This window comes from Blautia sp. OF03-15BH, assembly GCF_003463065.1.
Classification (GTDB): Bacteria; Bacillota; Clostridia; order Lachnospirales; family Lachnospiraceae; genus Limivivens.
The window spans coordinates 1-46,128 of the sequence record NZ_QSCM01000021.1 but is presented as its reverse complement, the minus strand read 5'-3'; the positions used below and the strand labels follow the sequence as shown (position 1 = coordinate 46,128).

Sequence of the window (46,128 nt, the reverse complement as noted above, 5' to 3'; positions counted from 1 at the left end):
TCGTTGAAGTAGGAATGAAACATGGAAGTTTATAACTTTTTATAAGTTTTCAGTAACGGCAGGTGGATAAGATGGCGAAGTTATTAAAATTACCGGTAGGAATTGACAGCTTTGAAAAGATCCGGAAAGAAGCGTTTTATTATGTTGATAAAACGAAGTTGATCGAGCAGCTTCTTGCTCAATGGGGAGAGGTCAATCTGTTTACACGGCCCCGCCGATTTGGAAAAACATTGAACATGAGCATGCTCCGCAGTTTCTTTGAAATAGGGACAGACAGTTCTTTGTTTGAAAATCTGTATATTTCGCACAAGAAAGCGCTCTGTGAAAAATATCTGGGGAAGTTTCCGGTAATTTTTCTTTCGCTTAAAAATGTGGATGGGCTTACTTTTGAAGAGGCAAAAGAACGTTTTGCTGAATTGATCGGTATGGAAGCAGAACGTTTTTCATTTTTACAGGAGAGTGATAAGCTTTCTGAAAATGAAAAGAAAAGATATCATGCGCTGACGGCCTGGCAAGAAGGGCATTATTCTATGGAGGGAAATGTACTTACTTCCAGTCTGCAGATTTTGTCTCAGCTCCTGTCCAAATATTATGGTCAAAAAACAATTATTTTGATTGATGAATATGATGTTCCACTTGATAAAGCATTTCAGCATGGGTATTATCGGGAGATGGTGTCTCTGATCCGAGGGATTTTCGGACAGGCTTTAAAAACAAACGATGCTCTGCAGTTTGCAGTACTGACGGGATGCCTGCGTATTTCCAAGGAAAGTATTTTTACCGGACTGAATAATTTCAAGGTACTTTCTATTACAGATGCCAGGTTTGACGAGCAATTTGGCTTTACAGATACGGAAGTACGGAAATTATTGGAATACTATCATCTGACAAGTCATTTCATGGAAACAAAGGAATGGTATGATGGTTATCATTTTGGGGATGCAGATGTTTACTCACCCTGGGATGTTATTAATCATGTGGATCGTCTTTTGGGAGATCCGGACGCGGAACCACAGTCCTATTGGATCAATACGAGTGGAAATGAACTGGTAAAACGTTTTGTAGATAAAGCAGACAAAACAACACGGGATGAGATCGAACGCCTGATTGCAGGAGAAGGAATCGAAAAAGCAGTTCGTCTGGAACTGACTTACGATGAGATAGACAATGATATTGGCAATTTGTGGAGTGTATTATTTACAACGGGGTATCTTACACAGCAGGAAAAAATAGAACGAGGGGTTTATAAACTGATCATTCCCAATAAAGAAGTGCGAGATGTCTTTATCTACCAGATTCAGGAGTGGTTTCAAAAAGCAGTCGTAAAAGATGCAAGGAAAATGTCAGCATTTTGTGAGGCATTTTTATGTGGAAATGCCGAAGAAATTCAAAAACAGCTGACTTTGATTCTCAGCAATATGATCAGCATTCTGGATACGAAAGCACGGGAAGGTCAGAAGGAGAATTTTTATCATGGTCTGTTGCTGGGACTGTTGCGAAGTAATCCGGAGTGGCTTATCAGATCCAATATGGAATCGGGAGACGGTTTTTGTGATATTCTGATCGAACCGGAAGATCCGGAAGCGGGGATCATCATTGAAGTGAAATATGTCAGTTCTTTTGCAGCATTGGGAAAAGCCTGTGCAGCCGCACTGGAACAGATCAGAGAACGTCGTTACGATGAATATTTACGAAATGAAGGACGAAATGATATCTTGATCTATGGAATTTCTTTCTGCAGAAAACGATGTCAGGTAGTTGCCGAGAAACTGTAAAAATCAGAAATAGCGGTCATATCCGCCCAAAAGCATACCATTCATCAACAAGGACAGAGTTCATTTTACGGCTCTGTCCTTGTCTGTTGTTATGCTCTCAGACGGTGCTATAGTTTTTTTCTATATCGTGGTATTGAAATTTCGCATACCTCTATATACCGTTATCTGATTGACAATTTTTGGAAAAAAAGTATAATAACACTAAATCTATCGAAACAGTAGGAATTAAGCGAGGAGAAAAACTTATGAAAAAAAATCTGACAGCTACCATGGCACTTATCGCAGCAGCAACCGCAGCCTTCGGAATGACAGCAAGCGCCGATGACGCGAAAACGGCAGAAATCGTTCTGGAAGCAGAGAACGCTCCTTATACCTATGAGGATGATAACGGGGAACCGGCAGGATATGAGTATGAAGTATTGAAACTCATCGATGATTATCTGGATGACTGGACCTTCAATTATACCGTACTGGATTATGAGACAGCTCTGGCAGGAACCACCAGCGGAAAATACGATCTGGATTCCGGCTGCAAATTCCGTACACCGGCAAGAGAGGAAGCTTTCCTGGTATCCAATCCGTACAACTATTTCTTCATGAATCTGGTCGTGAAGAATGACAGCGGCATCAAGAGCCTGGAGGATATGGACGGAAAGAGCATTGCCCCCATCGTTGCAACAGACGGTCGTGCAGTCGCTCTGGCAGACTGGATGGAAAAACATCCGGATATCAAGCTTGATTTCGAAACGCTGGCAGCATCCGGAGCAATGGCAGATGAGATCACCAGCGTGGAGGATGGCGTTTACGATGCTGCTTATCTTTCCGCAGAGCAGGCCAATGCGATCCTGGAAGAGACCGGCTATGACGATCTGACCATTACCGACCGTGTAGACGGAAGAGACACCGACTTTTTGATCAACAAGGATCAGACAGAGCTTCAGGAGGCAGTGAACAAAGCCATCGATGCTCTTACTGAGGATGGTACCTTAAGTAAACTGACTGAGGAATTCTTCGGTGAGGACAACTTCGAGGTGGCAAAAGAGCTGGGTCTTCGCGACTGATAAAGAAAAAGATCACAGTTACAGTTCATGACCGGGTGTCATGGACTGTACTGTTGTAATAGGAGTATTTGCATGTGGAGAGGACATGAATTATTTATTTCCAGCCTTCCGGTGCTGGTGGAATATATTCCGGCAACCCTGTTTTATTTTCTGGTGCCGACCGTGATCTCCCTGGTCCTGGGAGCATGGATCTGCCGGGTACGGGTGGGAAAAAAGAATGCGCTGTACTGGCTGGTTTCCCTGTTTGTTTCTTTTTTCAGGGGAACGCCGGGGCTGGTTCAGATCTATATTGTGTTTTTCGGGCTCCCGAAGATCTTTGAACCCTTTGGGATCAATATCAATCGTTGGGACGCCGGAATTTTTTATGTGATAGCGACCTGCTGTAACTTTTCCAGCTTTGTTTCCGAGGCCTTCCGGGGCGCTTATGAAGCCATTGACAAGGATCAGATCGAGGCGGGATATTCCATCGGCTACAGCCGCTGGCAGTGCTTTCGCCATGTGATCGCTCCTCTGACCATGCAGATTGCGCTTCCGAACCTGAAAAACCTGGAGATCGACCTTCTGAAAGGGACCGCCATAGCCTATGTCATTGGTGTTGTGGATGTCATGGGCCGGGCGGACAAGATCATTGCCCAGCACAGAGGCTACGGTCAGATCTGGATCCTTCTGGCGGCAGCGATCCTGTATTTCCTGATCAATGTGGTCATCGAACTGGTTTTCAACAGCCTGACCCGTCATTACAGCCGGCATGAAAGGGGTATCGCATGAATCTGAATGTAAAATTTATGATATCGGACATTCCGACAGTGCTTAGTGCCCTGCCGGTGACACTGGAACTTACTTTTGCATCACTTTTTTTTGCAATTTTGCTGGCTGTGCTCTTCGGAGTCTGTATCCTGAAAAAGATTCCGGTGCTGAAGCAGTTCGTCATCGGACTCAACACCTTCATCAAAGGCGTTCCGCTGATCGTCCAGCTTTTGTTCTGCTATTATGCACTCCCTTATGTGCTCCGGGCTTTTGATGGCGTACTTGGATACACTTATGATCCGAAGCATCCTTCTTATTTTGGTTTTGCTGTGGTGGCATTTGCCTTCAATTACGGAGCCTATATGACGGATGTGGTGGTTTCTTCTTACAGAGCGGTGGACAAAGGGCAGCTGGAGGCTGCTTACTCCGTAGGAATGAGCACGTTTCAGGCTATGTGGAGGATCGTGATCCCACAGGCCGTGGTGATCTCTCTTCCGAACCTTTCCAACTACTTCATGTGGCTTCTGAAGGCCACCAGCCTGGCTTCCGTGGTAAATGTGTTTGAGCTTCTGGCAACAGCCCGGGCTTCCACTGCCGTCAATTATGCGATCCTTGAGGGATATCTGGTGGCAGCAGGCATTTACTGGGCAGTATGTATCCTTGCGGAGCAGATCCTGAAACGGATCAATAAGAAGATGAATCGTTATCAGAAGACCGTTTCTGCGGTATAAAAGACAGGAGACAGAAGATATGGCAATGGTAGAATTGAAAAATATCAGAAAAAAACTGGGTGGCGTGGATATCTTAAACGGCGTGGATCTTTCTGTGGAGGAAGGAGAGGTAGTGGTCATCCTGGGACCCTCCGGATCCGGAAAGACGACTCTTTTGCGGACCATCAATTTTCTTGCCCCCGCAGATCAGGGAACGATAACCATTGACGGACTGACCGTGGACAGCCAGAAGCATCATCATAAGGAAACGCTGGCTCTTCGCCGGAAAACCGGAATGGTATTTCAGAATTATAATCTTTTTCGCAATAAGACCGTTTTACAGAACATCACGGAAGGTCTGACCACGGTGCGGAAGATTCCTCATGAGCAGGCTGTGGAAACGGCCATGGCACTTTTGAAAAAAGTGAATCTGGAAAACAGAGCCTCCGCTTATCCGGCACAGCTTTCTGGCGGTCAGCAGCAGCGTGTGGGCATCTGCAGGGCTCTGGCTTTAAATCCCAAGGTGATTCTTTTTGACGAGCCCACCTCCGCTCTTGACCCGGAACTGGTAGGAGAGGTGCTGGGTGCCATGCGTGCCGTGGCAAAGAGTGGTATCACGATGATCGTCGTGACCCATGAGATCAGTTTCGCCCGCGATGTGGCTGACCGTGTGATCTATATGGAAGGCGGCGTCATTGTCGAGCAGGGCAGCCCGAAAGAGGTCATTGAAAGCCCGAAAGATGAAAGGACGTTAAGGTTCTTGCGTTCACTGCTCAACGAACCCATGGAACCCGCCAATATAACATATAAATAATAAGAAGAAAGAGGTAGAAGAAAATGGCATTTGAAAACAACATTCCGAAGATCAAAAACAATTTTGGCGTAGACGGTATGCGTGATATCAGCGCCCGCCGTGCGGCAACCATCTCCAATATGATCGAAGAGGCGGCAAAACAGGGCATCGACGATTCCTTTGCGAGGACTGCCATCGGCCGTTATGGTGCAGACAATGCGAAAGCCATGCGTGCGAGCATGAAGGATCCCGATGATTTTACTGAGTTTGCCAATGAATTTGGTACGGATCATAACAGGGAGATTTATGAGATGGAAGTAGTAGAGAAGACGGAGGACAAGCTGTCCATCGATTTCCATTACTGCCCCTATGTAACCGAGTGGGTAAAACAGGGTCATACACTGGAAGAAATCGCTCATCTCTGCGATCTGACGATGGAAGGTGACAGAGAGTTTGCAAAACAGTTCCCCTGCCTGAAATTCGAACTGAAAGGCACCATTGCAGACGGCCTTCCGGTCTGTCAGCTGCGGTTTACGAAGGTAAAGAAAGACTGATTTTATGCCATAAAATGAGGAGTGCCCGGGCGTCTGGTACACCCGGGCTATTATGAAAAAATTTATCTATGTGTAATGAAAACATTACGCCATGACCAAGATTGGTTGTCTCCTTTCGAAGACAGTTATAGTGTAGCAATAAATTATGAATAAAATATGAACAAGCAGTAAAGAATATGTGAAAATAACCAAAAACCAGTTTGTTTCAAACTGGTTTTTGGTGAAAAATAATAAATAATCAAAGACAGATCAAAGTTTGATGTTGGCAAAAAGAGAACCAAGAGAGGTACCTACAGCCTCTGTTTCCGGCAATTCGATGGTTTCCTCCTGAATCTCCTCGGCAGCCACATCATTCAGGGCTTTCATGCTCAGGCTGAGCTTGCCGTCTTTTACATTGATGACTTTTACCTTTACTTTGTCACCAACCTTCAGGACAGCGGCGGGAGTCTTGATCCGTTTTTCGCAGATCTGAGAAACATGTACCAGACCGGAAAGACCGTTTCCAAGATCGATGAATGCACCATAGGGCTGGATGGATTCTACGGTACCTTCGGTTACAAGGCCGATCTCGACATTGGATACTTTGGCTTTCCGCTCTTCGTCTGCCTTTTCACGGAGGATTTCACGGGCGGAGAGTACCAGGTGATCGTCCTCCTCATCTGCTGCGATGACGCGGATCTCGAGCTCTTTGCCAAGCCAGTCATTCAGATCATCTTCTTCTACATAGTTCAGGGAAAGTTTGGAAGCGGGAATGAAGCCGCGGATGCCTTCCAGATAAGCGACAACGCCTGATTTTACGATGCCGGCAACCTTGACTTTCAGGTTTGTGCCCTCTGCCTTATAGCTGCGGAGTTTATCCCAGGCAAGGACCTCATTGGCCTCTTTGGCGGAGAGGAGAATGTGACCTTCGCCGTCATCTCTGCGGATCACAGTGGCGGAAATCTCATCGCCTGTGTGGATATCTTCTGCCAGGTTGAAATTCGGATCATTGGTGAAATCCTCCAGGCGGATGATGCCGTCGGTATAATATTTCAGATCCAGGGTAATGGCAGTTTCAGAAACGCCGATGACGGTTCCGGTCAGGATATCGCCCTCGTGGATCTGCTTAAAGGAGGCTTCCAGTTCCTCTTTGTAATCGTCCATGCTTTCCACATGCTCGGGAGCTTCTGCGGTTTCCGGTGTTACGTTTTTCAGTTCTTCACTCATAATATGATCTCCTTTTTTATGATGTTCTTCCGTGCAAAGGTCGCCGCCTGCATTTTGCGGGCATCTTTGTATAAAAGTAACCATTCAGGGCATTCCACGTATTTTAAAACGAAAAGCCATCCGCCTGCAGCCAGATTTGCACCGTCTGGCTTTTCATTTTTCTGCTGTCCCGAACTGTTATATAAAAAAGTTTAACATTTTTGATGCAGAAAGTAAAGAATCGTGTAAAATAAGAAGGACATGTATTTATGTGTTGAATAATTGTGGAGGATATCATATGAGTGAAAATAGAAAACTGCAGACAAATGCGCCGACTCCGGTGATTGCCCCCAGAAAGGTTTATGTCATCGGACATAAAAATCCGGATACGGATTCGATCTGCTCGGCCATCGCTTATGCAGATATCAAGCGTCGGACGGAGGATGGGATCTTTGAGGCAAAACGGGCCGGTCAGATCAGCCAGGAGACCCAGTATGTGCTGGATCGTTTTCAGGTGGATCCGCCGGGATATGTGCCGAATGTGGCTCCCCGGGTAAAAGACATGGAGATCCGCCGGATCCCGGGGGTCAGTGATCACATTTCCCTGAAAAAGGCCTGGAATCTCATGCGGACCCAGAATGTGAACACCCTGCCCATCGTTCAGGAAGGAAATATGCTGGAGGGTCTGATCACCATCAGCGATATTGCGAAGTCTTACATGGACGTTTATGATAATGCCATTCTTTCCACGGCCCGCACCCAGTACAAAAATATTCTGGAGACGCTGGACGGAACTATGGTGGTGGGAAATGAACATGCGTATTTTGTCAAAGGAAAGGTTGTCATTGCGGCGGCCAATCCGGATCTGATGGAGAATTATATTGAAGAAGATGATCTGGTCATCCTCGGAAACCGTTATGAATCGCAGCTGTGTGCGATCGAGATGAAAGCAGGCTGCATCATCGTCTGCGAGGGGGCTCCGGTCTCCAAGACGATCCAGCGTCTGGCGGCCGAGCGGGTCTGCGCCGTTATCAGTACCCCTCATGATACGTATACGGTGGCACGTCTCATCAACCAGAGTATGCCGGTAAAATTCTTTATGAAATCCAGTAATCTTATTACTTTTCGTCTGGATGATTATACAGACTCCATCAAGGATGTCATGGCGAAAAAGAGACACCGGGACTTCCCGATCCTGGATAAAAACGAACATTATGTGGGAATGGTTTCCCGCCGGAATCTGCTGGGGATCAAGAGGCGTCAGCTGATTCTGGTGGATCACAACGAAAAGTCACAGGCTGTGGATAACATCGAGAGTGCCGACATTCTGGAGATCATCGATCATCACCGCCTGGGCTCTCTAGAGACCATGGCTCCGGTCTTTTTCCGGAACCAGCCGGTGGGCTGTACTGCCACGATCCTTTATCAGATCTATCAGGAACGGAAACTGGAGATCCCGAAAAATATCGCAGGTCTTCTCTGTGCGGCCATTATCTCTGATACGCTGATGTTCCGTTCTCCCACCTGCACGGCCCTGGACCGGGCGGCAGCAGAACGGCTGGCGGAGATCGCCGGTATCCAGTGCGAAGAGTTTGCAACGGAAATGTTTGCGGCAGGCAGTGATCTGAAGGGGCGTTCGACAGAGGAGATCTTCTATCAGGATTTCAAGAAATTCGAGCTCAACAAAGCAAACTTTGGCGTAGGACAGATCAACTCCATGAACCCGGAGGAGCTCAAAGAGATGAAAAAGCGCCTGCTTCCCTATATGGAAAAGGCTCTGGGAGCACACGGAGAGACCATGATCTTTTTCATGCTGACGGATATCATCCATCAGTCCACAGAGCTTCTCTGCTACGGAGGCGAGAATGTGCGTCTTGTGGAAGAGGCCTTTCATCAGACACCGGTGGAACATTCCATCACCCTGCCGGGCGTGGTATCCCGGAAAAAACAGCTGATCCCGGCCTTTATGAATGCCCTGCAGCAGTAAGGTGCGGGATACGATCCAGAGGAAAAAGGAGAACGAAAAAATGGAAAAAAAGACGATGGAAAAACAGAAGGTTTCCGTGAAGAAACAGCAGTGGAAACCGGGAAATATGCTTTATCCCCTTCCGGCAGTGCTGGTGAGCCTGGGCCGGGAAGGAGAAAAACCGAACATGATCACCGTTGCCTGGACTGGAACGGTCTGCACCAACCCGCCTATGGTCTATATTTCCGTGCGTCCGGAGCGGTATTCCCATGCGATCTTAAAGGAGACAAAAACCTTTGTCATCAACCTGACGACAGAAAAACTTCTGAAAGCCACCGATTACTGCGGTGTCCGTTCCGGAAGGGATGTGGATAAATTCAAGGAGACCGGCCTGACGGCTGTCTCGGGTCCGGTGACCGGCTGTCCCATGGTGGAAGAAAGCCCCGTAAACCTGGAATGCCGTGTGAAGGAGATAAAAGCCCTGGGTTCCCATGATCTTTTTCTGGCAGAGGTAGTGGCTGTCCATGTATCTGAGGACTATATGGAAGGGAACGGCCGTTTCCGCCTGAACCGGACGGGACTGGTGGCCTATTCCCACGGAGAATATTTCAGCCTGGGAAAATCCCTCGGAACCTTCGGTTATTCCGTAAGGAAACCGGCGAAGAAAAAGGCAAAACGGTGCAGATAAGCTAAGGCTTTTTGGCAGTTACCTCACTTCCGCGGCGGATGGCCTGTTCCCCGTATTTCTGGCGGATCTTGTCGAGTGCGGCATCCAGCTTCTGTTGTTTTTCGTTTTTCTCCCAGTCAATATCGAAGATGGAAAGCTGGATGGGGGCATCCTCATCGGTAAGCCTTGTGGTGCGTACACCAAGAAGGCGGATGGGATCTCCATTCCAGAGCCGCCGGAACAGGCGCAGAGAAGCCGCATAAAGGGTCGCAGCGGCGTTGGAGGGCGGTTCCAGAGGCATCTGATGGGAGGAAGAGGAGAAATCACTGTATTTGATCTCCACAGAGATGCTTCCGGCCAGCTGTCCGGCTGCCCGGAGTCTCTTGGCCACGCTCTCGGAAAGGCGGCGCAGGACAGGAGCCGCTTCTTTTTCTGTCAGGGCATCCTTCGAGAGTGTGGTGGAATTTCCGATCCCTTTTGCCCGTGCGGGCAGGGATTCCACCGGACGGTCATCGATCCCGTTGGCATATTCCCAGAGAAGGCGGCCATGGCTTTTCAGATGGGCGGTGAGAAGGTCTGCATCCGTGTGGGCCAGTTCTCCGATGGTGTGGATGCCCAGCTTATGTAAGACACGGACGGAGGAACGTCCGGCCATGTGCAGCTCACTCACGGGCAGCGGCCACATTTTTCGCAGGATCTCATCCGGAAAAAGCGTGTGGATCCGGTTTGGCTTTTCAAAATCGGAAGCCATTTTGGCCAGCAGTTTGTTGCAGGAGATGCCGACATTGACGGTAAAGCCAAAACGCCGGTAAATGGTGTCCTTGATCTCTTCTGCGGCTGCCAGAGGGCTTTGATAGCAGTGGGCGATGCCGGTGAAATCCAGATAACACTCATCCACACTGACCTGCTCGATATCCGGAGTCAGTGTCTTCAGATAATCGATAAACCGGTGGCTGTACTGCCGGTACAGCTCATGATCCGGTGGAAAGATCAGAAGCTCCGGGCATTTTTTCAAAGCGGAAGCGACCGGTTCACTGGTATAGATCCCCATTTTTTTCGCAGAAATGGACTTGGCAAGGACGATCCCGTGCCGGCTTTTCTGATCTCCGCCGATGATGGCCGGTACTTCACGCAGATCCGGACCTGCGCCGGTCCGAAGATTCTCTACAGACGTCCAGCTGAGATAAGCAGAATTTACATCAATATGAAAAATGATCCTCGAAGCCACAGGCGTTCCTCCCTTCAAAATCCTTTCTGTCTCATCCTCTTGTGATAATCCTATCATACCCGTACCCCGCAAAAGATACAAGTCTGTACAAGCATGGATTTTTCTGCTATACTTCGATCGTAACCTTTTGAATACTTGCGATCAACGGAGATTTTATATGAAAAAAAACAAATGGATCTGGATTCCTCTGGCAGCAGTGCTTTTGAGCGGGTGCAGTGCAGATAATGGCACCGACAGCATTGATGAAGGAATGACAGCCATGGAACATAAAGAATACCAGGCAGCCCTGGAGGATTTTAAAACAGCGGTGGCGCTGGGAGAAAACGAAGCAGCCGCTTATCGGGGCGAGGGTCTGGCGCTTATGGGGCTGGGACAGTACGAACAGGCAGCAGCGGCCTTTGACGAGGCTCTGAAAGCCACGGATGAAAAGATGCCGAACACCCGGAGAGACATCCTTTACTACAAAGCAACGGCTCTTTATAAAAACGGCGATTATGACGGTACCATTGCTGTCTGCGATGACCTGCTGAAGCTCCGTCAGGAAGGAGATGCCTGCTATCTCCGCGGTGCCTGCTATATGGCAAAGGGAGACTATGATCAGGCAAAAACCGACTTTGATCTGGCGGTTTCTCTGTCTCCGAAGGATTACGATCTGGTACTGGATATCTACAGCTGCTACCAGGAGCAGAAACGTTCCGCAGACGGAGCACCTTATCTGGAAAATGCTCTGAATATTGAAGATCCCAGCGAGGAAGGAAGCTGCCAGAAGGCCCGGATCTATGTGTATCTGGAGAATTATGACAGTGCCAAAAAGCTTCTGGATCCCCTGACAGAAAAGAAAAATGCCGAAGCCATGGAGCTTATGGCCCGCATTTATCTGGAGGAAGGTGACACCACCCATGCCAGGAAGACCTGGCAGGAGCTTATGAGCAGCGATGGCGAGAGTCTGACCGCCTATAATGGTCTGGTACTCTGTGATATCAAGGACGGAGCCTATGCTTCTGCTCTTGAAAACGCGGAAAAAGGTCTGGCTCTGTCAGGAGAAGAGGGACGTCAGGAGCTCATGTATAATACCATCGTGGCATATGAGTATCAGGGAGATTTTGAAAATGCCCGGGCGAAGGCACAGGAATATGTGGAAAAATATCCTTCGGATGAGCGCGGCACCAGAGAATATACTTTCCTTCAGACGAGGTAATGCTATGGAAATGAACACGATCGAAGAATTGAAAGAACGGGTGATCCTCATCGGTGTCAGCGTCAGTGACGGAGATGATACAGAGGAATCCCTGAAGGAATTAAAAGAACTGGCAGATACGGCAGGAGCTGAGACGGTGGGAACTGTGATCCAGAAAAGAGAAGCGGTCCACCCGGGCACCTACATCGGAAAAGGAAAAATCGAGGAAGTCCGGGCGATGGCTTTCGGGCTTAATGCCACCGGTGTGATCTGCGACGATGAGCTCAGTCCCGCCCAGCTGAACAATCTGGAGCAGGAGCTGGATCTGAAGGTTATGGACCGGACGCTGATCATTCTGGATATTTTTGCGGCACATGCGCGAACCAGTGAGGGAAAGATCCAGGTAGAGCTTGCCCAGCTCAAATACCGCCAGGCAAGACTGGTCGGTCTTCGAAATTCTCTGTCCCGTCTGGGAGGCGGTATCGGAACCAGAGGACCGGGAGAGAAAAAGCTGGAAATGGACCGTCGGCTCATCAAGAGCCGGATTGCCCAGCTGAACCGGGAACTGGAGGAAGTGAAACGCCACCGCGAGATCACAAGAGCCCAGAGAAGCCGGAACCGTATGCCTGTGGCAGCCATTGTAGGGTATACCAATGCGGGAAAATCCACGCTTCTGAACCGGCTGACAGGAGCCGGCGTGCTGGAAGAAAACAAGCTTTTTGCCACGCTGGATCCGACCACCCGTACCATGACGCTGGAAAACGGCACCAGGATCCTCATCACAGACACGGTAGGCTTTATCCGCAAGCTTCCTCATCATCTGGTGGAGGCTTTTAAGAGTACCCTCGAAGAGGCAAAATATGCGGATGTGATCCTTCATGTGGTGGATGCTTCCAATGAGCAGATGGAGACACAGATGTATGTGGTCTACGATACCTTACGAAGGCTGGAGGTAGGCGACAAGCCGATCCTGACGTTGTTCAACAAGACAGACCGGGAGGGTATCCGCACCGATCTTCGGGATCTGAAAGCCGATCAGACACTGAAGATCTCTGCAAAGACGGGAGAGGGGCTTTCGGAACTGACGGCAGCTCTGGAGGAAGTGCTCCGGCGGGATAAGATCTACGTGGAGCGGCTTTATCCCTTTGACCAGGCCGGCATCATCCAGCTGATCCGCAAAGAGGGGGAGCTGGTGTCCGAAGAGTATACGGCTGAGGGGATCGAAGTCAAAGCTTACGTACCCAGAAAGATCTACGAGAAGATCTGAAAAGGTGCTGCAAAGCCTTCAAGGGCTTTCGCACACCGTCAGAAATTCGTCATTTTTACTAAAGACACAAGTTCTAGTGAAGTTCACGGGGGCCGTATGGTCTCCGTTTTTTCGCGGAAAAGCCACTTCCAACGGGCTTTCCGGCATTTTCCGGACATTTTCAAAATATACTATATATAGTGGCATGTACGCAAAATGCGTCCAAGATATGGTGGCTTTTGCGGTTGACTCATCCAGGTATCTTTGATACAATAAATCCAGTCTTCGTTTTACGGGCCCGAATGGCTGGGGGAAAAACACATGGCCGGGCCGTACGGACGAGAGAGACAGATACGATTATGGAGAAGGTGCGTCAGCCTGGAGAGCGGAAAAGCAGGATGGTGCACCGTGTATAGATGGAAGGAGCAGAAGGTTTATGTTCAAAGTAGTGAAACGGGATGGTGAAGTGGCCGCTTTCGATATCGGAAAGATCACAAATGCCATCGAAAAAGCATTCAAGGCGACAGATAAACAGTTTAATACAGATATTATCGAGCTTTTAGGATTACGTGTCACTGCAGATTTTCAGAGTAAGATCAAAGACAGTCTCATCGATGTCGAGAGTGTGCAGGACAGCGTGGAGACCGTACTGGAGCAGAGCGGTTATTCCGATGTGGCCAAGGCCTACATCCTTTACCGCAAACAGAGAGAGAAGATCCGGAATATGAAATCCACGATCCTGGATTATAAGGATATCGTCAACAGCTATGTGAAGGTAGAGGACTGGCGGGTAAAGGAGAATTCCACCGTGACTTACTCCGTCGGTGGTCTGATCTTAAGCAACTCCGGTGCTGTGACAGCCAATTACTGGCTGTCTGAGATCTACGACCAGGAGATCAGTGATGCCCACAGAAACGCAGACATTCATATCCATGATCTGTCGATGCTCACCGGTTACTGTGCCGGCTGGTCCTTGAAGCAGCTGATCCGGGAAGGACTTGGCGGCATTGAAGGGAAGATCACCTCCGCACCGGCGAAGCACCTTTCGGTCCTCTGTAACCAGATGGTGAATTTCCTTGGGATCATGCAGAATGAATGGGCAGGAGCGCAGGCGTTTTCTTCTTTTGATACTTATCTGGCTCCTTTTGTAAAGGTGGACCACCTTTCTTATCCGGAAGTAAAAAAATGCATCGAATCCTTTGTTTACGGTGTGAATACGCCGAGCCGCTGGGGAACACAGGCTCCCTTCTCCAATATCACACTGGACTGGACGGTTCCCAATGACCTGGCGGAGCTTCCGGCCATTGTCGGCGGAAAGGATATGGATTTCTGTTATAAGGACTGTAAAAAAGAGATGGATATGGTGAACAAGGCCTTCATCGAGACCATGATCGAGGGAGATGCCAACGGACGCGGTTTTCAGTACCCGATCCCGACCTATTCCATTACCAGAGATTTTGACTGGTCCGACACAGAGAACAACCGCCTGCTCTTTGAAATGACCTCCAAATACGGAACCCCGTATTTTTCAAACTATATCAACAGCGATATGGAGCCCAGCGATGTGCGGAGCATGTGCTGCCGTCTGAGACTGGATCTTAGGGAACTCCGGAAAAAGACCGGCGGTTTCTTCGGTTCCGGAGAGAGCACCGGAAGCGTAGGCGTTGTCACCATCAATATGCCGCGTATCGCTTATCTGTCCAGGAACAAAGCGGATTTCTACCGCCGTCTGGATCACATGATGGACATTGCAGCCCGTTCCCTGAAGATCAAGAGAGATGTGATCTCCCGGCTTCTGGAGGAGGGACTGTATCCTTACACCAAACGGTATCTGGGAAGCTTTAGCAACCACTTTTCCACCATCGGCCTCATCGGCATGAATGAGGTGGGTCTGAATGCCGTCTGGCTTGGTGAGGATCTGAGCCATCCAAAGACACAGGAATTTACCAAAGAGGTGCTGAACCATATGAGAGAGCGTCTCGTGGGATATCAGGAGCAGTACGGCGACCTTTACAACCTGGAGGCCACTCCGGCAGAGTCCACCACCTATCGTCTGGCAAAGCATGACCGGGAGCGCTGGCCGGATATCAAAACAGCCGGCAAAGAAGGCGATACGCCTTATTATACCAACAGTTCCCATCTGCCCGTGGATTACACCGCAGATATCTTTGATGCGCTGGATATCCAGGATGAGCTGCAGACCCTTTATACCTCCGGAACTGTCTTCCACGCTTTCCTGGGCGAGAAGCTTCCGGACTGGAAGTCCGCAGCCAACCTGGTGCGGAAGATCGCAGAGAACTATCGTCTTCCGTATTACACGCTGTCTCCGACCTATTCTGTCTGTAAGGAGCACGGCTATATTGCCGGTGAGCATTTCACCTGTCCGAAATGCGGCAAGAAGGCGGAAGTCTACAGCCGGATCACCGGATATTACCGTCCGGTACAGAACTGGAACGACGGAAAAACGCAGGAGTACAAGAACCGGAAGCTTTACGATGTGGACCATTCCTGTCTGAAGAAGGTACACAGCAGCATCGTTACGGTTTCCCGGGATGATGTGGAGATCAAGCCCATGGAGGGTGTGAAATATCTGTTCACCACCAAGACCTGCCCCAACTGCCGCCTGGCAAAGGAAATGCTGAAGGGTGAGGCCGTACAGATCATCGATGCCGAGGAAAATCCGGAGTTGGTGAAAAAGTACGGTATCATGCAGGCGCCGACCCTTGTAGTCGTTGACGGCACACGGGCAAAGAAATACGTGAATGCCTCCAATATCAGGAAATATGTGGACACTGTGAAAGAAGCTGTCCTATCCTGAGGCAGATCATAACAGTAAAAGGGAGGACCACCGGCTGCAGAGCTTTGCTGCACCGGTCGGTCCTCCCTCTTTTTTGCCATTTCGGACAATCAAAAAGACCACTCTTTATGGAAAGAATGGTCTTTCATTGGTTCTTTTCTCTATTTTCTGCGCTTATGAGTAAACGATCAAAGTTTAACTACGTTAGCAGCCTGCATTCCACGAGCACCCTCAGTTAAGTCATAGCTTACTGCCTGACCCTCATCGAGAGATTTGAAGCCCTCACCCTGGATAGCGGAGAAGTGAACGAATACATCGTTTCCGTCCTCGCCGGTGATGAAGCCGTAGCCTTTTTCTGCATTGAACCATTTAACTGTACCTTTGTTCATTGTGGTACCTCCATAAAATAATGAATTAAGATGTAGATTTTCGGATAAAAAAATCCACCAGCCATTACAGATTACATGAGTGCGATATAATCTCTAATGACTAGTGAATTATCTTACATCCAAGAAATCCTTGATACTTTTCCAGTATAAGCGTTGGAAAATCAAAAGTCAAGGAAATTTTTCTTGTATCATACAGGAAGGAGGGGTATCATAGGAATAGCAAAAACACAAAGAAAAGGAGTATAAATATGGATTTTATTGAAATTCTGAAAGCGATCCTCTTCGGTATCGTGGAGGGCATTACCGAGTGGCTTCCCATCAGCAGTACAGGTCATATGATCCTTCTGGATGAACTGGTAAAGCTGAATGTTTCCAACGACTTCCGTGAAATGTTCCTGGTTGTGATCCAGCTGGGCGCTATTCTGGCGGTGGTGGTCCTGTATTTTAAGAAGCTCTGGCCATTTTCCGCAAAGGAAAAATACTTTATCAAAAAGGACACCTTCCTGATGTGGTTCAAGATCCTGGCAGCCTGTATTCCGGCAGCCGTTGTCGGTATCCTCTTCGATGACAAGATCGACGAGCTTTTTTACAATTACCAGACCGTAGCAGCCATGCTGATCATTTTCGGTGTACTTTTCATCGTCATCGAAAACTACAATAAGAAACGGAAACCGGTCATGAATTCCATTGCGGAGATCAGCTGGAAGGCGGCTGTCGGTGTTGGCCTTTTTCAGCTGATCGCGGCTGTATTTCCCGGAACCTCCCGTTCCGGCGCAACGATCCTCGGCGGGATCCTGCTTGGCATGTCCCGTACGACAGCGGCTGAATTCACATTTTTCCTGGCGGTTCCCGTTATGGCAGGAGCAAGTCTTTTAAAGCTGGTAAAATTCGGTCTGGCCTTCAGCGCTTCGGAAGCAGTGATCCTTCTTGTGGGTATGGTGGTCGCCTTCGTGGTATCCATCCTTGTGATCAAATTCTTGATGAATTACATCCGCCGGAACGATTTCAAGGTCTTCGGCTGGTACCGGATCGTTCTGGGCGTGCTGGTGTTCCTTTTCTTCAGCATTTTGTAAGCTCAGCGGCGGATTTTTATGCATAAAGATGAATAAAAAGGAGATGTTATATGCAGATCATACTTCCGAAAAATGTCAATAAGATCATCCATGTCCTGGAGGAGAACGGATTTGAAGCCTATGCAGTGGGAGGCTGTATCCGTGACAGTCTCCTCGGGCGGACGCCCAACGACTGGGACATTACCACCTCAGCTCTTCCGGAGCAGGTGAAAGCGCTGTTTAAAAAGACCATCGATACAGGGATCCAGCATGGTACCGTGACGATCCTTCTGGACAAGGAGGGCTATGAGGTCACGACTTACCGGCTGGACGGAGAGTACGAGGACAGCCGTCACCCCAAAGAGGTGACTTTTACCGCCCTTCTTTCGGAAGATCTGAAGCGGAGGGATTTCACGATCAATGCCCTGGCCTACAATGAGAAGGAGGGGCTGGTGGACCTGTTCGGCGGCCAGAAGGATATGGAGGAAAAAGTGATCCGCTGTGTGGGAGATCCGCTGGAGCGTTTTACCGAGGATGCTTTGCGGATTCTCCGGGCCGTGCGTTTTGCGGCGCAGCTGGGCTTTTCCATCGAGGAACGGACACGGGAGGCCATCGGCATCCTGGCAGGGAATCTGGAGCACATCAGTGCGGAGCGGATCCAGGCAGAGCTGGTCAAGCTGGCCGTTTCCCCTCATCCGGAGGAACTTTATACGGCTTATGAGACCGGTATCACCCGGGTGATCCTTCCGGAGCTGGATGCAGCTATGGAGACAGAGCAGAAGAATCCGCATCACTGCCATACGGTAGGGGCTCATCTGATCGAGTCCATGCGGATGATCGAGCCGGACAAGGTGCTTCGCCTGGCCATGCTTCTCCATGACATCGGGAAACCGGTGGTAAGATCGACGGGAGAGGACGGCGTGGATCATTTCTTCGGTCATGCGGATGTCAGTGCCCAGATGGCTCATGATATCCTGAAACGGCTGAAATTTGACAACGATACGCTATATACGGTGGAAAAACTCATTGCCTATCACGATTACCGTCCGGAGATCAGTGAACGTGCGGTAAGAAGATTTCTGAACAAGACCGGAAAAGAGCTCTTTCCGCTGATCCTGAAGGTGCAGCGGGCAGATATTGCGGCTCAGAGCGATTATCAGCGTGCGGAAAAAGAGGAGCGGCTGAAGGAAGTAGAACTTCTGGCAGAAAAGATCTTCGAAGAAAAACAGTGTTTTTCTCTGAAGGATCTGGCGGTTAGCGGCCGTGATCTCATCGACGACGGTATGGAGCCGGGAAAACAGCTCGGTGAGGTCTTAAGTGAACTTCTTGGTGAGGTCTTACGGGATCCTGCCCACAATACAAAAGAATATCTTCTGGAATATTCCAGAACTCTCCGCCGGAGCTGATGCTCCGGCTTTTTCTATGGAGAGAAGATTCCGCCGCATAATTCCAGGCCGGTCCACATAGGAATAGAGGGAGCAGATCAGTGGGAGGGATCCGATGAATGAAAAAGGACTTATCGTACTGGAGCAGTATGAACTGGATGTAAGAAGTGCCAGAAGAGGAAGGGGCTCCTTTCTGGTAGATACGGATCAGGGGCTGAAGCTTCTGACGGAGTATGCCGGAACAGAGGGAAGGCTGGAATTTCAGGACCGGGTCATGAGGGAGCTTCGGGAAAAGGGGCTGGAGCGTCTGGATTTTCCGGTACGGAATAAGGAAGGCGGGTTTCTGGTAAAGGACAGGGAGGAGACCACTTATCTTTTGCGGGAATGGCATGAAGGCCGGGAATGTGATGTGAGAGAGCTTTCTGAAGTGGAAGAAGCGGTACGGGCACTGGCTTTTCTTCACCGGAATTTCCAGACAACTCCGGAAAAAGAGACGGAAAAGTTCCGGGAAGAATCGCTGGAGACAGAACTTCGGAGGAAAAATGCAGAGCTTCGGCGGGTGCGGAAATTCATACGTTCCCGCAGGAGAAAGACAGAGTTTGAACAGGAATTTCTGAATCATTTCGAGCGCTTTTATGAGGAAGCGGAAAAGGCTCTGGAAGAAGCCGGTTCCGGGAAAATCCGGGCACTTTTTGAAAGAAGCCTCACGGAAGGGATCCTTTGCCATGGGGATTACAACCAGCATCATGTACTCCTGTCGAGGGAGGGGACGGCACTTACAGACTTCGGTCACTGCCATTTCGGTGTCCGGACCGGGGATCTGGCCCGGTTTTTCCGGAAGATTCTGGAAAAACAGAACTGGGATAAGGTATATGGAAATGCCATGCTCCGGGAATATGGCCGGGTGCGTCCTCTTTCGGAGGAGGAACGGGAGGATTTTCGTGTGCGGCTTTCTTATCCGGAGAAATTCTGGAAGCTGGCAGACCATTATTATGGCAGCAGAAAGAGCTGGATCCCGGAGAAAAATGTCGAAAAACTGAAAAGCCTGATCCGGCAGCAGGATCAGCGGGTATCTTTTCTTAAAATATTGGAATAAGGTTTCTTTTCAGGGCGAATTATGGTATGATAAAAGCACTCAGGGCCGTGCAGGATGACCGGATGCTTTAAGGGGACGGACCCTGAAAAGTGAAAAATCGGGAGGTACGATATGGACTACAAAGAAGTATACCAGGAGTGGCTGGAAAGCCCTTACTTTGACGAAGAGACCAAGGCGGAGCTTCGCGGTATCGCCGGGGATGACAAAGAGATCAAGGAACGTTTCTATGCAGAGCTGGAGTTTGGCACCGCAGGACTTCGCGGCATTATCGGTGCAGGAACCAACCGTATGAACGTATATACTGTAAGAAAAGCAACCCAGGGACTGGCCAACTATATTGCCAGTGTGAATGCACAGGCAAGAGGTGTGGCCATTGCGTATGATTCCCGTCGTATGTCACCGGAATTTGCAGATGTGGCCGCCCTCTGTCTGGCAGCCAACGGCATCAAGGCTTATGTGTTTGAATCTCTGCGTCCGACACCGGAGCTGTCCTTTGCAGTCCGCACACTGCATTGTATCGCCGGCATCAACATCACCGCCAGCCACAACCCGCCGGAGTACAACGGCTACAAGGTTTACTGGGAGGACGGCGCACAGATCACACCGCCTCATGACACCGGCATCATGGCTGAGGTAAAGGCTGTGACAGACTATGCAAAGGTGTATACCATGGAGAAAAAAGAGGCGGAAGAGAAGGGACTCTATCAGGTGATCGGAAAAGACATCGATGATCCGTATATCGAGGCGCTGAAGAGCCAGGTGATCCATCAGGATGCCATCGATGCGGAAAAGGATCAGCTGAAGATCGTTTATTCACCGCTTCACGGAACCGGAAATATCCCGGCACGGAGAGTGTTAAAAGAGCTTGGCTTCACCAACGTCCATGTAGTCAAAGAGCAGGAGCTTCCTGACGGCAATTTCCCGACTGTGAGCTATCCGAATCCGGAAGCGGATGAGGCCTTTACGCTGGGACTGAAGCTGGCGAAAGAGATCGATGCAGATCTGGTTCTTGCCACCGATCCGGATGCAGACCGTCTGGGTGTGCGTGTAAAGGACAAAGACGGCATTTATCATACTCTGACCGGAAATATGTCCGGCTGTCTTCTGGAGGAGTATGAGCTCAGCCAGAGAAAAGCAGCAGCAGGAAAGCTTCCGGAGGACGGTGCAGTAGTCAGCACCATCGTTACCACCAATATGGCAGGTGCGATCGCCAGAGCTTATGGCCTTCGTTTCATCGAAGTCCTGACCGGCTTCAAATACATCGGACAGCAGATCCTTGGCTTTGAAGAGAGCGGAAAAGGTACCTATCTCTTCGGTTTCGAGGAAAGCTACGGCTGTCTCATCGGTACCCACGCCAGAGACAAGGATGCCATCGTTGCTACCATGGCACTCTGTGAAGCTGCCGCATATTATAAAACACAGGGCAAGACTCTTTGGGACGCCATGATCGATATGTATGAGAAATATGGTTATTATAAAGATGACATCCAGTCGATCACGCTGAAAGGAATTGAAGGTCTGGAGAAGATCCAGTCCATTCTGGAGACTCTCCGGAAGAACCCGCCTGCCAAGATCGGCGGCTATCAGGTGACCTCTGCAAGGGATTACAAGCTGGATACGGTACGAAACATGGCTACCGGAGAGATCACAGAGACCGGACTTCCGAAGTCTAATGTTCTCTACTATGATCTTACTGATGATGCATGGCTTTGTGTAAGACCTTCCGGAACGGAGCCCAAGGTAAAATTCTATTACGGAGTGAAGGGAACCTCTCTTGCGGATGCAGATGAAAAATCCAAAGCTCTGGGAGAAAAAGTGCTGGAAATGATCCATCAGATGCTGTAAGGCATAAACAGGAGATAAAGGGGAAGACTATGGACAGGAAGCTTACCTTTGACGATTACCGTGGGATCATAAGGGCGCTCCGGGACCCGGAAAAAGGCTGTCCCTGGGACAAGGCGCAGACGCATGAAAGCTTAAAGCCCTGTATGATCCATGAAATGACGGAGGCCGTAGCAGCGGTGAACCTTCTTTCTGAGACCGGCGATCCGGACAACCTCTGTGAAGAACTGGGAGATGTACTCCTTCAGGTGGTGCTCCAGAGTCAGATCGCAGAGGAAGAAGGCCTGTTTTCCCTTGATGATGTGATCCGGAAAGCAGGAGAGAAGATGCTCCGGCGCCATCCTCATGTATTCTCTTCGGAAGCATCTCCGGAAAAGGAAGAAGTCCCGGGCAGATGGGAAGCCATCAAGCAGGCGGAAAAGCAGGGAAGATCCGCAGAATATGAAAGAAAGAAGAAGGAAGCGGAGGCGGCTGCCGCCCGCGAAGTGATCCGTCTTCTGAATGCGGAAAACCAGTAAAAACAGGCGTATTACTCTTGACAAAAGGGCCAAAACAGTTTATAAGTAAACGTAGAACTTTGCCGGGGAGAAAAGGCAGGGTCATGATTACAACGAAGAGTAGCTGCAGAGAACAGATCAGTTACGAAGAGAAATCCAGAGGAGGAATATTTCCATGAATAAAACAGAATTAATTGCTGCTATTGCCAGCAAGACCGAATTATCCAAAAAAGACGCTGAGAAAGCACTGAAGGCTTTCACTGACGTTGTGACCGAAGAACTGAAAAAGGGTGAGAAGATCCAGCTGGTAGGTTTTGGTACTTTCGAGGTATCTGAGAGAGCAGCAAGAGAGGGAAGAAATCCTCAGAGCGGAGAGCCGATGAAGATCGAGGCTTCCAAAGCTCCCAGATTCAAAGCCGGCAAAGCACTGAAAGATATGATTAACGAGAAATAAGAATGAAACAGATCGGAGGACTTCTTGAAAAGCCCTCCGATTTTTTCATAAGGAGGAACGCACCATGCGGTTAGATAAATTTTTAAAAGTATCCCGCCTGATCAAGCGCCGTACCGTGGCAAACGAGGCCTGCGACGCCGGAAGAGTCACCATCAACGGCAAACCGGCCAAGGCTTCCGCTGCTGTGAAGGCAGGGGACATTCTGGAGATTGGTTTTGGCACCAAAGCGGTAAAGGTGGAAGTGCTGAATGTTCAGGAGACCGTCCGGAAAGACGATGCAAAGGAAATGTATCAGTACCTGTGAATATTTCTCCCGTCTCTCTCATATATTTTATCAAGAGCATATACCGAGAGGGCTTTATGGAAGAAAAACAGATTGAGATGAAGAGGGCACACAAGGTAACCATGGAGGGACGCAGAAGCGGAACTGTCACGGGGGTATCGGATGTGCTCTCTTTTGATGTGGGAGAAGTGGTGCTCCGGACGGAAGATGGTCTTCTGATGATCAAAGGGGAGGAACTTCATGTCAGCCGGCTGACTCTGGAAAAAGGTGAGGTGGACATCGACGGAAAGATCGACAGTCTGACCTACACCGGAGGCCAGGGAAAAAAGGCAGACAAGGGTACTTCTCTGTTTCGGAAGATGTTTCAGTAGGATGAGCGGAGTGATCCGTCACGAGATCTGGTTTTTCTTTTTTTCGCTTCTTTCGGGAATGATTCTTTTATGCGCCTATGATCAGCTGCGTGTACTTCGCCGTCTGATCCCTCATAACGGCTTTTTCCAGTCTCTGGAGGATTTCTTTTTCTGGACAGGAGCCGGGATTTTCTGCTTTGGTGTGTCCTTTCGGGGGAATCAGGGTTCTCTCCGGGGCTTTTCTCTGGCAGCTCTTGTTTTTGGCATGTGGCTTTACCATCGGACCGCCAGTTTCTGGGTGGTGAAAAGCGAAAGGTTTGTCTTTGATGCAGTGTCGAAAAAAACATTTTTTCTTTGCCGAAAAGCGTTGAAAAAAGCATGGAATTGGGTTACAATGAGAATTACATGTAAAAACGTTGATGTGAAAAGATAGCTGTAAAAGACAGTTATGGCGAAAGAAAGAAACAGGGGTCCGGATGAAACAGAATAGAAGAAGAAAAAAAAGACGGGGAAGCAACAGAGGCGTGGGCAGCATCTGCTTTATTGTTATGATCCTGCTCGTCAGTCTCAGTGTGCAGAGCCACGGACTGAAGGAAAAACTCAATGTATACGCGGCTCAGAAGGAAGAGCTGCAGCAGAAGATCGACAGTGAGACTGCACGTACGGACGAGATAAAGAAGCTGGAAGAGTACAAGAATACAACGGAGTATGTAGAAGGGATAGCCAAGGACAAGCTTGGACTGGTCTACAAGGACGAGATCATCTTCAAACCATCGAATTAAGAGACAAAGCTCTCTGACAGAGCAGAGCACAAAAGAGAACCGGACAGGCCGAAACGTCTGCCCGGTTCTGCCATTTTTCTGAATGGAGGAGCTTTGTTATGGGGGAGCTTTTGATCACGGTTCTTTTGGTGAGTATTCTCTGGATGCTCCTGGATCTATTGAAGGTTTTTTATCAGGAACACCGGGAGGGTCCGGGAAATGAAGCGGTGCGCGATCCGGGCAGACAGAAACTGAATCAATACGCGGAAGCTTTTGACGGGCTGTCGGAGACCTTTCAGAAGTTTCCGAAGCGGAAGGAGGATCTGGAGCGGGAGGACAGAGAAGAGATTCTGAGAGAAAGCTCTTATAAGGTCTGCCGGGACTGCGAAGCTATGGAGTGGTGTTGGAGCGAGCATCGGGAGGATACACTCCGGGAAGCCTATGAGCGGCTTTTTTCCATGGAAAAAGGAGAGGAAGAACCGGAACGCCTTTCCTTTTGTATACGTTCGGACCGGTTCTTAAGTGAGATCCGCCTGAAATACCAGCTGGCCCGTCAGGAACTTTGCTGGACCAACCGTCTGCTGGCGAGCCGGAAACTCATGATGGACCAGTTTCAGGAGATCGCCGGGATCATCCGGCGGGCTGCCGGGTCGATCTATGAGGTGGATGAGGTGGATACGCAGGTAAGACGGAGCCTTGAAGTGCAGATGAAGCTTCATGGCATCGGTGTACGGGAAATGTGGAAGGTAGAACGTTCCGATGGCTGCCGGGAGCTTTATGTGACCATGCGGGCTCTGGGAAAAAAACGCTGTGTGGGTATGCGTGAGGCAGCTGCTTGTCTTTCTTCCGCCTGCGGGGAGCGGATGATCCCGGCAAGAGACAGCCGGATGGTCATCAATCAGGATTACAACACGGTGATGTTTATGCCGGCTCCGGAATATCTGATGCTCTGCGGGGCAGCCCGTGTGACCCGGGACGGGGAAGTGGTATCCGGTGACAGCTTTGCACTCTATCACAGAGACAGTGGAGAGATGATTCTGAATATTTCCGACGGGATGGGGTCCGGACCGGAAGCCGGTCAGGAGAGCAGCCGGGCCGTGGAGCTTATGGAGCAGTTTCTCAACGCGGGCTTTGACAGGGAAAGTTCCATAAAAATGCTCCATTCGGTCATGCTTCTGAAGGATGGAAACTGTTTTTCCACGATGGATCTGGCTGCGGTAAATCTTTATACCGGGGAATGCGAGCTTCTTAAAGTAGGGGCGGCTGCGACCTTTCTCAAAAGAGGAGACTGGGTGGAAACCGTTTCCTCCACCAGCATGCCTATGGGGATCATCGGGGAGGCAGACTATGAATGTACGAAAAAACAGCTTCGTCCGGGAGATTTTCTCATCATGGTTTCCGACGGGATCCTGGATGCCTTTCCGGGAAATCATGGAGAGGACAGGCTTCAGGAAATCCTTCTGCAGGAAACGACGGAAAATGCTTCCGAAATGGCAGCGGATATCCTGGAAGAAGTCCTGAAGCTCCGGTGCAGAAAGGCCGAGGATGATATGACCGTGCTGGTTGGAGGCCTCTGGAGACGCTGAGCCGGGAATGAAGAGGGCGGATAGCGCAAACAGTTACAGCAAAAGATACAATGGAGGAAGAGCGATGGAAAAGGTACTGGACTATATCCGGAAAAACGGGATGCTTAAGGAAGGAGACAGGGTCATAGCAGGCGTATCGGGAGGAGCGGATTCCATATGCCTGCTTTTTTTGCTGGACAGATATCGGGAAGCTTTGGGGATTTCCGTTGAAGTTGTCCACATGGAGCATGGGATCCGTGGAAAAGAAAGCCTGGAGGATGCGGCCTTTGTGGAAAACTTCTGCCGTGAACGAAAGATTCCCTGTCATGTTTTTCATCGGGATGTCCCGTCGCTTGCCAGAAAATGGAAATGTTCCGAAGAGGAGGCCGGCCGGCGTGCCCGCTATGAGGCGTTTGAGGAAATCTGTGAGAAATACGGAGGAACGAAGATTGCTGTGGCGCACAACCGGAATGACCAGGCAGAGACCCTTCTTTTTCATCTGGTCAGGGGAAGCGGTCTCTCCGGCCTTTCCGGGATCCGTCCGGTACGGGGAAAGATCATCCGGCCGCTCCTCTGTCTGACCCGGGAAGAAATTGAGGGTTTTCTGAAAGAAGAAGGCATTTCTTTCCGGACAGATGCCTCCAATCTGGAAACCGATTATGCAAGGAACCGGATCCGTCTGAATATCCTCCCGCTTTTACGGGAAGAATTAAATCCGAGAACCTGTGAGCATCTGGCGGAAACGGCGGAACGGCTGGCTCTTGCAGAGGATTACCTGGAGGCACAGGCAGAAGAAGCCGTGAAAAAGCTGGCCGGCCGAAGAAAGGGACGGACAGAGGATGGCAGTATGGAGCTCCTTCTGGAGCGAAAAGGTTTTTTAGAAGAACCGGAGGCACTGAAAGCGTATGTTCTCCGTCACTGTCTGAGAGAACTTGCGCCGGAGAATGCTCTTTACAATGTTTCCGCTATTCATCTGGCTGCGATCACGGAGCTTGCCGGAAAGCAGTCCGGCCGCAGTCTGGATCTGCCGGGAGAGGTCAGGGCTTATACCGAAGGGGTTTTTCTTGTTTTTAAAAAAGGAAAAAAGGCTTCCGGAAGGAAAGAGGAAGAAAAGCCGGATACAGCAGAGGAGCTGGAGATACCGGGCAGCGTCCGGTACGGGAAATACCGGTTTGCTGCATCGGTTTTCCCTTATAAAAGCGAAATTATTCCGGAAAACAGGTATACGAAATGGTTTGATTATGATACAATTAAGAGTACGGTTCAAATACGGCCCCGAAGAAGCGGTGATTTTCTCACCGTCACGGCTTCAGGCGGAAGGAAGACTCTGAAAAAATATCTGATCGATGAGAAGATTCCGGCCGGAGAAAGAGACCGGTTATGCCTTCTGGCAGATGGTTCCCACATCCTCTGGGTGGTCGGACACCGGATCAGCGAGGCTTACAAGGTAACAGAGAAAACCAGCAGGGTTTTAAAAGTACAAGTGATGGAGGATTAAGAGAATGGAAGACAAGATTCGTGTTTTGGTGCCGGAGCAGGAAGTAGATGAAAAGATCGCAGAGCTTGGCAGAAAGATCAGTGAGGATTATGCCGGACGGCAGGTGCATCTGGTATGCGTGCTGAAGGGCGGCGTATTCTTTATGTGTGAACTGGCAAAGAGGATCACGGTTCCCGTTACCATGGACTTCATGTCTGTCAGCAGCTACGGTGCAGGCACCGAATCCAGCGGTGTGGTAAAGATCGTTAAAGACCTGGATCAGCCTCTGGATGGCAAAGATGTTCTGATCGTGGAGGATATCGTGGATTCCGGAAGAACCTTAAGCTATCTGATGGAGATCCTGAGAAAGAGAAATCCCAGAAGCCTGCATCTTTGCACGCTTCTTGACAAACCGGAGCGCCGTGTCACTGACGTGAAGGTGGATTATACCGGTTTCAATATCCCGGATGAATTTGTGGTAGGTTATGGTCTGGATTATGATCAGAAATACCGGAATCTGCCCTACATCGGTGTTGTAGAACAGTAGAAATGACAGAGCTGAAAGGAGATTCGCTTTGAACAGAGAATCAAGAGGAGTAGGTCTTTATATATCCGTGGCAGTTGTCCTGCTGCTGGCGTATTTCTTTCTGCGCAGCGGTTTTCTGCAGACGGAGACCTATACCTATCAATATATGCAGACTGCCGTTGAGAGCGGAAAAGTGGCAAAGGTGGAGGTTCACCAGAATGCACAGGTTCCCACAGGCTATCTGAATGTGCATATGACTGACAGTAGTGTGGCACGGGTCAACGTCCCGGATGTGAATGAGGCGGTGAAATACCTGAATGAACAGGGAGTCAGCTGCTATATCCATGATGTGCCGCAGGAAAATGTTTTTCTGAATAATCTGCTCCCCATGCTGCTTATGGTTGTCGTCGTCATGGTCATGTTTATGATGATGAACCGTCAGGCGTCATCCGGCGGCGGAAACAAGATGATGAATTTCGGAAAGAGCCGGGCGACCATGATCAGTCCGGATGCCAGAAAAGTGACCTTTAAGGATGTGGCAGGCCTTCAGGAAGAGAAGGAGGATCTGAAGGAGATCGTAGATTTTCTGAAGGATCCGAAAAAATACCTCCAGGTAGGCGCCCGGATCCCCAAGGGCGTTCTTCTGGTCGGCCCTCCGGGAACCGGTAAGACCCTTCTTGCCAAGGCAGTAGCCGGTGAAGCAGGCGTTCCGTTTTTCAGTATTTCCGGTTCTGATTTCGTGGAAATGTTTGTCGGTGTGGGTGCCTCCCGTGTCCGCGACCTTTTTGCAGAGGCAAAGAAAAATGCGCCCTGCATCGTTTTTATCGATGAGATCGATGCCGTAGCCAGACGCCGTGGAACCGGCATGGGCGGCGGTCATGATGAGAGAGAGCAGACGCTGAACCAGATGCTTGTCGAGATGGATGGTTTCGGATACAACGAAGGCATCATCGTCATGGCAGCGACCAACCGTGTGGATATCCTGGATCCGGCAATCCTCCGTCCCGGCCGTTTTGACCGGAAGGTCGGTGTGGGCCGTCCGGATGTAAAGGGCCGTGAAGAGATCCTGAAGGTTCACTGCAAGGGCAAACCCCTGGGTGATGATGTGGATCTGAAACAGGTGGCCCAGACAACGGCAGGCTTCACCGGAGCTGATCTGGAGAATCTGATGAATGAAGCAGCTATTTATGCAGCCAAGGCTGGCAGAAGCTTTATCCAGCAGGCGGATATCAACCGCTCCTTTGTCAAAGTCGGCATCGGTGCAGAGAAGAAGAGCCGGGTGATCTCCGAGCATGAGAAAAAGATCACAGCCTACCATGAGGCAGGTCATGCGATCCTGTTCCATGTGCTTCCGGATGTCGGACCGGTCCATACCATCTCCATCATTCCTACGGGAATGGGAGCTGCAGGCTATACGATGCCTCTGCCGGAGAAGGATGAGATGTTCAATACCAGAAATAAGATGCTCCATAACATCGAGGTTTCTTTTGGCGGCCGGATCGCAGAGGAGCTGATCTTCGGCGATGTAACCACGGGGGCTTCCCAGGACATCAAGCAGGCCACTAATCTGGCCCGTGCCATGGTTATGCAGTATGGTATGTCGGAAAAGGTCGGCATGATCTGCTACGGAGGGGACGAGGATGAAGTATTTATCGGCCGGGATCTGGCCCATACCCGTTCCTACGGTGAGGAAACTGCTTCCCTGATCGATGAGGAAGTGAAACGGATCATTGATGAATCCTATGCTCACGCAAAGAAGATCATTGAAGAGCACATGGATGTTTTGCATTCCTGTGCCGCACTTCTTGTGGAAAAGGAAAAAATCGGAAGAGAAGAGTTTGAAAGCCTTTTTGTAGAGAAAGCATAAAAAAAAAACCGAGATTTTTTAAAGTTTGTGCACACTTCTCGGAACTCTTTTGTTATAATACTAATCGTAAACCCCCCCCAATACATTATATAGTTTTTGCTACACCCCATAAGAGAAATACCTTCTCCAAGAGAAAAGCCAGCGGTTCCCTCCGCTGGCTTTTCTCGTTTCTGTCAGGAAAACGGTTTCTTCCCGTGTTTCTCAGGAAGGAAATCATTTTCCGGTTGTGTAAACAGGTGGGATGGTATAGAATAGTACAAGGAAAGAAAGGGGAATGCAGCCATGAATCTGGAAAAGATCAATTATTTACAGAAGGTGCAGAGGTATATGATGACCATGCAGCCTGTTTTTCAGCCGCATGCCTTATTCAGCGATGAGACGGCCAATTATGTGGAGCCTATGGAGCCCATGCCAGGGGAAACGGTAACGATCCGCTTCCGGACCGGTCTCAATAATGTGGACCGCGTTTTCCTGATCAGCGGTTCCAGAAAGCTGTTGATGGACTATGAGAAAACGGTGGACCGTTTTGATTATTATACGGTAAAGGTAGAGATGACGGAGGAGATCTTCCGTTATTATTTTGAGGTCTGCGCTGGAAAGATCAGCTGTTTTTACAATAAAAGAGGTGTTTCAAGAGATCTGCAGGAGTATTACAGCTTTGCCATTGCGCCGGGCTTTAAGACACCGGACTGGGCAAAAGGTGCGGTGATGTATCAGATCTATACGGACCGTTTTTATAATGGAGACTCGACGAACGATGTGGAGGACCGGGAGTATTATTACATCGGAGACGGAGCCTCACGCGTCCGGGACTGGTATAAATATCCGGAGTTTATGGGGATCCGGGAATTTTACGGAGGAGATCTTCAGGGTGTTCTGGACAAGATGGACTACCTGGAGAAGCTTGGTGTGGATGTGATCTATTTCAACCCGATCTTTGTCTCTCCCTCCAACCATAAGTATGATATTCAGGACTACGATTCCGTAGACCCGCATCTTGGCAAGATCGTCAATGACGGAGGAGAATGTCTGGCACCCTGGGATAATGACAACACGCACGCCTCCAAGTATATCCGCCGTGTGACGGATCCGGAAAACCTGAAAGCCAGCAATCAGCTTCTGGCCGATCTTGTGGCAGAAGCCCATAAGCGGGGAATGAAGGTGATCCTGGACGGTGTGTTCAACCATTGCGGTTCCTTCAATAAATGGCTGGACCGTGAGAGGATCTACGAGAACCAGCCGGGGTATGAAAAGGGGGCTTATGTATCTGCAGACAGCCCTTACCGCAGCTTCTTCAAATTTAACAATGAACACAGCTGGCCGTATAATCCTTATTACGACGGCTGGTGGGGACACGAGACTTTGCCGAAGCTGAATTATGAAAATTCACCGAAGCTTGTAGAGTACATTATGAATGTCGGAAGAAAATGGGTGTCTCCGCCCTACAATGTCGATGGCTGGCGGCTGGATGTGGCAGCAGATCTTGGATTCAGCAACGAGTACAACCATGAGTTCTGGAAGGAATTCCGGAAAAACGTAAAGGAAGCCAATCCCGATGCCATCATTCTGGCGGAGCATTACGGAGAGGCCCGTTCCTGGCTCCAGGGAGACCAGTGGGATACGGTGATGAACTATGATGCCTTTATGGAACCGCTGACCTGGTTCTTTACCGGTATGGAGAAGCACAGTGACGAGTTCCGCGGGGATCTTCTGGGAAATCACGAGTCCTTTATAGGAGCCATGAGCCACCATATGAGCAGTTTTATGGCGCCGTCTCTTCAGGTTGCCATGAACGAACTGTCCAACCATGACCACTCCCGTTTCCTGACCAGGACCAACCACCGTGTGGGAAGAGTGGCACAGCTTGGTCATCATGCAGCGGAAGAGCAGGTCAATGTGGCAGTAATGCGTGAAGCTGTGGTCATGCAGATGACCTGGCCGGGAGCACCAACGCTTTATTACGGAGATGAGGCCGGACTCTGCGGCTTCACAGATCCGGACAACCGGAGAACATATCCCTGGGGAAGAGAAAACCTGGAACTCATTGAGTTTCACCGGGAAATGATCCGGATCCACAAGAAATATCCGGTTCTGAGTCATGGTTCTCTGAAATTTCTGCACGGAGAGCATAACGTGATCTCGTATGGACGTTTTGATGAGAAAGAACGTGTCATCGTGGCTTTTCATAACGGAGAGTGTGAGAAGACCTTCATGCTGCCGGTATGGCAGGCGGGTGTCTGTTCCGAAAATCGGCTCAGAAGAGTCATGCTTACCGGCAGTTGTGGCTATACGACAGAGCCGGAAGAGTACTTTGCGGAAGGCGGGGAACTGACGCTGACCCTTCCTGCTGCTTCTGCTGTGGTTCTGGTGGAAGTGGTGCCGGAAGAAGAAAAGCAGGAGCTTTCTTAAAGAACCAGAATCGTTCAAGGGTATGACTATGGGGGGAAGATGGGAGAAAAAGAAAGAGAACGGATCTTTGAGGTGGCCGGTATGGCCGGCGATATCCTTCTTCGGAGCGGCGCGGAGATCTCGCGTGTGGATGAGACGATGCGGCGGATCGCCTGTGCCTATGAGCTGGAAAACGTCAGCACCTTTGTGCTGAGCAATGGTATTTTTCTCACCTCAGAGGTGGCTGGGAGCAATCATCAGGTGCGGGTGCGCCATATTCCGCTCGCCGGGGCCAGACTGGACCGGATTGATGCGGTAAACGGACTGTCGCGTGAGATCGAGCTGGGATTTTTCACACCGGAGGAGGCTCTGGAAAAACTGAAAGAAATTGAGAAAATGCCGCAAAAGCCGGGCTGGCACCAGATTCTGGCAGCCGGTATCGGCAGCGGCGCCTTCTGTTTCCTTTTCGGAGGAGACATACTGGATTCTCTTGCTGCTTTTCTGGCAGGACTGATCCTTTATATTTATGTGCTGGACGTGGTCCGGGGGCGGCTATCCAAGATCGCAGCCAATGCCAGCGGAGGCGCTCTGGTCATGGCACTGACCCTTCTGTTTTACCGGATCGGGTTTGGACATCATCTGGATCTGATGTCCGTAGGGGCACTGCTTCCGCTGATCCCGGGAGTGGCTTTTACCAACTCGATCCGGGATTTTGCCGATCAGGACTATATTTCCGGCTCCGTAAGGCTTCTGGACACTATGATCGTGATCTTCAGCATTGCCCTGGGTGTTGGTCTTGTGATGATGTGGTGCGGGATAGGAGGAAGCTTATGATTTTGCGTCTGATCGAAGAAGTCATTGCAGCAGCTGTCGGAACCATGGCCTTTGCACTGATGTTTCATGTGCCACGGCAGTATTATTTCTGCGGAGGGATCGCAGGAGGAGCCGGATGGCTGGTCTACCGGGCACTGGAGCTTCATGTGGATTCTCTTATGGGCCCTGTCTGTGCCGGCGCTTTTACCGTGGTGTTCCTTTCACGGATCTTTGCAGTCCGGAAAAAATGTCCGGTCACCATGTTTCTGATCCCGGGGATCTTCCCGCTGGTACCGGGAATGGGGATCTATCAGACGGCACAGGCCCTGGTGGGAAGCGACTGGGATCTGGCGGCCGCCAAGGGATTGACCTCTATCAAGTTTGCAGTTGCCATTGTAGGAGGGATCCTTCTCGGTTTTGAGATTCCGCAAAGCTGTTTTTCTTTTCTGGAAAACAGAAAGCGGAAATCAGGAAAATTTTCCTGAAAACAGAAAATAAGTAATTTTTTCGAGACCTTTTCGGAGGTCTCTTTTTTATTGGTCAAGTCTGGAACGAAGAAGTTTTGGTGACTCACTTCGTATTTTTGACTCTTATATTGTGTTTTTGTACAAAACAGACAGTGCTGTTTTGTGAAGAAACGCCAAAACAACGGAAAAGAAGAAAAAACGTATTGAATTTTTATATAGGATATGCTACTATCCTTGATGTAGGAAAACGTTATCACAGAAAGGAGCCAGAACCATTGGAGGTTACAATCAAAGACATTGCCGCAGACGCGAAGGTTTCCGTTTCCACGGTCTCCAGGGTTATGAACGGTTCAAAAGCTGTAAGTGACGAGTTAAAGCACCGGGTTATGAGAAGTATTGAGAAGTATCATTACGTACCCAATGCAGAGGCCAGAAGTCTGGTCACCAAGAATACACATCTGGTGGCAGTTCTGGAAGCGGATCTGAGGAACCCGATCACGGCGATCCATTTAAAGCAGATCAGTGATATCTGCATGAAGCATAACAAGGTTGTCATTGCCTGCGATTATGATTTTGACAATAAGAAAGCACTCGTTCTTATGGATCGGATGTTGGAACGGAATATTGACGGCCTGATCTTTCAGGGTATTCATCTGACAGATGAGATTCTGAAAAAACTTCATGAATTTCCGTGCCCGGTAGTTCTTGGAAACCAGGGACTTTCTGGAGAGGACTGTGAATTCACGACAGTGACCGTTGACAGCTACAGCGTTTCCAGAGATGTCACAGAATTTCTCGTGGGCGATGGGCATAAGCGGATCGCTTATGTAGGAGGAAACGCAGAGGACTATACCAATGGTCAGCTGAGATTGAAGGGATATCAGGATGCCATGAAGGATGCAGGACTGGAGATCCCCGATTCTTACATCTATCAGGGAAGTTTTAGTACTGAGAGCGGTATGGAGGGAATGAAGGCCATCTATGAAAACAGCAGAGACCTTCCAACTGCGGTCATCACCGGTTCGGATATCATCGCCATCGGCGTGATCCGTTATCTGAAATCATTGAATATCCGGGTACCTGAAGATATTTCTGTTTTCGGTGTCGATGATTCTGTGGCAGATATTTTTGATCCGCCTCTTTCTACTGTTCGGATGTTCCAGCAGGGCGAAATGTTCTACGAAGCACTTTTCGGAGAAGATGCTGATGAGAAAAAGAAACTTTACTTCCCTTATCAGCTGGTTCGGAGAAATTCGACCAGAAAACTTTGGCAGTGATAGCTGCCATTCAGTTTTGACGAACGGGAAAACGATTTCTCGAGATTTTATGAAACAGATATTTCATCCACGATCACGTGGATAAATATAGACCCCCCGGTATTAGGGAACCGGGAGAATTTTAAGGAGGATGAAGCAATGAAAAAACACGTAGTAGCTTCTAAAATTTTAACTGGCGCACTGGCAGTTGCCATGGTTGCATCCGTTCCGGCCATGAACGGCATCAATGCAAAAGCAGATGACAAGGTAGAGATTTCTCTGTACACCACCGTACCGGGACATGATGATGATTTCGAGAAATTCTGTGCAGATTTCATGGAAGCAAATCCGGACATCACCGTAAACTACATCGCTTACGACAGCAGTGAGAAACAGAAATGGATGACTCTGTATGCAAGTGGTGAGGCTCCCACCGTTTCTCTGATGGATGCTGTTGATATCCGTGAGAACATTGCAAATATGGCAGCTTATGATCTGGACGGCGACGATTCCTGGATCAAGGATCAGGTAGATGACAGCAACCTGGCTATCTTCAAGGATGAGAACGGCAGCGTTTACGGCGTACCGAACTCCGTACAGTCCATGGGTCTCATCTACAACAAGACCACCATCGAGAAAGCAACCGGCGAGGAGTTCGATCCTTCCACCATCAAGAGCAATGCAGATCTGGATGCCCTGTGCCAGAAGATCCAGGACGGCGGCGTTTCCCCGATCATGTTCACCGGCGTTGACTGGTCTCTCGGATCTCATTTCCTGAGCCAGGTATTCAACGGAATCCAGGGTGATGAGGAAGCTCAGAAAGCTTTCATCGACAGCGTGAAAGACGGTTCCGCCGAGCTGAAGACCAACGATGCATGGAACGGTGTTATGGATACATTCGATATCATCGCTAAATACAACTACAATGCAAACGATCCTCTGGTTGGAAATACCGAGCTGGACGGCCAGGCTATGGCAAAAGGTGATGTAGCTATGTGGTTCATGGGTGACTGGGGATGGTCCTACCTTGAGTCCGTTGCAAATGCAGATGACGAGTACGGCATTATGCCCTGCCCGCTGACTGCTTCCGCAGATGATGCAGTAAACCAGGAGCTTGCTGTATTCCCGGCAAAAGGTTACTGTGTAGATGGAAGCCAGAATGATGAGGCACAGCAGGCAGCAGGTAAGAAACTCGTTGAGTACCTGACCATTGAGAGAGCACAGGATATGTCTGATGCCCTGAGCATTGCTCTTCCGTTCAAGAATGTGGATGTAACCGTTGCAAGCCCGCTGGCAAACGTAACCCAGGCTTATGTTGCTGACGGTAAAGTACAGAGCACCTACGCATTCAGCGCACTGCTTCCGTCCGATTTCTGGAGTGAGAATGGTGCGGTTATGCAGCAGTATCTGACAGGTCAGATGGACAGAGATGCAGCTGCTGATGCAATCCAGGCTTACTGGCAGGCACAGTAACATCCGAATGTCTGCAGAAGTACAAAGCTGCCTGCAGCGTAAAAGACAACGAAGTCGTTTGACAAACCAATGGAATGGAGATGACCTTCGTCATCTCCATTCATGATTGTGTGCCGTCACACAGGCTTCTGAAAGATCCCGAAGGCATGCCCTGTGCAAATCCCGCAGATTTGCCTGATGTTCCCTTGCACAGGGGAGGTTTTCGGTATGGATTCCCCATCAACCGTTACAATTTCGAGGTAAGAGTTCAATGAAAAAGAAGAAAAATGAAATTAAGTTATTCTGCGAATTTGTAATCCCGCCAATGCTGATCTGGGCTTCTATCGTAGTTCTCCCCCTGATCTACGGTATTTATCTGACATTCACCAACTGGAATGGTCTGTCCCCTGATTTCGATCTGGTAGGCTTTACCAATTACGTTGCAATTTTTAAAGATAAAACGTTCCTGTCTTCTCTCTGGAAGACCTTCGTTTATGTGTTTTTTGTTGTAGTATTCAGTAATGTACTCGGACTTGCCCTGGCACTGCTTCTGACCTACGGGATCAAGCTGCAGGGACTTTTCCGTACCTGTTTCTTCGCCGCAAACATGATCGGCGGTGTCGTAATGGGTTATATCTGGAACTACATTTTTTCCTTTGCACTGACCAAGGTTGGTGCTGTGACCGGCTGGGGACTCTTCCAGAAATCTTGGCTGACCAGCCCGGGAACTGCTCTGATTGCATTGATCGTCGTTGCGGTATGGCAGCTCAGCGGTTATCTGATGGTTATCTATGTGGCAGGTCTGACCAACGTATCGCAGGATATGCTGGAGGCTGCAAGGATCGACGGAGCAAACGGCAGACAGCTTCTCCGCTACATCAAGATCCCGATGATCCGTTCCTCTGTAACCATCTGTGTATTTATGGCAATCTCCAGAGCATTCATGTCCTTCGACGTGAACCTGACTCTGACAGCCGGCGGTCCCTTCAAGTCCACCGAGCTCTTAGCACTGAAAATTTACCAGACTGCATTCAGCAACTTTGATTACGGCAAAGGCCAGGCAGAAGCTCTTGTGCTGTTCGTTATCGTTGCGATCATCTCTCTGGTTCAGGTATCCGTATCCAAGAAAGGGGAGGTGCAGGCATAATGGAAGCAAAAAAGAGATCAAACACCATCGTCGTTTTCATCATCGTGCTGTTACTGGCTGTATTTTTTATCATCCCGTTTTTCCTGGTTATCCTGAACAGCTTTAAAACTTCTCCGGATTTCGTGGCAAACCCGTTCAGTTTTCCGGACGTGCTTCATACAGAAAACTATGAGACTGCTTTTAATACGATGAACTTCCTGAATTCTTTCAAGAATTCAATCCTGATCTGTGTGATCGCAACTGGTGTCAGCGTAGTGTTAAGTTCCATGAACGCTTATGTTCTCACCCGTAAAAAATGGAAGATCACCAAAGCCTTTTATATGATCCTCATTGCGGCCATGGTTGTTCCCTTCCAGGTAATCATGATCCCGCTGGTAAAACTGTACGGTTCCGGACTGGGACTTACCAACAACATCTGGCTGGTAACTTTCATTCACATCGGACTGAACATTCCGTCCCCGACCTTCCTTTACAGCGGCTTTATCACTGGTGTTCCGGTGGAGCTGGATGAGGCGGCTCTCATCGATGGTGCTTCTCCCGAGAGAACTTTCTTCAGCATCATTTTCCCGTTGCTGAAGCCCATCACCATGACAAACGTTGTATTCGTTGCCCTTTCCATCTGGAATGACTACATCCTGGCAAGTACCCTGCTTTCTCTGAAAGAGGTAAAAACCCTGCCGCTGATGACTTATGCTTTCCTTACTACCAAGTCCGCTGATTATGCGCCCATGATGGCAGGTCTGGTCCTGACCATGCTGCCGGTTATGATCCTTTATCTCTTCGGTCAGCGTTACATCATTGAGGGTATCGTGGCAGGAAGTGTGAAGGGCTGATGGAAAACTACAGGATCCGAAAGATCGATGCGCATACCTGGCAGCTGGAAGATCCCTTCCGTACCTACCTCTATTTAGTTGAGGGTACGGAGAGGGCAGTGCTTCTGGATGCAGGAAACGGTTTCAGCGGTCTTCAGGAGACGATCGCTTCTCTTACTGACAAGCCGGTCAGTGTGGTCTTGACACATGGTCACTTTGACCATACCGGCTGTGCCGGACTTTTTGAAAACTGTTCCATCCACAGAGAAGATCTTTCTGTTCTGGAAGAAGGATTTGACAGAAAAGCAAGGGAACATCAGGTAAAACGGTTTGCGGAGCTGTTTGGTGTGCCGCTTTCCAGGGAAGAAGAGGATTACCTCATCCATGTGAAAAAACCAGAAAAGCTGTCCTTCCTTTCTGATGGAGATCGTCTGGAACTGGGCGGACGGACACTGGAGGTCATCGAGACACCGGGGCACACGAAAGGCTGTATCTGTTTTCTGGACAGAGAGAATCGATATCTCTTTGCCGGTGATACAGGCTGTAACCGGGAGATCTTGGTCTACTTTGATCATTCCGGTAGCGTAAAGGATGTGATGGAGTCTGATGAAAAGCTCTTGAGTCTGAAAGATCAGTATCAGGAGATCTGGCCTGGCCATCATGAATGTCCCATGGACGCTTCTATCATAGAAGACTACCGCCATGCGGCAGAAACCATCCTGAAAAATCCCGGGATTGGAGAAAAGATCGCTCTGAACCCCGGCTATAAAATCTTATATAATTACAAAACAATCGGAATTTCCTATACGGAATCCCATGTTTCCTGAGGGAGCCAATACGGCTCCCTCTTTGTATAGCTGTCTCAAGGAGGTTTTTATGGTAAAAAATCCGATTCTGCGCGGTTTTCATCCGGATCCCAGCCTGATCCGGGTGGGAGACGATTACTATCTTGCAACATCCACCTTTGAGTGGGCTCCGGGCGTCCGGATCTATCATTCAAAAGACCTGGCACACTGGGATTATCTGACTGCCCCTCTGGATACTTACTCCAAAATGGACCTTCGGGGTGTAAAGGCTTCTGATGGCATCTGGGCGCCCTGCCTGAGCCATGACGGGGAATATTTCTATCTGATCTATACGGTGGTTCATGATGCCAGGGAGTTTCCAGTTATGGATACGCCGAATTACCTGATCCGGGCAAAAGGGATCACCGGTCCCTGGTCCGATCCGGTTTATCTGAATTCCAGCGGCTTTGATCCCTCTCTTTTTCATGATACAGATGGCAGAAAATGGCTGCTCAACATGGAATGGGATTACCGGAAGGTCCTTTCCGGAGGAAATCCGTTCACCGGGATCCTTCTTCAGGAATACGATCCGGAGAAAAAGCAGCTGACCGGTGAAGCAAAAAAGATCTTTACCGGTTCTTCCATCGGCAGTACGGAAGGACCGCATCTCTACCGTCATGACGGCTATTATTATCTGATGTGTGCCGAGGGCGGAACTGGCTGGTTCCATGCGGTGACGCTCGCACGGAGTAAAGCGCTTACCGGTCCCTATGAGCTCAGCCCGGAGCATCCCGTCCTGACTTCCTGGGAAGGCAGCCGGGAGCCGGAAGAGACAGAAAAAGCACTGGCAGAAAAGGACCTTGGCAAAAGTTACCTGAAAAAAGCGGGGCATGGAAGTCTGGTGGAAAGTCCGGATGGCAGATGGTTCCTGGCTCATCTCTGCGGAAGAAATCTTCCGGGTATGCTTTACTGTCCGCTCGGAAGAGAAACGGCCATTCAGGAGGTTGTCTGGGAAGATGGCTGGCTGAAGCTGAAGGAAGGCGGTCATTTTCCGAAAGAGACCTTCCGTGCCGTTTCGGATCCGGAAACGGAAAAGCGGTGCGACCCTCTGAAAAAGGAGTATCACTTCCGGGATGAAAGCTTTCTGGAGGATTTTCAGACACTCCGGAGCTTCTTCCGGGATACGGGGATGACGATCCGCGAGAGAGAAGGCTATCTTCGGATCTATGGCCGGGAATCCATTTTTTCCCATTATGAGCAGGCGCTTCTTGCGCGACGACAGACAGAGCTTTCTTTTGAAGCAGCCGTTCGTTTTGAATTTCTTCCAACCTCTTTTCAACATGGTGCGGGACTGATCTATCGCTACGATGAACGAAACCAGTACTATGCTTATGTGACGCTTGGAGAGACAGGACCGGAGCTTTGCCTGCTGACGGTGATAAACGGCCAGACGAAGCTTGCAGCCTCCGTCCCGGTAAAAGGACTTCCGGGGGAAACATTTCCTGCCTATGAACTTTCTGTCTCCGTAAAAGAGGATGAAGTTCAGTTTTTCCGGCTGGACGAAACAGGAGAGAAGCAGAAACTCGGACCGCTGCTCCATGCCTTTGTTCTTTCGGATGATTTTGCAGACGGTTTTACGGGAGCCTTTATAGGCGTTGCCGTACAGGACATGAAAGACCGGAAAAACTATGCGGATGTGGCCTGGTTCCGGTATGAAGAACAGGCGTGATGACAGAAAAACAGTGGTGCAAAAAAAGACAGTATGGTATAATGAAACCGTTTCCTGGGCTGTGAAAAGAGCACGGCCGCAAGTCTAAAATGTGAAAGGATATACCGATGAAAAGAGAATTGAAGGAATCATTTGAAATACGAGTATCCGGTACAGAGGATTGGTATGCGATGAATGTTCCAGGTTCTGCCATGGATACACTGGTAAAAGAAGGCGTTCTGCCGGATCCTTATTATGGAGAAAATGAATATGAGGTGCGGGAGTTTTTCCGCAATGATTTTGATATCCGGGGACATTTTACCGTAAGCCCGGAGGAGTTTTCCAGTGAGCATATGCTTCTGGTTTTCCACGGGATTGATACGGTAGCAGATCTTTATCTGAACGGGCATAAGCTTGGCCATACGGAAAATATGCATCGCCGCTTTACTTTTTCGATCAAAGAATGGGCAAAGGAAGGAGAGAACCTTCTGGAGATTCATCTGGCTTCTCCATTGAAATTTATTGAAGACTACAAGTCGGAAAAAGGGCGTGAGATCCATATGTGTAACACCGGTACCATGCCGGGCAACCAGTATCTCAGAAAGCCGCATTGCATGTTTGGCTGGGACTGGGGTCCTCAGCTTCCGGATGCCGGTATTTTCCGGGAGATTGAGCTTGTAACCTATGAGAAAGCCCGTCTTCTGGATACGCTGATCCGTCAGAAGCACGAAGAAGGTCAGGTGACGCTGACCATGACTACCGATGTGGAAAAGGATGCGGATGCAAAAGTAACGCTGACTTACGAGGTTCTGGATCCGGATGGAAAGCTGCTTTATCTTGGAACGGATCCTGTTGTGAAGATCGAAGAGCCGAGACTCTGGTGGCCGCATGGAAACGGAGAGCAGCCCCTTTATACCGTCCGTGTGATCATGGAGAGCGAAGGAGAAGCGGCACAGGAGAAGCTTTACCGCATCGGTCTTCGTACGGTGACTGTTTCCAGAGAGGATGACGAGTGGGGACAGGAATTTGCCATCACCGTCAACGGAAAGAAGATCTTTGCAAGAGGAGCGGACTATATTCCGGATGACTGCTATTATTCCAGACTGACCAGAGAGGTTTTCCTCAGGGATGTGCAGGCGGCAGTATTCGCAAACTTCAACTGTCTTCGGATCTGGGGCGGCGGTTATTACCCCTCCGATGAATTTTATGATCTCTGTGATGAGTACGGGATCCTTCTCTGGCAGGATCTCATGTACGCCTGCAACATTTATGATCTGACAGAGTCCTTCGAGGAAAACATCGTGGAAGAGGCAAGAGACAATATCCTCCGTTTCCGGAATCATGCGTGCCTTGCCCTGATCTGCGGAAACAATGAGCTGGAGTCTGCATGGACCGACTGGAGTGCGATGCAGGGACATGCACCTTCCCTGAAAAGAGACTATCTGATCCAGTTTGAATATCTCCTGTCTGCGGTAGTGAAAGAGACGGCGCCGGATACCTTCTACTGGCCCTCTTCCCCGTCTTCAGGCGGAAGCTTTGACAAGCCAAACGATGACAACCGGGGAGATGCCCATTACTGGGATGTATGGCATGGCCAGCTGCCCTTCAGTGAGTACCTGAACCACTATTTCCGTTTCTGCTCCGAGTTTGGCTTCCAGTCCCTGCCGTCCATCAAGACCATTGAGACGTTTACGGAGGAAAAAGACCGGAACCTCTTCTCCAAAGTCATGGAGAGCCATCAGAAGAACCCGGCAGCCAACGGAAAGATCCTGTATTATCTTTCCGAGACCTTCCGCTATCCGGGGGATCTTTCCGGTCTGACCTTCTTAAGTCAGATCCTGCAGGGCTACGCCATGAAGGTGGCAACCGAGCACTGGAGAAGAAACCGCGGCAGATGCATGGGCAGTATTTACTGGCAGTTCAACGATAACTGGCCGGTGGCTTCCTGGTCCAGCATGGATTACTATGGAAGATATAAGGCACTCCACTATATGGCCCGTGTCTTCAATGAGTCTGTGGCAGGAAGCATCTGCAAAGAGGGCAATACCATGGGCTTCTGGATTTCCAATGAGAGCCTGAAGGAAGCAGCTGTAGAGATGAAGATCAGCCTGAAGGATCTGGATTTCCAGGTGCTTTATGAGGAGAGCGTTTCCGGTACTGTGGCTCCGCTTTCTGCAGCAGACCTTCTCACAAAGGATTTCTCCGAGCTTATCGAAGGCCGCAGCGAGCAGGTCTTTGTGACCATGGAATACAAAGTTACCGACAAAGAAACCGGCAAAACAGAAGAGCGCTGTGAATTTGAGACCTTTGTTCCCGTGAAACATCTGGAGCTGAAGGATCCGGAGCTTACCGTGTCCTGTCAGGAAGACGGAACTGTGACCCTTTCTGCGAAGAGCTTTGCACCTTACTGTATGGTTGAGGGGATCCATGAGGATATCATCTGGGATTCCAACGTTCTGGCCATGACAGACGGAAAAGAACGGGTGCTGCATCCGGTGAAAGGTGTCGTACCCGGCGTGAAACCGGAGATCCGGGTTTATGACGTATATCATACGTATGCATAAAAGAGACACCTGTCTGCCAAAACGGGCACGCAGGTGAAGAAATGAACGTCAGAGAAATGAAAGGAGATAAAAATATGAGCTTCAGAAAAGATTTCGTATGGGGAGCCGCAACCGCTTCCTATCAGGTGGAAGGTGCCGCTTATGAAGATGGAAAAGGACTGAACATCTGGGATGTATTCTGTAAAGAGGACGGTCATGTCTATGAGCATCATACAGGCGATGTGGCCTGTGATCAGTACCACCGCTACAAAGAAGATGTGGCGATCATGAAAGAGATGGGACTGAAGGCGTACCGTTTTTCTGTAAACTGGGCCCGGATCTTGCCGGAAGGAACCGGAAAGGTCAATGAGAAAGGTCTCGCCTATTATGATCATCTTGTAAACTGCCTCATCGAAAACGGCATTGAGCCCTATATGACGCTGTATCACTGGGATCTTCCCTATGCGCTTCATCAGAGAGGCGGCTGGCTGAATCCGCAGTCTCCGGAATGGTTTTATGAGTATGCGAAGCTCATGGCTGCCCATTTTTCTGACCGCGTCAGCCATTTCTTTACCTTCAATGAGCCGCAGTGTACGGTCGGTCTTGGTTATGTGACCGGTGAACATGCACCTGGCCTGAAGGTTGGCCCACATGATTATTTCGCCATCTGGCATAATGTCCTGAAAGCCCATGGACGCGGCGTACAGGCGATCCGTGAGGCGGCAGTCCGTCCGGTCGGTGTGGGAATGGCTCCCTGCGGCGCTCTGTATTATCCGGCGACAGATGCGAAGGAGGATATTGAGGCTGCCAGAAAAGCATGTTTTGCACTGCCTGAGGCAGATATCCGTGCGGCAAGCTGGGATGTGGCTTTCTGTGCCGATCCGGTCTTTTTGGGACAGTATCCGGAAGATATCATGAAGAGCTTTGGTCAGTATTTCCCGAAGACGCTGGAGAAAGATCTGGAGCTGATCTCTCAGCCGCTGGATTTCTACGGTCAGAATGTTTATAATGCCGTACCCGTCCGTGCGGATGAAAACGGCAATCCGGTCCGTGTAGACCGCTATCCGGGCTTCCCGAAGACTGCCATCCAGTGGCCGGTGACTCCGGAGGTACTTTACTGGGCTCCGAAATTCCTCTATGAGCGTTATCAGAAACCGATCTATGTAACAGAGAACGGGATGTCCTCTCATGACTGGGTGGCTCTGGATGGAAAAGTCCACGATGCCAGCCGTGTGGACTTCATGCACCGTTACCTGAGAGAATTCAAAAAAGCAGCAGCAGACGGTGTGGATCTCCGCGGTTATTTTGCCTGGTCTCTCATGGACAATTTTGAATGGGCATATGGTTACTCCGAGCGCTTTGGTATGGTCTATGTAGATTATGAGACACAGAAACGCACTATGAAGGATTCCGGTCTCTTCTATAAAGAAGTGATCGCTTCCAACGGAGAGATCCTGTAAGCCAGATTAACAAAAATTTAACAAAAAACTGGTTTCATCTACTTGACAGGAAAAAAAACCAGTGCTATAACTTATCGAGAACAAAAGAAGCATGAGATTGGAAACGATTTCCTTATATTTTTGAACAGCTGGTTTATCCGGAGAGAATGGAAGACAGGCTGGAAAGCTTCGGTTCGATAACCATGATAAGCGGCAGACACGGGAAGTTCTGGAGTATCTGCCTTGACATACATCTTGCAGTGCCTGAAAATAAAGAGACATTGCTATTTATAGAAAAGGAAGGACATTACAATGGTTAAAAAACTGATACTGGTTACTTCTCCGCCCGCATGCGGAAAGACTTACATTTCAAAAGCACTTGCAGCCCGTCTGGAGCATGTTGTATATCTGGATAAGGATACGCTGATCACCCTTTCCAAGCAGATCTTTACAGTGGCAAATCAGCCATACAATCGCAGCAGTCAGTTCTTTGAGGATAACATCCGCGACTATGAGTATGACTGTGTTGTGGATCTGGCATTGGAAGCATTGGATTATGAGGACAAGGTGCTGATCAATGCACCTTTTACCCGTGAGATTCGTGATATGGAGTATATTGAAAATCTGGAGAAAAAGCTAGCTGAAAAGAATGCGACTCTGGTCGTTGTCTGGGTGGAAACCTCTCCGGAGATCGTTCATAAACGCATGATCGAAAGAAACTCCGATCGTGACACCTGGAAGCTGGAGCACTGGGATGAATACATCGCAGGCTGCAATTTTGAGATCCCGGAGAATCTCAAACGTCCGGGTGCGAAGGATTCTCTCATCATCTTCAGAAACAACAACGAAAAAGAATTTGAGCATTCCATGAAGAAATGCGTCTCCATTCTGGATCAGACCATGAAGGAAGATTCTCTTCAGCAGGTAGGCTGAGATTACAGGAAAAGTGAAAGATAAAGGGTTCGCCCTTGTTATGTAAGAGAAGAGACAGTTCATCTATAATTCAGGTTCTTTTAACCTTGTTTTGTATGGACTGTCTCTTATTTTTGCCGGGCAACTCATTTATAGCAATTCTCAAAAATAATGTATCCCATCCAGCCCACCAGAGCGTGAAGTTCTGCGTCAGGAAGCTTTGCCGTGCGTCAGCACGCCCGCAACTTTCTTCCTTGTCCTTCGCACTCTGTTGAACTGTCTAAAATGCATTATTTTGTGGAATTGCTATAAATTTCAGTACTATGTAACTGGCGATACTCAAGAGGTGTTTTTAACTCATACTTTCGGAAGGTTTTAGAAAAATAGGATATGTTTTGAAAACCACATCTGGTTGAAACCTCTGAAATCGGATAATCAGTGGAAAGAAGCAGTTTTTTTGCCAGTTTCAGACGTTCTCGAGTAATATATTCAGAAATGGTCATTCCCGTTTTTGTTTTATATAATGTGGAAAGATAATCCGGATTAAGATGAAATTCAGCGGCAATAGCGGTTCGGGAAATATCATTTTCCAGATTTTTTAAAATATATCTTTTTATATCGCGAATGGATGAATCAGACTGTTTTGTGCTTTTTAATATTTCGCATGTTGCGGTAAGTGCCTGGTCCATGGAGGATAAAAAATCAGGAATAGAATAAAAATCATGGCTGTATTGCTTCCCTTTGTCCAAAAAAGTATCAATGGAATTTGCACGCGTTACTTCAAAACATCCTCTCAAAACATTCAGAATGATATAATGAATTTTATATAAATCCTGCAGGTGAATGACTTCGTGAGAAGAGGAAAGAAATAAAAACTGTTTAATTAAAACATTCCCCGTCTGTCGGACTATAGAAGTCCGACAGACGGATTAGTATCCTTTCTTGGACGCCCTCTT

The 46,128-nt window shown here is 49.1% G+C and carries 41 protein-coding genes; 37 read left to right on the top strand and 4 right to left on the bottom strand.

The genetic code is table 11. The features are described from left to right. The first annotated feature begins 71 nt into the window (after window positions 1-71). From DXA57_RS15335 to DXA57_RS15310, 6 genes are all read left to right on the top strand, one after another. Complete coding sequence (locus tag DXA57_RS15335) at window positions 72-1,775, top strand: AAA family ATPase (RefSeq protein WP_117768135.1); 1,704 nt, start codon at window positions 72-74, stop codon at window positions 1,773-1,775. Window positions 1,776-2,020: 245 nt separating this feature from the next. Continuing rightward, on the top strand, window positions 2,021-2,836 hold the full coding sequence (locus DXA57_RS15330; protein ID WP_117768134.1) for a transporter substrate-binding domain-containing protein: 816 nt from the start codon (window positions 2,021-2,023) through the stop codon (window positions 2,834-2,836). Between the two features lie 72 nt (window positions 2,837-2,908). Further along, window positions 2,909-3,604 carry an amino acid ABC transporter permease gene (locus tag DXA57_RS15325; RefSeq protein WP_117768133.1) on the top strand — a complete coding sequence of 232 codons (696 nt, stop codon included), beginning with the start codon at window positions 2,909-2,911 and terminating at the stop codon, window positions 3,602-3,604. Beyond that, entirely contained in the window at window positions 3,601-4,314 is a 714-nt protein-coding gene (locus DXA57_RS15320; RefSeq protein WP_117768132.1) for an amino acid ABC transporter permease, read from the top strand. The genes DXA57_RS15325 and DXA57_RS15320 overlap by 4 nt, the downstream gene beginning before the upstream one ends. Before the next feature lie 19 nt (window positions 4,315-4,333). Next, a complete protein-coding gene (locus DXA57_RS15315; RefSeq protein WP_330423284.1) occupies window positions 4,334-5,107 on the top strand; it encodes an amino acid ABC transporter ATP-binding protein in 774 nt (257 codons plus the stop codon). A gap of 23 nt (window positions 5,108-5,130) precedes the next feature. Beyond that, on the top strand, window positions 5,131-5,640 hold the full coding sequence (locus DXA57_RS15310; protein WP_117768131.1) for an L-2-amino-thiazoline-4-carboxylic acid hydrolase: 510 nt from the start codon (window positions 5,131-5,133) through the stop codon (window positions 5,638-5,640). A 249-nt stretch (window positions 5,641-5,889) separates the two neighbouring features. Here the strand turns inward: DXA57_RS15310 and DXA57_RS15305 are convergent, their stop codons facing one another. Next, window positions 5,890-6,846 carry a S1 RNA-binding domain-containing protein gene (locus DXA57_RS15305; RefSeq protein ID WP_117768130.1) on the bottom strand — a complete coding sequence of 319 codons (957 nt, stop codon included), beginning with the start codon at window positions 6,844-6,846 and terminating at the stop codon, window positions 5,890-5,892. A 277-nt stretch (window positions 6,847-7,123) separates the two neighbouring features. Here DXA57_RS15305 and DXA57_RS15300 point away from each other — a divergent pair, with 277 nt between their 5' ends. Together DXA57_RS15300 and DXA57_RS15295 are read left to right on the top strand one after the other, a co-directional pair. Then, window positions 7,124-8,812: a putative manganese-dependent inorganic diphosphatase gene (locus DXA57_RS15300; protein WP_117768129.1), complete on the top strand. Its 1,689-nt coding sequence runs from the start codon at window positions 7,124-7,126 to the stop codon at window positions 8,810-8,812. A gap of 76 nt (window positions 8,813-8,888) precedes the next feature. Continuing rightward, a complete protein-coding gene (locus DXA57_RS15295; RefSeq protein WP_117768140.1) occupies window positions 8,889-9,479 on the top strand; it encodes a flavin reductase family protein in 591 nt (196 codons plus the stop codon). A gap of 1 nt (window position 9,480) precedes the next feature. On the opposite strand, the gene DXA57_RS15290 is transcribed toward DXA57_RS15295, so the two are convergent. Next, on the bottom strand, window positions 9,481-10,743 hold the full coding sequence (locus DXA57_RS15290; RefSeq protein WP_117768139.1) for a DNA polymerase Y family protein: 1,263 nt from the start codon (window positions 10,741-10,743) through the stop codon (window positions 9,481-9,483). 100 nt (window positions 10,744-10,843) lie between these two features. Here DXA57_RS15290 and DXA57_RS15285 point away from each other — a divergent pair, with 100 nt between their 5' ends. From DXA57_RS15285 to DXA57_RS15275, 3 genes are all read left to right on the top strand, one after another. Further along, entirely contained in the window at window positions 10,844-11,884 is a 1,041-nt protein-coding gene (locus tag DXA57_RS15285; protein ID WP_158571342.1) for a tetratricopeptide repeat protein, read from the top strand. 4 nt (window positions 11,885-11,888) lie between these two features. Then, window positions 11,889-13,130 carry a GTPase HflX gene (hflX, locus tag DXA57_RS15280; protein ID WP_117768127.1) on the top strand — a complete coding sequence of 414 codons (1,242 nt, stop codon included), beginning with the start codon at window positions 11,889-11,891 and terminating at the stop codon, window positions 13,128-13,130. A 415-nt stretch (window positions 13,131-13,545) separates the two neighbouring features. Beyond that, window positions 13,546-15,927, top strand: coding sequence for a ribonucleoside triphosphate reductase (locus DXA57_RS15275; protein WP_117768126.1), 2,382 nt, complete (start codon window positions 13,546-13,548; stop codon window positions 15,925-15,927). A 167-nt stretch (window positions 15,928-16,094) separates the two neighbouring features. On the opposite strand, the gene DXA57_RS15270 is transcribed toward DXA57_RS15275, so the two are convergent. Next, window positions 16,095-16,295 carry a cold-shock protein gene (locus tag DXA57_RS15270; protein WP_117768125.1) on the bottom strand — a complete coding sequence of 67 codons (201 nt, stop codon included), beginning with the start codon at window positions 16,293-16,295 and terminating at the stop codon, window positions 16,095-16,097. A gap of 248 nt (window positions 16,296-16,543) precedes the next feature. Between DXA57_RS15270 and DXA57_RS15265 the strand changes: the two genes are divergently transcribed. The 26 genes from DXA57_RS15265 (at window position 16,544) to DXA57_RS15140 (ending at window position 45,193) form a co-directional block, all read left to right on the top strand. Next, window positions 16,544-17,368 (top strand): undecaprenyl-diphosphate phosphatase, encoded by an 825-nt coding sequence (locus tag DXA57_RS15265; protein WP_117768124.1) that lies wholly within the window; start codon window positions 16,544-16,546, stop codon window positions 17,366-17,368. A 50-nt stretch (window positions 17,369-17,418) separates the two neighbouring features. Beyond that, window positions 17,419-18,753 carry a CCA tRNA nucleotidyltransferase gene (locus tag DXA57_RS15260; RefSeq protein ID WP_117768123.1) on the top strand — a complete coding sequence of 445 codons (1,335 nt, stop codon included), beginning with the start codon at window positions 17,419-17,421 and terminating at the stop codon, window positions 18,751-18,753. A 94-nt stretch (window positions 18,754-18,847) separates the two neighbouring features. Further along, on the top strand, window positions 18,848-19,828 hold the full coding sequence (locus DXA57_RS15255) for a CotS family spore coat protein (protein ID WP_117768122.1): 981 nt from the start codon (window positions 18,848-18,850) through the stop codon (window positions 19,826-19,828). Between the two features lie 111 nt (window positions 19,829-19,939). Then, window positions 19,940-21,673 (top strand): phospho-sugar mutase, encoded by a 1,734-nt coding sequence (locus DXA57_RS15250; protein WP_117768121.1) that lies wholly within the window; start codon window positions 19,940-19,942, stop codon window positions 21,671-21,673. 29 nt (window positions 21,674-21,702) lie between these two features. Continuing rightward, window positions 21,703-22,188 (top strand): MazG family protein, encoded by a 486-nt coding sequence (locus DXA57_RS15245; protein WP_117768120.1) that lies wholly within the window; start codon window positions 21,703-21,705, stop codon window positions 22,186-22,188. A 154-nt stretch (window positions 22,189-22,342) separates the two neighbouring features. After that, on the top strand, window positions 22,343-22,621 hold the full coding sequence (locus tag DXA57_RS15240) for an HU family DNA-binding protein (protein WP_117768119.1): 279 nt from the start codon (window positions 22,343-22,345) through the stop codon (window positions 22,619-22,621). A gap of 64 nt (window positions 22,622-22,685) precedes the next feature. Next, entirely contained in the window at window positions 22,686-22,925 is a 240-nt protein-coding gene (locus DXA57_RS15235; protein WP_117768118.1) for an RNA-binding S4 domain-containing protein, read from the top strand. A gap of 56 nt (window positions 22,926-22,981) precedes the next feature. Next, window positions 22,982-23,275: a sporulation protein YabP gene (gene yabP, locus DXA57_RS15230; RefSeq protein ID WP_117768117.1), complete on the top strand. Its 294-nt coding sequence runs from the start codon at window positions 22,982-22,984 to the stop codon at window positions 23,273-23,275. 1 nt (window position 23,276) lies between these two features. Then, entirely contained in the window at window positions 23,277-23,687 is a 411-nt protein-coding gene (gene yabQ / locus DXA57_RS15225; RefSeq protein ID WP_117768116.1) for a spore cortex biosynthesis protein YabQ, read from the top strand. A 43-nt stretch (window positions 23,688-23,730) separates the two neighbouring features. Next, complete coding sequence (locus tag DXA57_RS15220; RefSeq protein ID WP_117768115.1) at window positions 23,731-24,036, top strand: FtsB family cell division protein; 306 nt, start codon at window positions 23,731-23,733, stop codon at window positions 24,034-24,036. 98 nt (window positions 24,037-24,134) lie between these two features. Then, window positions 24,135-25,601 (top strand): SpoIIE family protein phosphatase, encoded by a 1,467-nt coding sequence (locus tag DXA57_RS15215; protein WP_117768114.1) that lies wholly within the window; start codon window positions 24,135-24,137, stop codon window positions 25,599-25,601. Between the two features lie 64 nt (window positions 25,602-25,665). Beyond that, window positions 25,666-27,078 carry a tRNA lysidine(34) synthetase TilS gene (gene tilS / locus DXA57_RS15210; protein WP_158571341.1) on the top strand — a complete coding sequence of 471 codons (1,413 nt, stop codon included), beginning with the start codon at window positions 25,666-25,668 and terminating at the stop codon, window positions 27,076-27,078. Between the two features lie 4 nt (window positions 27,079-27,082). Beyond that, window positions 27,083-27,604, top strand: coding sequence for a hypoxanthine phosphoribosyltransferase (gene hpt, locus DXA57_RS15205; RefSeq protein WP_117768112.1), 522 nt, complete (start codon window positions 27,083-27,085; stop codon window positions 27,602-27,604). 28 nt (window positions 27,605-27,632) lie between these two features. Then, the gene (gene ftsH / locus DXA57_RS15200; protein WP_199612745.1) at window positions 27,633-29,450 is read left to right on the top strand and encodes an ATP-dependent zinc metalloprotease FtsH; all 1,818 of its coding nucleotides are present in this window, start codon (window positions 27,633-27,635) and stop codon (window positions 29,448-29,450) included. 282 nt (window positions 29,451-29,732) lie between these two features. Next, complete coding sequence (locus tag DXA57_RS15195) at window positions 29,733-31,859, top strand: glycoside hydrolase family 13 protein (protein ID WP_117768111.1); 2,127 nt, start codon at window positions 29,733-29,735, stop codon at window positions 31,857-31,859. A 39-nt stretch (window positions 31,860-31,898) separates the two neighbouring features. Further along, window positions 31,899-32,672: a threonine/serine exporter family protein gene (locus tag DXA57_RS15190; RefSeq protein WP_117768110.1), complete on the top strand. Its 774-nt coding sequence runs from the start codon at window positions 31,899-31,901 to the stop codon at window positions 32,670-32,672. Further along, window positions 32,669-33,136: a threonine/serine exporter family protein gene (locus DXA57_RS15185; protein ID WP_243005810.1), complete on the top strand. Its 468-nt coding sequence runs from the start codon at window positions 32,669-32,671 to the stop codon at window positions 33,134-33,136. The genes DXA57_RS15190 and DXA57_RS15185 overlap by 4 nt, the downstream gene beginning before the upstream one ends. A gap of 257 nt (window positions 33,137-33,393) precedes the next feature. Further along, a complete protein-coding gene (locus DXA57_RS15180; RefSeq protein WP_147345709.1) occupies window positions 33,394-34,395 on the top strand; it encodes a LacI family DNA-binding transcriptional regulator in 1,002 nt (333 codons plus the stop codon). A 138-nt stretch (window positions 34,396-34,533) separates the two neighbouring features. Next, on the top strand, window positions 34,534-35,847 hold the full coding sequence (locus DXA57_RS15175) for an ABC transporter substrate-binding protein (RefSeq protein WP_117768108.1): 1,314 nt from the start codon (window positions 34,534-34,536) through the stop codon (window positions 35,845-35,847). A gap of 250 nt (window positions 35,848-36,097) precedes the next feature. After that, window positions 36,098-36,973 (top strand): carbohydrate ABC transporter permease, encoded by an 876-nt coding sequence (locus DXA57_RS15170; protein WP_117768107.1) that lies wholly within the window; start codon window positions 36,098-36,100, stop codon window positions 36,971-36,973. Next, window positions 36,973-37,806: a carbohydrate ABC transporter permease gene (locus DXA57_RS15165; protein WP_117768106.1), complete on the top strand. Its 834-nt coding sequence runs from the start codon at window positions 36,973-36,975 to the stop codon at window positions 37,804-37,806. The genes DXA57_RS15170 and DXA57_RS15165 overlap by 1 nt, the downstream gene beginning before the upstream one ends. Beyond that, a complete protein-coding gene (locus DXA57_RS15160; RefSeq protein ID WP_117768105.1) occupies window positions 37,806-38,612 on the top strand; it encodes an MBL fold metallo-hydrolase in 807 nt (268 codons plus the stop codon). The genes DXA57_RS15165 and DXA57_RS15160 overlap by 1 nt, the downstream gene beginning before the upstream one ends. 49 nt (window positions 38,613-38,661) lie before the next feature. Then, a complete protein-coding gene (locus DXA57_RS15155; RefSeq protein ID WP_117768104.1) occupies window positions 38,662-40,299 on the top strand; it encodes a glycoside hydrolase family 43 protein in 1,638 nt (545 codons plus the stop codon). A 107-nt stretch (window positions 40,300-40,406) separates the two neighbouring features. Continuing rightward, entirely contained in the window at window positions 40,407-42,842 is a 2,436-nt protein-coding gene (locus DXA57_RS15150) for a beta-mannosidase (RefSeq protein WP_117768103.1), read from the top strand. A gap of 74 nt (window positions 42,843-42,916) precedes the next feature. Further along, entirely contained in the window at window positions 42,917-44,281 is a 1,365-nt protein-coding gene (locus DXA57_RS15145) for a GH1 family beta-glucosidase (protein ID WP_117768136.1), read from the top strand. Window positions 44,282-44,572: 291 nt separating this feature from the next. Next, the gene (locus tag DXA57_RS15140) at window positions 44,573-45,193 is read left to right on the top strand and encodes an AAA family ATPase (protein ID WP_117768102.1); all 621 of its coding nucleotides are present in this window, start codon (window positions 44,573-44,575) and stop codon (window positions 45,191-45,193) included. A gap of 269 nt (window positions 45,194-45,462) precedes the next feature. On the opposite strand, the gene DXA57_RS15135 is transcribed toward DXA57_RS15140, so the two are convergent. After that, on the bottom strand, window positions 45,463-45,969 hold the full coding sequence (locus DXA57_RS15135) for a helix-turn-helix domain-containing protein (protein ID WP_117768101.1): 507 nt from the start codon (window positions 45,967-45,969) through the stop codon (window positions 45,463-45,465). Window positions 45,970-46,128 lie beyond the last annotated feature (159 nt).

Coding starts and splice junctions, on each gene's coding strand:
- DXA57_RS15290 (WP_117768139.1), bottom strand. CDS start 10,743: ATGATAGGATTATCACAAGAGGATGAGACAGAAAGGATTTTGAAGGGA.
- DXA57_RS15165 (WP_117768106.1), top strand. CDS start 36,973: ATGGAAGCAAAAAAGAGATCAAACACCATCGTCGTTTTCATCATCGTG.
- DXA57_RS15265 (WP_117768124.1), top strand. CDS start 16,544: ATGGATTTTATTGAAATTCTGAAAGCGATCCTCTTCGGTATCGTGGAG.
- DXA57_RS15185 (WP_243005810.1), top strand. CDS start 32,669: ATGATTTTGCGTCTGATCGAAGAAGTCATTGCAGCAGCTGTCGGAACC.
- DXA57_RS15245 (WP_117768120.1), top strand. CDS start 21,703: ATGGACAGGAAGCTTACCTTTGACGATTACCGTGGGATCATAAGGGCG.
- DXA57_RS15140 (WP_117768102.1), top strand. CDS start 44,573: ATGGTTAAAAAACTGATACTGGTTACTTCTCCGCCCGCATGCGGAAAG.
- hflX (WP_117768127.1), top strand. CDS start 11,889: ATGGAAATGAACACGATCGAAGAATTGAAAGAACGGGTGATCCTCATC.
- yabQ (WP_117768116.1), top strand. CDS start 23,277: ATGAGCGGAGTGATCCGTCACGAGATCTGGTTTTTCTTTTTTTCGCTT.
- DXA57_RS15175 (WP_117768108.1), top strand. CDS start 34,534: ATGAAAAAACACGTAGTAGCTTCTAAAATTTTAACTGGCGCACTGGCA.
- yabP (WP_117768117.1), top strand. CDS start 22,982: ATGGAAGAAAAACAGATTGAGATGAAGAGGGCACACAAGGTAACCATG.
- DXA57_RS15150 (WP_117768103.1), top strand. CDS start 40,407: ATGAAAAGAGAATTGAAGGAATCATTTGAAATACGAGTATCCGGTACA.
- DXA57_RS15330 (WP_117768134.1), top strand. CDS start 2,021: ATGAAAAAAAATCTGACAGCTACCATGGCACTTATCGCAGCAGCAACC.
- DXA57_RS15235 (WP_117768118.1), top strand. CDS start 22,686: ATGCGGTTAGATAAATTTTTAAAAGTATCCCGCCTGATCAAGCGCCGT.
- DXA57_RS15300 (WP_117768129.1), top strand. CDS start 7,124: ATGAGTGAAAATAGAAAACTGCAGACAAATGCGCCGACTCCGGTGATT.
- hpt (WP_117768112.1), top strand. CDS start 27,083: ATGGAAGACAAGATTCGTGTTTTGGTGCCGGAGCAGGAAGTAGATGAA.
- DXA57_RS15220 (WP_117768115.1), top strand. CDS start 23,731: ATGAAACAGAATAGAAGAAGAAAAAAAAGACGGGGAAGCAACAGAGGC.
- DXA57_RS15240 (WP_117768119.1), top strand. CDS start 22,343: ATGAATAAAACAGAATTAATTGCTGCTATTGCCAGCAAGACCGAATTA.
- DXA57_RS15255 (WP_117768122.1), top strand. CDS start 18,848: ATGAATGAAAAAGGACTTATCGTACTGGAGCAGTATGAACTGGATGTA.
- DXA57_RS15285 (WP_158571342.1), top strand. CDS start 10,844: ATGAAAAAAAACAAATGGATCTGGATTCCTCTGGCAGCAGTGCTTTTG.
- DXA57_RS15315 (WP_330423284.1), top strand. CDS start 4,334: ATGGCAATGGTAGAATTGAAAAATATCAGAAAAAAACTGGGTGGCGTG.
- DXA57_RS15275 (WP_117768126.1), top strand. CDS start 13,546: ATGTTCAAAGTAGTGAAACGGGATGGTGAAGTGGCCGCTTTCGATATC.
- DXA57_RS15250 (WP_117768121.1), top strand. CDS start 19,940: ATGGACTACAAAGAAGTATACCAGGAGTGGCTGGAAAGCCCTTACTTT.
- DXA57_RS15145 (WP_117768136.1), top strand. CDS start 42,917: ATGAGCTTCAGAAAAGATTTCGTATGGGGAGCCGCAACCGCTTCCTAT.
- DXA57_RS15310 (WP_117768131.1), top strand. CDS start 5,131: ATGGCATTTGAAAACAACATTCCGAAGATCAAAAACAATTTTGGCGTA.
- DXA57_RS15335 (WP_117768135.1), top strand. CDS start 72: ATGGCGAAGTTATTAAAATTACCGGTAGGAATTGACAGCTTTGAAAAG.
- DXA57_RS15190 (WP_117768110.1), top strand. CDS start 31,899: ATGGGAGAAAAAGAAAGAGAACGGATCTTTGAGGTGGCCGGTATGGCC.
- DXA57_RS15320 (WP_117768132.1), top strand. CDS start 3,601: ATGAATCTGAATGTAAAATTTATGATATCGGACATTCCGACAGTGCTT.
- DXA57_RS15270 (WP_117768125.1), bottom strand. CDS start 16,295: ATGAACAAAGGTACAGTTAAATGGTTCAATGCAGAAAAAGGCTACGGC.
- DXA57_RS15195 (WP_117768111.1), top strand. CDS start 29,733: ATGAATCTGGAAAAGATCAATTATTTACAGAAGGTGCAGAGGTATATG.
- tilS (WP_158571341.1), top strand. CDS start 25,666: ATGGAAAAGGTACTGGACTATATCCGGAAAAACGGGATGCTTAAGGAA.
- DXA57_RS15325 (WP_117768133.1), top strand. CDS start 2,909: ATGTGGAGAGGACATGAATTATTTATTTCCAGCCTTCCGGTGCTGGTG.
- DXA57_RS15170 (WP_117768107.1), top strand. CDS start 36,098: ATGAAAAAGAAGAAAAATGAAATTAAGTTATTCTGCGAATTTGTAATC.
- DXA57_RS15155 (WP_117768104.1), top strand. CDS start 38,662: ATGGTAAAAAATCCGATTCTGCGCGGTTTTCATCCGGATCCCAGCCTG.
- DXA57_RS15160 (WP_117768105.1), top strand. CDS start 37,806: ATGGAAAACTACAGGATCCGAAAGATCGATGCGCATACCTGGCAGCTG.
- DXA57_RS15305 (WP_117768130.1), bottom strand. CDS start 6,846: ATGAGTGAAGAACTGAAAAACGTAACACCGGAAACCGCAGAAGCTCCC.
- DXA57_RS15260 (WP_117768123.1), top strand. CDS start 17,419: ATGCAGATCATACTTCCGAAAAATGTCAATAAGATCATCCATGTCCTG.
- DXA57_RS15215 (WP_117768114.1), top strand. CDS start 24,135: ATGGGGGAGCTTTTGATCACGGTTCTTTTGGTGAGTATTCTCTGGATG.